The sequence below is a fragment of the Mesorhizobium sp. B2-4-18 genome (genome assembly GCF_006441385.1).
Classification (GTDB): Bacteria; Pseudomonadota; Alphaproteobacteria; order Rhizobiales; family Rhizobiaceae; genus Mesorhizobium; species Mesorhizobium australicum.
Genome location: NZ_VFUW01000014.1, coordinates 1 through 53,902, shown reverse-complemented (window position 1 = coordinate 53,902; position 53,902 = coordinate 1). Strand labels below are relative to the sequence as shown.

64 protein-coding genes, 1 tRNA gene and 1 pseudogene (1 of these 66 cut by a window edge) are annotated in these 53,902 nt (G+C 60.9%); 34 read left to right on the top strand and 32 right to left on the bottom strand.

Translation table 11 applies throughout. The annotated features are described in order from the left end of the window. The 5 genes from FJ527_RS26525 to FJ527_RS26500 all read left to right on the top strand — a co-directional run. Positions 1–68, top strand: partial view of a hypothetical protein gene (locus FJ527_RS26525; RefSeq protein ID WP_023784107.1) — the 3' end only. The gene continues 166 nt to the left of window position 1, outside the view; 68 of the gene's 234 nt are visible here — the last part of the coding sequence; the start codon falls outside the window, past its left edge; its stop codon occupies positions 66–68. 2,476 nt (positions 69–2,544) lie between these two features. After that, positions 2,545–3,708, top strand: coding sequence for a site-specific integrase (locus FJ527_RS26515; RefSeq protein WP_140824438.1), 1,164 nt, complete (start codon positions 2,545–2,547; stop codon positions 3,706–3,708). Next, a complete protein-coding gene (locus tag FJ527_RS26510) occupies positions 3,705–4,049 on the top strand; it encodes a hypothetical protein (protein WP_140824437.1) in 345 nt (114 codons plus the stop codon). The genes FJ527_RS26515 and FJ527_RS26510 overlap by 4 nt, the downstream gene beginning before the upstream one ends. 102 nt (positions 4,050–4,151) lie before the next feature. Beyond that, on the top strand, positions 4,152–4,352 hold the full coding sequence (locus tag FJ527_RS26505; RefSeq protein WP_140717167.1) for an AlpA family phage regulatory protein: 201 nt from the start codon (positions 4,152–4,154) through the stop codon (positions 4,350–4,352). After that, positions 4,349–4,561: a hypothetical protein gene (locus FJ527_RS26500; RefSeq protein WP_140717169.1), complete on the top strand. Its 213-nt coding sequence runs from the start codon at positions 4,349–4,351 to the stop codon at positions 4,559–4,561. The genes FJ527_RS26505 and FJ527_RS26500 overlap by 4 nt, the downstream gene beginning before the upstream one ends. 49 nt (positions 4,562–4,610) lie before the next feature. Here FJ527_RS26500 and FJ527_RS29450 read toward each other — a convergent pair whose 3' ends face one another. Continuing rightward, complete coding sequence (locus FJ527_RS29450) at positions 4,611–4,895, bottom strand: hypothetical protein (RefSeq protein WP_181166498.1); 285 nt, start codon at positions 4,893–4,895, stop codon at positions 4,611–4,613. 25 nt (positions 4,896–4,920) lie between these two features. Between FJ527_RS29450 and FJ527_RS26490 the strand changes: the two genes are divergently transcribed. The 12 genes from FJ527_RS26490 (at position 4,921) to FJ527_RS26435 (ending at position 13,669) form a co-directional block, all read left to right on the top strand. Beyond that, the gene (locus FJ527_RS26490; RefSeq protein WP_181166497.1) at positions 4,921–5,715 is read left to right on the top strand and encodes a helix-turn-helix domain-containing protein; all 795 of its coding nucleotides are present in this window, start codon (positions 4,921–4,923) and stop codon (positions 5,713–5,715) included. Continuing rightward, positions 5,712–6,017, top strand: coding sequence for a hypothetical protein (locus FJ527_RS26485; RefSeq protein WP_140824435.1), 306 nt, complete (start codon positions 5,712–5,714; stop codon positions 6,015–6,017). The genes FJ527_RS26490 and FJ527_RS26485 overlap by 4 nt, the downstream gene beginning before the upstream one ends. 2 nt (positions 6,018–6,019) lie before the next feature. Continuing rightward, positions 6,020–6,547 carry a hypothetical protein gene (locus FJ527_RS26480; RefSeq protein ID WP_140824434.1) on the top strand — a complete coding sequence of 176 codons (528 nt, stop codon included), beginning with the start codon at positions 6,020–6,022 and terminating at the stop codon, positions 6,545–6,547. A 6-nt stretch (positions 6,548–6,553) separates the two neighbouring features. Continuing rightward, positions 6,554–6,862: a hypothetical protein gene (locus FJ527_RS26475; protein ID WP_140824433.1), complete on the top strand. Its 309-nt coding sequence runs from the start codon at positions 6,554–6,556 to the stop codon at positions 6,860–6,862. A gap of 66 nt (positions 6,863–6,928) precedes the next feature. Then, complete coding sequence (locus tag FJ527_RS26470; RefSeq protein ID WP_140824432.1) at positions 6,929–7,717, top strand: hypothetical protein; 789 nt, start codon at positions 6,929–6,931, stop codon at positions 7,715–7,717. Next, positions 7,704–7,898, top strand: a complete 195-nt coding sequence (locus FJ527_RS26465; protein WP_140824431.1) for a hypothetical protein — start codon at positions 7,704–7,706, stop codon at positions 7,896–7,898. Before FJ527_RS26470 ends, FJ527_RS26465 begins: the two co-directional genes overlap by 14 nt. A gap of 115 nt (positions 7,899–8,013) precedes the next feature. Continuing rightward, entirely contained in the window at positions 8,014–8,349 is a 336-nt protein-coding gene (locus FJ527_RS26460; protein WP_140824430.1) for a hypothetical protein, read from the top strand. 36 nt (positions 8,350–8,385) lie between these two features. Beyond that, entirely contained in the window at positions 8,386–8,631 is a 246-nt protein-coding gene (locus FJ527_RS26455) for a hypothetical protein (RefSeq protein ID WP_140824429.1), read from the top strand. 1 nt (position 8,632) lies between these two features. Beyond that, positions 8,633–10,600, top strand: coding sequence for a hypothetical protein (locus FJ527_RS26450; RefSeq protein ID WP_140824428.1), 1,968 nt, complete (start codon positions 8,633–8,635; stop codon positions 10,598–10,600). Next, complete coding sequence (locus tag FJ527_RS26445) at positions 10,597–11,016, top strand: HK97 family phage prohead protease (RefSeq protein WP_140824427.1); 420 nt, start codon at positions 10,597–10,599, stop codon at positions 11,014–11,016. Before FJ527_RS26450 ends, FJ527_RS26445 begins: the two co-directional genes overlap by 4 nt. After that, positions 11,013–12,734 carry a hypothetical protein gene (locus FJ527_RS26440; protein WP_140824426.1) on the top strand — a complete coding sequence of 574 codons (1,722 nt, stop codon included), beginning with the start codon at positions 11,013–11,015 and terminating at the stop codon, positions 12,732–12,734. The genes FJ527_RS26445 and FJ527_RS26440 overlap by 4 nt, the downstream gene beginning before the upstream one ends. Positions 12,735–12,745: 11 nt before the next feature. Next, the gene (locus tag FJ527_RS26435) at positions 12,746–13,669 is read left to right on the top strand and encodes a discoidin domain-containing protein (RefSeq protein WP_140824425.1); all 924 of its coding nucleotides are present in this window, start codon (positions 12,746–12,748) and stop codon (positions 13,667–13,669) included. A 40-nt stretch (positions 13,670–13,709) separates the two neighbouring features. Here FJ527_RS26435 and FJ527_RS29445 read toward each other — a convergent pair whose 3' ends face one another. The 4 genes from FJ527_RS29445 to FJ527_RS26415 all read right to left on the bottom strand — a co-directional run bounded on the left by FJ527_RS29445 (position 13,710) and on the right by FJ527_RS26415 (position 14,964). Next, complete coding sequence (locus FJ527_RS29445) at positions 13,710–13,907, bottom strand: hypothetical protein (protein WP_181166496.1); 198 nt, start codon at positions 13,905–13,907, stop codon at positions 13,710–13,712. Positions 13,908–13,958: 51 nt separating this feature from the next. Further along, positions 13,959–14,255, bottom strand: coding sequence for a hypothetical protein (locus FJ527_RS26425; protein ID WP_224643954.1), 297 nt, complete (start codon positions 14,253–14,255; stop codon positions 13,959–13,961). A gap of 294 nt (positions 14,256–14,549) precedes the next feature. After that, positions 14,550–14,789 carry a hypothetical protein gene (locus FJ527_RS26420; RefSeq protein ID WP_246677811.1) on the bottom strand — a complete coding sequence of 80 codons (240 nt, stop codon included), beginning with the start codon at positions 14,787–14,789 and terminating at the stop codon, positions 14,550–14,552. After that, entirely contained in the window at positions 14,776–14,964 is a 189-nt protein-coding gene (locus tag FJ527_RS26415) for a DUF3606 domain-containing protein (RefSeq protein WP_140824422.1), read from the bottom strand. The genes FJ527_RS26420 and FJ527_RS26415 overlap by 14 nt, the downstream gene beginning before the upstream one ends. A 121-nt stretch (positions 14,965–15,085) precedes the next feature. On the opposite strand from FJ527_RS26415, the gene FJ527_RS26410 reads away from it, so the two are divergent. Both FJ527_RS26410 and FJ527_RS26405 read left to right on the top strand, forming a co-directional pair. Further along, positions 15,086–15,946, top strand: a complete 861-nt coding sequence (locus FJ527_RS26410) for an ATP-dependent DNA ligase (RefSeq protein ID WP_140824421.1) — start codon at positions 15,086–15,088, stop codon at positions 15,944–15,946. A gap of 57 nt (positions 15,947–16,003) precedes the next feature. Continuing rightward, positions 16,004–16,243: a hypothetical protein gene (locus FJ527_RS26405; protein WP_140824420.1), complete on the top strand. Its 240-nt coding sequence runs from the start codon at positions 16,004–16,006 to the stop codon at positions 16,241–16,243. A gap of 1,586 nt (positions 16,244–17,829) precedes the next feature. On the opposite strand, the gene FJ527_RS26395 is transcribed toward FJ527_RS26405, so the two are convergent. Then, positions 17,830–18,069, bottom strand: a complete 240-nt coding sequence (locus FJ527_RS26395; protein WP_140824418.1) for a hypothetical protein — start codon at positions 18,067–18,069, stop codon at positions 17,830–17,832. Beyond that, positions 18,066–18,464, bottom strand: a complete 399-nt coding sequence (locus tag FJ527_RS26390; RefSeq protein ID WP_140824417.1) for a hypothetical protein — start codon at positions 18,462–18,464, stop codon at positions 18,066–18,068. The genes FJ527_RS26395 and FJ527_RS26390 overlap by 4 nt, the downstream gene beginning before the upstream one ends. 404 nt (positions 18,465–18,868) lie before the next feature. Between FJ527_RS26390 and FJ527_RS26385 the strand changes: the two genes are divergently transcribed. From FJ527_RS26385 to FJ527_RS26375, 3 genes are all read left to right on the top strand, one after another. After that, positions 18,869–19,192 (top strand): hypothetical protein, encoded by a 324-nt coding sequence (locus FJ527_RS26385; protein WP_140824416.1) that lies wholly within the window; start codon positions 18,869–18,871, stop codon positions 19,190–19,192. Next, positions 19,189–19,452 (top strand): hypothetical protein, encoded by a 264-nt coding sequence (locus FJ527_RS26380; RefSeq protein WP_140824415.1) that lies wholly within the window; start codon positions 19,189–19,191, stop codon positions 19,450–19,452. Before FJ527_RS26385 ends, FJ527_RS26380 begins: the two co-directional genes overlap by 4 nt. Before the next feature lie 108 nt (positions 19,453–19,560). Next, on the top strand, positions 19,561–19,815 hold the full coding sequence (locus tag FJ527_RS26375) for a hypothetical protein (RefSeq protein WP_140824414.1): 255 nt from the start codon (positions 19,561–19,563) through the stop codon (positions 19,813–19,815). Positions 19,816–19,929: 114 nt separating this feature from the next. Here FJ527_RS26375 and FJ527_RS26370 read toward each other — a convergent pair. Next, positions 19,930–20,019, bottom strand: a tRNA-Ser gene (locus FJ527_RS26370). Between the two features lie 263 nt (positions 20,020–20,282). Between FJ527_RS26370 and FJ527_RS26365 the strand changes: the two genes are divergently transcribed. The 7 genes from FJ527_RS26365 to FJ527_RS26335 all read left to right on the top strand — a co-directional run bounded on the left by FJ527_RS26365 (position 20,283) and on the right by FJ527_RS26335 (position 27,874). After that, a complete protein-coding gene (locus tag FJ527_RS26365; protein ID WP_140824413.1) occupies positions 20,283–21,503 on the top strand; it encodes a septal ring lytic transglycosylase RlpA family protein in 1,221 nt (406 codons plus the stop codon). 92 nt (positions 21,504–21,595) lie between these two features. After that, positions 21,596–22,759 carry a D-alanyl-D-alanine carboxypeptidase family protein gene (locus FJ527_RS26360; RefSeq protein ID WP_140824412.1) on the top strand — a complete coding sequence of 388 codons (1,164 nt, stop codon included), beginning with the start codon at positions 21,596–21,598 and terminating at the stop codon, positions 22,757–22,759. 80 nt (positions 22,760–22,839) lie between these two features. Continuing rightward, complete coding sequence (gene tmk, locus FJ527_RS26355) at positions 22,840–23,514, top strand: dTMP kinase (RefSeq protein ID WP_140619634.1); 675 nt, start codon at positions 22,840–22,842, stop codon at positions 23,512–23,514. After that, complete coding sequence (locus FJ527_RS26350; protein WP_140792876.1) at positions 23,511–24,566, top strand: DNA polymerase III subunit delta'; 1,056 nt, start codon at positions 23,511–23,513, stop codon at positions 24,564–24,566. Before tmk ends, FJ527_RS26350 begins: the two co-directional genes overlap by 4 nt. Before the next feature lie 142 nt (positions 24,567–24,708). Then, positions 24,709–26,262, top strand: coding sequence for a methionine--tRNA ligase (gene metG / locus FJ527_RS26345; RefSeq protein WP_140664447.1), 1,554 nt, complete (start codon positions 24,709–24,711; stop codon positions 26,260–26,262). Next, positions 26,262–27,056, top strand: a complete 795-nt coding sequence (locus FJ527_RS26340) for a TatD family hydrolase (protein ID WP_140824411.1) — start codon at positions 26,262–26,264, stop codon at positions 27,054–27,056. Before metG ends, FJ527_RS26340 begins: the two co-directional genes overlap by 1 nt. Beyond that, positions 27,053–27,874, top strand: a complete 822-nt coding sequence (locus FJ527_RS26335) for an MBL fold metallo-hydrolase (RefSeq protein WP_140664441.1) — start codon at positions 27,053–27,055, stop codon at positions 27,872–27,874. The genes FJ527_RS26340 and FJ527_RS26335 overlap by 4 nt, the downstream gene beginning before the upstream one ends. Before the next feature lie 218 nt (positions 27,875–28,092). On the opposite strand, the gene FJ527_RS26330 is transcribed toward FJ527_RS26335, so the two are convergent. The 4 genes and pseudogenes from FJ527_RS26330 to FJ527_RS26315 all read right to left on the bottom strand — a co-directional run bounded on the left by FJ527_RS26330 (position 28,093) and on the right by FJ527_RS26315 (position 29,827). Further along, entirely contained in the window at positions 28,093–28,752 is a 660-nt protein-coding gene (locus FJ527_RS26330) for a DUF1629 domain-containing protein (RefSeq protein WP_140824410.1), read from the bottom strand. Positions 28,753–28,903: 151 nt separating this feature from the next. Beyond that, the gene (locus FJ527_RS26325; protein ID WP_140824409.1) at positions 28,904–29,230 is read right to left on the bottom strand and encodes a hypothetical protein; all 327 of its coding nucleotides are present in this window, start codon (positions 29,228–29,230) and stop codon (positions 28,904–28,906) included. Further along, positions 29,227–29,427 (bottom strand): annotated as a pseudogene (locus tag FJ527_RS26320) (hypothetical protein); the annotation flags it as partial. The pseudogene FJ527_RS26320 and the gene FJ527_RS26325, both read right to left, overlap by 4 nt. 76 nt (positions 29,428–29,503) lie before the next feature. Then, a complete protein-coding gene (locus FJ527_RS26315) occupies positions 29,504–29,827 on the bottom strand; it encodes a hypothetical protein (protein WP_140720482.1) in 324 nt (107 codons plus the stop codon). Between the two features lie 297 nt (positions 29,828–30,124). Between FJ527_RS26315 and FJ527_RS26310 the strand changes: the two genes are divergently transcribed. Then, complete coding sequence (locus FJ527_RS26310; RefSeq protein ID WP_140824408.1) at positions 30,125–31,036, top strand: agmatinase; 912 nt, start codon at positions 30,125–30,127, stop codon at positions 31,034–31,036. 69 nt (positions 31,037–31,105) lie between these two features. On the opposite strand, the gene FJ527_RS26305 is transcribed toward FJ527_RS26310, so the two are convergent. The 5 genes from FJ527_RS26305 to FJ527_RS26285 all read right to left on the bottom strand — a co-directional run bounded on the left by FJ527_RS26305 (position 31,106) and on the right by FJ527_RS26285 (position 34,936). Continuing rightward, complete coding sequence (locus tag FJ527_RS26305; protein WP_140824407.1) at positions 31,106–31,993, bottom strand: aldose 1-epimerase family protein; 888 nt, start codon at positions 31,991–31,993, stop codon at positions 31,106–31,108. Positions 31,994–32,191: 198 nt separating this feature from the next. Next, positions 32,192–32,908, bottom strand: a complete 717-nt coding sequence (locus FJ527_RS26300; RefSeq protein WP_015317911.1) for a Bax inhibitor-1/YccA family protein — start codon at positions 32,906–32,908, stop codon at positions 32,192–32,194. A 23-nt stretch (positions 32,909–32,931) separates the two neighbouring features. Then, positions 32,932–33,705, bottom strand: a complete 774-nt coding sequence (locus FJ527_RS26295; RefSeq protein WP_140824406.1) for an anti-sigma factor — start codon at positions 33,703–33,705, stop codon at positions 32,932–32,934. Beyond that, positions 33,702–34,220, bottom strand: a complete 519-nt coding sequence (locus FJ527_RS26290) for a sigma-70 family RNA polymerase sigma factor (RefSeq protein WP_246677810.1) — start codon at positions 34,218–34,220, stop codon at positions 33,702–33,704. Before FJ527_RS26290 ends, FJ527_RS26295 begins: the two co-directional genes overlap by 4 nt. 104 nt (positions 34,221–34,324) lie before the next feature. Beyond that, positions 34,325–34,936, bottom strand: a complete 612-nt coding sequence (locus FJ527_RS26285; RefSeq protein WP_140824404.1) for a histidine phosphatase family protein — start codon at positions 34,934–34,936, stop codon at positions 34,325–34,327. A gap of 130 nt (positions 34,937–35,066) precedes the next feature. On the opposite strand from FJ527_RS26285, the gene FJ527_RS26280 reads away from it, so the two are divergent. Both FJ527_RS26280 and mazG read left to right on the top strand, forming a co-directional pair. Beyond that, the gene (locus tag FJ527_RS26280; RefSeq protein WP_140824466.1) at positions 35,067–36,251 is read left to right on the top strand and encodes an amino acid aminotransferase; all 1,185 of its coding nucleotides are present in this window, start codon (positions 35,067–35,069) and stop codon (positions 36,249–36,251) included. A gap of 89 nt (positions 36,252–36,340) precedes the next feature. Next, positions 36,341–37,165, top strand: coding sequence for a nucleoside triphosphate pyrophosphohydrolase (mazG, locus tag FJ527_RS26275; RefSeq protein ID WP_140824403.1), 825 nt, complete (start codon positions 36,341–36,343; stop codon positions 37,163–37,165). A gap of 60 nt (positions 37,166–37,225) precedes the next feature. Here the strand turns inward: mazG and hflX are convergent, their stop codons facing one another. The 8 genes from hflX to dusB all read right to left on the bottom strand — a co-directional run bounded on the left by hflX (position 37,226) and on the right by dusB (position 47,349). After that, the gene (hflX, locus tag FJ527_RS26270) at positions 37,226–38,617 is read right to left on the bottom strand and encodes a GTPase HflX (RefSeq protein ID WP_140824402.1); all 1,392 of its coding nucleotides are present in this window, start codon (positions 38,615–38,617) and stop codon (positions 37,226–37,228) included. Then, the gene (hfq, locus tag FJ527_RS26265; RefSeq protein ID WP_006202172.1) at positions 38,618–38,863 is read right to left on the bottom strand and encodes an RNA chaperone Hfq; all 246 of its coding nucleotides are present in this window, start codon (positions 38,861–38,863) and stop codon (positions 38,618–38,620) included. It abuts the gene before it with no gap. A gap of 144 nt (positions 38,864–39,007) precedes the next feature. Continuing rightward, positions 39,008–39,871 (bottom strand): D-amino-acid transaminase, encoded by an 864-nt coding sequence (locus FJ527_RS26260; RefSeq protein WP_140824401.1) that lies wholly within the window; start codon positions 39,869–39,871, stop codon positions 39,008–39,010. 86 nt (positions 39,872–39,957) lie between these two features. Further along, entirely contained in the window at positions 39,958–41,319 is a 1,362-nt protein-coding gene (locus FJ527_RS26255) for a sigma-54 dependent transcriptional regulator (protein WP_015317919.1), read from the bottom strand. Then, positions 41,309–43,594: a PAS domain-containing sensor histidine kinase gene (locus FJ527_RS26250; protein ID WP_181166495.1), complete on the bottom strand. Its 2,286-nt coding sequence runs from the start codon at positions 43,592–43,594 to the stop codon at positions 41,309–41,311. Before FJ527_RS26250 ends, FJ527_RS26255 begins: the two co-directional genes overlap by 11 nt. A 130-nt stretch (positions 43,595–43,724) precedes the next feature. Continuing rightward, the gene (gene ntrC / locus FJ527_RS26245; RefSeq protein WP_140824400.1) at positions 43,725–45,185 is read right to left on the bottom strand and encodes a nitrogen regulation protein NR(I); all 1,461 of its coding nucleotides are present in this window, start codon (positions 45,183–45,185) and stop codon (positions 43,725–43,727) included. Beyond that, complete coding sequence (locus tag FJ527_RS26240; RefSeq protein WP_140824399.1) at positions 45,182–46,324, bottom strand: nitrogen regulation protein NR(II); 1,143 nt, start codon at positions 46,322–46,324, stop codon at positions 45,182–45,184. The genes ntrC and FJ527_RS26240 overlap by 4 nt, the downstream gene beginning before the upstream one ends. Further along, a complete protein-coding gene (gene dusB, locus FJ527_RS26235) occupies positions 46,321–47,349 on the bottom strand; it encodes a tRNA dihydrouridine synthase DusB (protein WP_140824398.1) in 1,029 nt (342 codons plus the stop codon). Before dusB ends, FJ527_RS26240 begins: the two co-directional genes overlap by 4 nt. A gap of 140 nt (positions 47,350–47,489) precedes the next feature. Here dusB and FJ527_RS26230 point away from each other — a divergent pair, with 140 nt between their 5' ends. Continuing rightward, on the top strand, positions 47,490–48,719 hold the full coding sequence (locus FJ527_RS26230; protein WP_140824397.1) for a bifunctional 2-C-methyl-D-erythritol 4-phosphate cytidylyltransferase/2-C-methyl-D-erythritol 2,4-cyclodiphosphate synthase: 1,230 nt from the start codon (positions 47,490–47,492) through the stop codon (positions 48,717–48,719). Then, a complete protein-coding gene (locus tag FJ527_RS26225) occupies positions 48,716–49,225 on the top strand; it encodes a CinA family protein (protein WP_140824396.1) in 510 nt (169 codons plus the stop codon). Before FJ527_RS26230 ends, FJ527_RS26225 begins: the two co-directional genes overlap by 4 nt. On the opposite strand, the gene FJ527_RS26220 is transcribed toward FJ527_RS26225, so the two are convergent. From FJ527_RS26220 to FJ527_RS26190, 7 genes are all read right to left on the bottom strand, one after another. Next, positions 49,201–49,659 (bottom strand): type II toxin-antitoxin system RatA family toxin, encoded by a 459-nt coding sequence (locus FJ527_RS26220; RefSeq protein ID WP_023773674.1) that lies wholly within the window; start codon positions 49,657–49,659, stop codon positions 49,201–49,203. The genes FJ527_RS26225 and FJ527_RS26220 overlap by 25 nt on opposite strands. Before the next feature lie 10 nt (positions 49,660–49,669). Beyond that, on the bottom strand, positions 49,670–50,635 hold the full coding sequence (lipA, locus tag FJ527_RS26215; RefSeq protein ID WP_140664404.1) for a lipoyl synthase: 966 nt from the start codon (positions 50,633–50,635) through the stop codon (positions 49,670–49,672). Between the two features lie 137 nt (positions 50,636–50,772). Then, complete coding sequence (locus tag FJ527_RS26210) at positions 50,773–51,030, bottom strand: GlsB/YeaQ/YmgE family stress response membrane protein (RefSeq protein WP_140619600.1); 258 nt, start codon at positions 51,028–51,030, stop codon at positions 50,773–50,775. Positions 51,031–51,129: 99 nt separating this feature from the next. Beyond that, complete coding sequence (gene lpdA / locus FJ527_RS26205; protein WP_140717238.1) at positions 51,130–52,578, bottom strand: dihydrolipoyl dehydrogenase; 1,449 nt, start codon at positions 52,576–52,578, stop codon at positions 51,130–51,132. A 16-nt stretch (positions 52,579–52,594) separates the two neighbouring features. After that, a complete protein-coding gene (locus tag FJ527_RS26200) occupies positions 52,595–53,230 on the bottom strand; it encodes an SGNH/GDSL hydrolase family protein (RefSeq protein WP_015317930.1) in 636 nt (211 codons plus the stop codon). 4 nt (positions 53,231–53,234) lie between these two features. Continuing rightward, the gene (locus FJ527_RS26195; RefSeq protein ID WP_140824395.1) at positions 53,235–53,648 is read right to left on the bottom strand and encodes a hypothetical protein; all 414 of its coding nucleotides are present in this window, start codon (positions 53,646–53,648) and stop codon (positions 53,235–53,237) included. A gap of 14 nt (positions 53,649–53,662) precedes the next feature. Then, positions 53,663–53,902: 2-oxo acid dehydrogenase subunit E2 (locus tag FJ527_RS26190; RefSeq protein WP_181166494.1), on the bottom strand; the 240-nt coding region annotated here is incomplete at its 5' end.

Below are 53,902 nucleotides of genomic sequence, written 5' to 3'. Positions count from 1 at the left end.
GGGACATCGGCAAGGCCAGGAACCTGCAGGCGTTTGCCATCGCGGAGCGCACACAGCAGTCCGACTGAGCAAGGTGGCGACCTTCGCCTTTGTGCAACATGCGGGCGGCCCGGCGAGGAGGGGTGGGACGCCGCCGGGCCTGACCAGCGGTGTTGGGTTGGGATGATTACCCGCCAGCTTGACCGTTAATACGCCAGCTTCCAGAAACGGCATCATTCAAACGGCGGGAGACGGTCGGGTTGCACCAAGCGTCGGGGCCACCAGACGAACGCGCAGCGAAAAGCGACCGAGCCAAGAAATCTGGCTGACATGTCTCCGGCTAAAAGCCAAATAGCAAACGCCCATCGTTTGCCGGGGCGGAGCGGTTGGGGCGGCTGTTGGGCTAACACGCTATCTCACGGTCCCGTCATCAGGGAACCAATCCGCTGCCGATCTGTTGTTTTGGCAGCGTGGAGATGTCCCCCTCAACTCCTAGCCGAATGGCCCGCTGCGCTCCTCCCGGAGGCGGCGGGCTTTGCTTTGTTGGAACCCGAGCCCCCCGATTTTGTTTTGGTAGAGAACAGGAGGCGCATGTGGAGCCGAAGTCATCACGCGAACTGCCAGGTCCAGAACCCCGCAAGGACCGAGGAAGGGACACCCGAAAAGCGGTTGCCAAAACACCTGACAAGACCAATGACTGGGACCGTGATGCCGTGCATGGAGATGGCGACACGATCGACATTCAGCCTGAGCCGGGCGTGGAGTCGAAATAGCCGTCTACGGTTGGGTCGCCCCCGCAACCAACTTCGCGGCCCATCGTTGACCTATGCTGGTTGATCCCAGCACTCCAGAACTTGCCCGCCGGTTCCCAGCTGGCGGGCCTTTTGCTGGGTGGGTTGAAAGATATTTGCCGGTCATGAAGGTTCGGAACTGGTCCGCTTCCCTGTTATCGGTTCGCCCCTTTGAACTGCCTCCTGCCCCGGCCGAAGGCTTTTTTGCACCCGCGCAGCTGGGAGGTGCCGCCATTGGAACCAGCCGGGAAACAACGCGGTCGGCACGGCGATAGTCCAGAGGGAACAAGCGATTGCTAACGCATAGCAGTTGGCCGTGACATCATCACAATGACGGACGACTTACCCCGCCACATGTGAAAGCTTCACAGGGCGTATGAGGGGAATGGCCGGTGAAGGATCAAATTGTCGGATCACTTCGGTACCATCCGAAGCCTAAATGCATCGCGTGGCTCCCAGCGTCAGCAACGCTGGAAACCGAGCGAACCGAGCGAGACGCCAAGACCGCTGGCCTCAGGCGACTGAGGGCTTACTCGGAATGGCTCGTTCGCGACGATCTAGCCTCGATGCGCGATCAGGTAGACTGCTCGGCTCTTCTGTAGAGTGTCAGCCGGCTGTGGCACGGCCCACGCCTTGCGAGAGGGAGCTAGAGCGGGACTCGCTGCTATAGCGCTACCCATTGCCGTTTGCGGGCTGTCTGGGCGCTGGCGATGTCATCGAAGGCGCATTCCATGCTCAGAGCATAAATCGAAACGGATTCGCTATCAGTCTCCTGTTAGTCACGCTGAGCGGACTGGCTCCGCCCGGCGGGCTTTTTTGGCTCCTATGACGTCCTGCGGTTTTTTGAACCGGGCGCGCTAGGTGGAATGATGCGGAACAGTGGAATCGTTCGTTCTAGTTGCAACAACTGCAGTAACGGTTGATTCAACCATTGCTGGTATTCTATTTATGGTGGCGGCTCCGACAGTGCGGCGGGGGCTGGGTTGCCGGAGCCGCCTGCGCAGTCCGGTTGGGATTTGACCGCGCTGTCTCAGAATAGGACAGCGCGGTCAATGATTCGTTAATCGTGACAGTTTCGCCGGTCGGGCGTCAGCAGTAATCTGTAGCTTTCGACGATGGCAATGATCGCCTTGGACGCAATGGAACAATTCCGTGTCGGAGGCGGCCCGCCGGCTTGCGTTTCTCCAGTTTTATTGCGCTCTCGCCTCAACCCTCTCAAGGCACTGAATGGGAATATTAGGCCATGTCGCCTTGGCGCATTCCGATGCCGTAACGGCCACCACGGGCTCGCCTTGCACACTGGCCGCTTGGGTAGGCGTGGATGCAAGGAAGAATGTTTGCGTCAGGAGGGCTGACAACGCTGCAACTTGAACAAGCACGGCGGCAAAGGCGATTTTCTTGAGCATGCCGAGAGAACGCGGTGGATAGCTACCGGTTCCCTGTGCCCACCATGCCCAAAATCATCGTGAATGGTAACTACGAGACGCTTTACGGCCCCTGCAGTCACCCCTTATCGGCTCTCAAATCGGCGACCCCAGATGCCCGTGTCGAACTCGACCATGGCACCCGCGGATGATTGGCGAAGATGTTGCGGCACCACCGCAGCCAAGCGGGCAGCGGATAGCGGTGAGGTCCCTATCTGATTCATAGACGTTATGGCGGAGGGAGTGCCCGCCTCTCCGCCGTTTCTGTTGATTTTACTGGTCATAACCCATTGTAAAAGCCGATAAAATCAATAATGTCACGTATGCGGTTATGGCAACGGGACAAGAAAATGGCGCGTCATAAGCTCACCGACACCAGTTTGAAGAGGCTAGTTGACCCTGGCATCTACAGCGACGGCGACGGTCTTTTCCTGCGCGTTCGCAAGGGCGGCAGCCGTCAATGGTTCTTTATCTACAAGCGCGGCGGCAAGCGGGCAGAGCTTGGCCTTGGAGGCTACGGGCAAGGCACGGCGCCTGTATCGCTCGCTCTGGCTCGGGAGAAGGCGGAGGCATTCCGCAACAAGCTGGCTCGCGGCGAAGATCTTCGACCCGACACCAAGCCGCCGCGCGTCATCACGTTCGAGCACTGCATGGACGAGCTGTTGAAAACCAAGGCCAACGACTGGAAAAACTCGAAACACAAGGCGCAGTGGGAAATGACCTTGCGCGAATATGCCAAGCCGCTGCACGGCCTGCCGGTTGCCGATATCGTCATTGGCGACGTGAAAGAGTGTCTTTTGGTGCACTGGCAGAAACGGCCAGAGACGGCCGACAGGCTTCGTTCCCGAATTCAGGCTGTCATCGACTATAGCATAGCGCACGGCTGGCGTACGGCCGGCAACCCGGCTCGCTGGCGCGGTCTTTTGGACAAGGTGATGCCTAAGAGGCAAAACCTTTCGCGCGGCCATCACGCGGCGCTGGCCTATGCCGACACTCCCAAGATGATCGCAAAGCTGCGCCAATCAACCGGCACCGCCGCGCGGGCGGTAGAGTTCCTAACTCTGACTGCGGCGCGATCCGGCGAGGTGAGGGGTGCATTGTTCCCTGAAATCGATGTGAAGGCGAAGACGTGGACCGTTCCGGCGGACCGCATGAAGGCTGGGAAAGAGCATGTCGTGCCGCTTGGCGATCGTGCATTGGCCCTTGTCGAAATCATGCGCCAACGCTCTACGTCGTCGCTGATCTTCGGTGGGGAGGTTGAGGATCGCCCGATTTCCGACACGGCCATGACGAAGGCGCTGAGGCTTGCGTCTCCAGACAAGGACGTGACCCTGCACGGCTTACGGAGTTCCTTCCGTGATTGGTGCGGTGACTGCACCGAGTTCGAGCGCGACGTTGCCGAGGCGGCACTGGCGCATACCATCCGCGACAAGACGGAAGCCGCTTACAGGCGCGCGACGGCGCTGGAAAAGCGTCGAGAGCTAATGACAGCGTGGGAGGCGTTCCTGTCATGACGATCGATAGCGATCCTCTTTTCGACCGTCTGACAATGATGGTGGAGAAAACCAAAAGCGCTGAAAACCTCTTCCATGGTGCATGGTGGGAGGGGGATGTTGCCGGCAAGCGGCGCGCTCTGGATGACATGGCCGCCGGCCGATTGCAGTGGATTTCGGCGCGTGACTTCGCGCTTCAAGGACTCGAAGCCCTTGAGAACGGCGACAGGGAGGGGGCTTTGACTTGTGCCTGGGCGTGCACCGACCTCTACATCGCCGCAATAGAAATTCGCATTAGGCCCGAAGACAGACGGGCTCTGGGGGAACCATCCAAAAAACGTGGTCGTCCGCGTAAGAATTAAATCCAGGCGAGATTTTTCGCCCTCAAATGGGTGCTTATTAAGGGAGCCGTTCAACCGGAGCGGCAATTTCAACAATGCCGTTCCAAGCACAAAGGAACGGCAATGGAAGACCATCCTCTTATTAGCATTAAGCAGGCTTCCGCACTGACTTCGCTGTCTCGCGGGGCAATCAATATCTTGCGTCGGCAAGGCGACTTCCCGGCAGCGGTGCAGCTTGGCGAGAAACGAATCGCCTTCGTCAGGGCTGAAGTAGACTTCTGGATTCGCCAGCGCATCGCGGCCCGCACGCAGGTGGCGGCATGATGGAACAGATCGACCTCGATCCCGATCTCGTGGTGCTGGAAGCCGCCCGTTTCATCATCGAGACACCCAAATCGCAAAGGCCTCGCTCGGCCGTAGCCGAGATCCGCAGCCGCTATCCGCTCGACGGCCAAGGTGCTTGCGCGGCGCTTCGATTGGCTAACGCCATCAGGGCTGGAGGTGTCTCCAATGACAACCAGCGTGCCTCCTAATGCAGGGAAGCCGGCGCCGTTCTTGCAAACGACCACCGGCTTCGAAACGTCACGCTTGGCAGCAGATGACTGTTTCAACAATAGCAAAGTCCAGAGCAGCACACAACGGGAGCTTGATCCTCGCTGGCGTTCTCAACGCGCCTGGAATGCTGCCAATCGCCACGCTCGCCGCGCCCACAACGCTGTTGCTGCCGCGATCAAGAAAGGCGAGCTGATCAGAGAGCCTTGCGCCGAATGTGGCGCAGAGCCGACCGACTTCCATCACGATCCCGATCGATATGAGGACGTGTTGAGCGGCGAATTTCTCTGTCGCCTGCATCATCGCCGCCGGCATGCATGTCTGCGGAAGGCAGGTGGCCATGGCTAAGGGCGGCCCGGTTTTCTCTCCTGATCCGGCGCGCGCCATGGCGGATCAGCATCTCACCGCGCAAGACATTCGCGTGTTGATGGCGATCGCGGCGCATGACCGCTTCAGCAAGAACGGTATCGGCTGCACAGCCAGTCATACCCGACTGGCCAACCTGGTCGGCTGCCATCTCAAAAGCCTGTCGCGTTCGATCAGGACACTGGCCGAGCGCGGTTATATCGGTGGCCGCGCCAACCCTCTCAACCCGCAGGCGAGATGCTATTTCGTCATCTACAACGAGTGGGACGAGGCCATCCTGAAGGCAGTCAAGGGTAACCAAGTTGTTACCCCCACAGGTAACGAGGCTGTTACCTCAGATGATCCGACGGGTAACAAACTGGCCACCCCATGGGTAACAAACTCGTTCCGCATGGGTAACCGAGTTGAAAAAAGCGCTCAATCAAATCAAGAGGATGCTTCGTATAATATATTAAGCGAAGCTTTAAGAGATCCTGTTGAAACAGTGGAAATATATCCCGTTGAAACGGCGTCATCGACGCAAGCCCCTCCGAAAAGAAGGGGCAATGAGCGGGCGAACTCGGCAAGCGTCGGCGCGATCCTGGCCATGTTGGAGCGCTCGATGAAGGCTGGCTTCGACAGGCCAACGGCACAGCGTTGGTTTGATTACCTCGATGCCATCGTCGTCGTCCAAGACGATCGGGACGATCCAAACTTTGGCCGGGCTCAACGGCTGTACGAGGAACTAGGCGCCCAGCTCGAAGCTCCTGTGACGGGGTCTGCGGCATGAGCAACACCGCGCGCAAACTCGCTGCCATCCGCTCCAGGCTGGCGGAAGTCATGCAATTGATAGCTGCAATCGAGGCCGAGGTAGAAGAGCCAGTCAGCCCGAGTGTCTGGGTGGAAACTGTAGTGGCGGCCGAGCGCTTCAGCATTCCGGTCGATAGCGTCAGGAAGCTCTGCCGTAACGGCTTCGGCCGGAAGGTCGGGGGCCGGTGGCAGGCCAATCTGACATTGCTGCGCGGATATTTCGCCGAACGCGACAATCGCGACGCGCCCAGTCGCGTTTCGGGTGCGATTCTAAGGTCATGAAAATGACCAAACTCAATCCGACCGAAACCGATCGCCTCAGGGCCGCACTTCGCTTGCCGGCGCCGACTGCTGAATATGTCGCTGCCGAAAAGGCGTATCGTGAAGCGTCCGACGCTCGCCGGAAATTGAATGATCGTCGCCAGGCTTTGGAGGTGGAGTCGAAAGTCGACAATCCCACCCGGTCGAAGATCCCCGCCCAACAGTTGCACGATACGCTTAAGGGCCTCGCAGTCGAGCTTTCAGAGGCCGACACGCGCAACCATGAGACCAGGGCCGAATTCGACCTTCAGCGCGCCGGGTATCGAGAGCAGGCCCGCGTAGAGCTAGACGCAGATATCGCGGCCCTTGGCGCGGCAATAAATCAGCGTTTGAGCGAAGTTCTGGGACTGCTGGATGTTGCCTCGACCCTGAGCATCAAGGGGCGAGAAGCCGGGCTTGAACTCCCTGGGCTGATCAACGACGCACCGATCGCGCGGCGCTTGGCCGAGCCATTTGTAAACACCATCGCGAAGATGATTTCGAAAGGATGATGAGGCATGTCCGACCCTTGGCACCCATTGGTCACGTATACCGAAGGCGAGCGCTGCCGGTATCTCGGTGAGACGTACCAGGCGAAATTCGACCTCACGCGCGGGCTGAAGCCGACCGGCCATTTGGCGGAAAAATTCTGGCGGAAGCTGCCGACCATCGCGGTTTCGAAGACGGCGACGAAAGCACCCAGCGCACCGAATTCGAAAGACCTCCGGCGAGGCCTTGAACAGGCGTTGGAAGTGCTGGAGCGAGGGCAACCCGCGAGGAAGCGCACAGCCAGCGGCTATCTTCACCGAAGCATGAGCAGCGACTGAGGGGGCCTGACAGTAGTGCGTAGGCAGGAAACTCACGACGAGACGATCGCAAGGCTATGGGCGGATATGGAGGCCAAGAGGATTGCCGATCTTGAAGCGCAATACGCGCCGAAACCAGACGAGGTTGTCGATATCTTGCGTCAACAGGATGACGATGGCTTTTGGTGTCCTGTCGACCACGAGGCTTTTGAGCAAACGGTGCAGCCTAGCGCGACAGGCCTTCGCATCCATGGCTTGGCGAGCAGCCAATCGATGACGACGAAAAACTTCATGAGCAACTGCATCGACATGCGAGCAGTGCTGCCTCTGCCATTGCTTTCCGAGCATGCAAATAAGGGCAGCCAGCCCATTGGAGAAATCTACCATCTGCGCAAATCGCCGCGCGGCGTCTACATGCGAGCGGCGTTGTTCGACCATATAGCCGCGCGCTATGCCGAAGGTCTCATTCGCAAAGGCGAGACGCGATGTCTCAGCGTCGGTCACGACGGCCAAGCCCTGTTAGCTGAGGTGGATGGCCTCAAGTTCTACAGCAACTGGAAGCTGAAAGAGATCAGCATCTGCCGAAGTGGTGCCAACGCTGACTGCTATTTCGAGATCCATCACGAAGGCGACATAGGCAAGAAATTCTGGGAGCCATCATCAGCGCCGAAGGCGGAGCCACGCATAGCTTATCGCGGCCCGTGGAAGCAGGACGAGCAATACCAGCCCGGAGACTTCGCAAGCTTCCAAGGCGGGTTATGGCACGCTGAGATCGAGAGCAAAGGCGTACGCCCCAACGATGCACCAATGGTCTGGAAGCTGAGCGTCAAGCGCGGCGCCGTTGAGAAGATGGAGAAGAGACATGCCCAAGCTTGAACAGGTCGATGTCGTGCTTTGCGAGGACAGCCGCACCGTCCTGCTCATGGGCTACGACAGGGACGATAACCTATTCATGCAATCGGCTGGCGTACTGCCCGAGCCGATCGATGAGGACAGCCTAGACCAGCAGCAATGGCGGGATGCAGCCCTCGCTGATCGGTGGAGGGCAATCCCATGAGCCAAGTCACCCCTGGGGGGGGCCAAAACGACCTTTTTGGCCAAACAGCGCCGACCGCTCGCCGATCCAAATCTTTCACAATGGCAAATTAAAACTCCGGAAGGCCTAATTTTCCATGAGACGAGGAAAACGACCACTGCCGCACGGCTTGCGTCTTGTCGAAGGCACCTATCGCTCCGATCGGCACGGCCCTGCAGAAAGCGCCCATGTTGCTGCGCAAGAACGGCTGATCAAGCCCGATTGGATGCGCGGTGGGGTCGGCGAGGCGTGGGATCGATTCATCGCTCCGGCGGGTTGGCTTGATGTTTTCCGGGAGCCAGCCGCTATCGCCTTCTGCGAACTGTGGGAGGAGTTTCAAGCCTGGCCAGTGCGCTTCCCCGCATCGAAGCATGGGCAGATGCGCGCTTACATGAGCGATCTCGCGCTCGTCGGCCGCTGCGGCAGGATTTGATGCCATGAGCAAAACACCCACGGACAGGGCAGCAGCATGACCGGCAAACCATCAACGTATTGGACGGCCGAAACCGAGAAGGCCAACGGAGAGCTGAGAGAAAAGCAGCTCGAACTGGCCCGCAACGTGATCGTTGCCGGCATTGAAATGGCGTTCCAGGTCACCGGTTCCGGCCTGGCAGCGCTCCAAGAAACTGAGATTGCGATGGGCGCTTTTCTGGAGGCCCACAACGCACCGATGGCGGCTGAAATCGCTGCAATCAAAACGGAAGGATCAGCCTAAAATGGTCGCGACGGTTGGCAGCATCAGCATCGACTTGTCGACAAACGCCAACAGTTTCGCGACCGGCTTCAAGTCGTCGGCGACCACTGTTGAACAGCAGTCGGCGCGGATGGCGAAGTCCGTCGCCGCAGTAGAGAAAGGCGTTATCGGGATCGGCACCACGCTGAAAAACTTCGGCACCGGCCTGGCGGCAGGCGTTGGACTGGCAGCGCTGGCGTCTCTGGATGGTGCCTTTGGCAAATTGAAGGAGACGATCAGCGAATACGACGAAATTGCCACAAACGCGAAACAGGCCGGGCTGAAAACCGACACGTTCCAGGCGCTGGCCTTCGCCGCGAAACAGGCCAATATCGAGCAAGAAGGCTTCAACACCTCGCTCACGATCTTTGCCAAAAACGTCGGCCTCGCCGAAAAGGGAACCGGTGCGCTCTATTCCGGTCTCAAGAACCTCAACCCGCAACTGCTCCAGAACATCCTCAACGCCAAGGATCAGGAGGAACGGCTTAAGCTGGTTTCCGATGCCCTGGCGCAGACCACGGACGCGACCCAAAAGGCGGCACTTGCCGCCGTTGTCTTCGGCAAATCCGGCGTCGAAATGGCTCGTTTCCTCGACCAGGGCCGAGCATCGATCGACGCAATGAAAAAGACCGCCCAAGGCTTGGGGATCATTGTCCCTGACGCGCTGCTTCAGCGTGCCGGCGAACTCGATGACAAGCTCGATGTGCTGAGCCAGGTCATTCACGTCCAGCTAGGCGAGGCGCTGATAAACCTTGCCCCGCTGCTTGTGGATGCAACTGCGGGATTTGCCGATTTCACCAAGCAGGTGAATAAAACCTCAGCCTCATTGGACGCCTTTGTCGCCAACCCAAGTTGGTCAAGCCTCGAAAACCTCGTGGTCGCTTTGGGCGGTGAGAAATTCCGGGAAGGCAGCATTCTGGATCGGCTGGCGAAAGGCAACCTGGCCCCCGGCGGCGCCGAAGATGTCGCACAACTGACGAAGGGCATTGATTTTTTGACGACCAAGATTGCCGAACTTCAGGCGCAGGCCGAGCAAGGCGCGAACGTCAAGCTGGAAATAGCCGATGCGACGGCAAGCCTCAACGACTTGGAATCCCAATTGCATCGAATCCAGGCGACAGCCGAAGAGGCCCTGAACAATCCGGCAGGCTCATTCGATAATCTTCTTAAATCCATGGGTGGAACCGCCCCCGCTGCCAGTCCCGGCGTATTGCCGAACGTGACCCGCTATGGCGGCGATCCTAACAAGATCACCCTGCCTGGAGCTGGAGCGCCGGTGGTTCAAAACAACGCGAATGGGTCTGGCGTAAACGTTACGAGTTACAAGAGTTACGGGCCTTGGGAAAATCCTAATGGCGCTACCGCAAATGAGTGGGCGCAACTAACTCCTCAGAACAAGCAAGACATCTATGACGGGAAAACAACATACGATCAAATCCTGTATGGAACCGGCAAGACCGTAGACAATACCGGAAAGACAGCCGACAACGTTTCGACCCTCGACGGAAACACCAAAAAATATCTGCAAGGCCTCAGCAACGACATCGGCGGCTATTCCGGGCAAACCAATATCACCATATCCAAACTGAGCGATGTGGTTCGCAACAACATCGGTGGTCTGTCCAGCTCCATTCTCTCGCTGCTGACTGCCGGTGGCGGACCCGGCAAGGCCGGTGGAATCGGCCCTGGTGCCTATGCGTTTGGCGATGCGTTCGATTCGAGCGTCGGCAGCTACATCTCAAGCTGGGGCATAGGCTCCGTTCAGCGTCCGGGTGTGAACTTTCCGACGACATCGAGCGACGGCACATACAACCAGGATGTCTCCGTCGCCCAGCCCGGCAGCCCGATCACATTGAACTATCATGCCGCCGCTGGCGAAAGCACACAGACGGCAAAGCAGAATGCCCGCGCCATGTTCGATGAACTCGTCAGGGCACAGGCGAGCGCATGATGATGTTCGCCGGCCACGCTACAGCTTACGGAGTCGCTGCCCATGACGAGGACGTCATCGGCCATGGCGCCTTCGCGGATCTGATCCGGCAGGGCTTCAGACCCAAGATGCTTATGATGCACGAAGGCTCGGAAATCGGCGGCTGGCTTGAATTCCGCGAGGATGACATCGGCCTTCTGGCAATTGGCCGGCTCGATTTGAAGTCTGCCGGTGGCAGGCAGGCGTCGGCGAAGATCGAAACTGGCGAATTCACCGGTTTATCGCTTGGCGCGCCACTCATCGGAGAGATCCGCCAAATTGCAGGAACCAATGGCCGCTTTTGTCGGCGCGTGCTTGCTGTACCGGAAATCTCACTGGTGACTGAGCCGGCAAATCCGATGGCGCGTATTCTCTCATTCACGGCGGGAACAGCATGATCACAAGGCCTGTCCTTTATCTCGGTGGCCCGCCGGCATCGCCTACCGTCGCGGAGCCGTCGCCTGTTCAAACGACGCTGCCGACATCGGCCTACGGCCAGACAATCCCGGTGGTATGGGGCAAGGCCCGCTTGCCGGCTGCTTATATCTGGGTGGCACCAATCCTCACCGTCACCGAAACGCATATGGAGTGGTTTGATCAAGTCACCACGACGACCAGCGCCATGACGGCAAGGCTAAGGTTTGCCCGGCCTCTAGTCCCGAACTCGACATGGGGTGTCCGCAGGATATGGGCTCAGGGGAAGCTGATCTATGATTCCTCGACCGGCTATCGAGCCCCCGGCGTCAACTTCCGCGTCTACGATGGCCGAAGCACGCAAGGCCGCGACCCTTCCCAGGTCAGCGAGGAAGGCACCAACAACGTCTCCGCCCATCGCGGCTATCTCGACATCGTATTTCGCAATTTCGATATCTTCACCATCGGATCTCCTCCCGTCTTTGAAGCGGAATGGATTCAAGATCCGTCGACGGACCCCCAAGTCCAAAACTTTCAGACCTTTTTCTCGGACCCGATCAACACCGTCGCTGCGGCAGACTGGGACGCTCAGGAATTCTATGGCATCTCGAATGATAGCGGCCAAATTAGGCGATTCTCGATCACCGGCTTGCGAGAAATTTACGCGATTGCGATCAGCGGCCTTGGACGAGCGTATAGCGGCATAACCGAAAACTTCCTTGCCTACGTCCCGATCATGGATCGCCTCGTGGCGTTTGGTTTTGTCCCCGGTCCAGCCGGCGGCACTTTCCCGATCCTGCTTGACCCGGTGACGGGAACATCCATCAGCGAAGGTGCTGCGATCGGAGACGCAGGGCAACTGTTGAATGCGGCGGCAGTCTTGCAGTTTGGCCATTCCTCCGGCCTCCTGATCGCCAGCAGCTTCCATATCGGCTACTTCTCGGTCTTCAGGTTCGACGCCAACACGATGACGCGCGTCAGCCTCTCCGGTAGCTTCTGGGATAGCCGGGGACTGCCAGAGAGCATCACCGTAGGCACCATTCGGGACAGTGACGCTGACGTCTATGTGTGCGCGGGAACGTCGCTCTACAAGCTGGTAATCAACGCTCAGGGCCTCGTCCTGACAACGACCACGTTGGCAACGTTCAGCGACAATCTGAGATATGTCGTTTTCCACGATAGCAATTTGATTGTCTGGAATGACAACGCCCAGGCCATCAAGGTCGGCGGCACTGGCGCGACCATTTGGACTGTCACCGTGCCTTACCAACTCCCGGCAGCTTCAGCACCGCGCGGCGATGGCGACCCGACGCTCAACAGGTTCGAGGACACGTTTTTCACGCAAGACTCGGACCACTACTATTTTACCAATCTGGACGATGGCACGACGACAACGGTTTCGAAGCCCGTTGAGCTGTCACCATGGCGCCACGTCTACGACGCGATCAGCGATACCGTCATCACGACCGACAATTTTGCGGTGCCTCAGCGGCGCCGGTTCAATGTATCGGGAACCGGCGACCTCCGAAATTTGTCTGATTTCCTGTCGGATCTCATGATCCACGGCGGTGGCGAAGATGAAGTCGAATGCATCAACATCGATGATCAGATCCAGGGCGCCGTGATCGACGTCACGGCCGGCGCTCGCGATATCGCGAGATCGATCATCGAACCGTATTCGATCGCCATGTTTGAACGATAGGAGACCGACCGATGTTAATGTCCACCGGCCAAATGTTTGGAAACACCAATCCCGGCGGCGGTGGTGGCGGCGGCAGTGGACATCGCTATTGGCGAATAAGCTGCACGGCCGTCGATGGTGGCGCCCGTGTTGCCATCGCAGAAATTCTGATGCGCACGACGGCATGGGGCGCCAATGTCGCCACAGGCGGCACGGCCAGCGCATCGGACGCCAGCTTTGGCGCAGCGGCCAATGCCTTCGATGGCAATCCGGCTACGGTCTGGCGAGCGAATTCCGCCACGGCAACGATCACCTACGACTTCGGCTCCGGCAACGCCAAGGATATCCAGCAGGTCGTCATTAAGGCTTTCCCGACCGTCCCTACCGAATCGCCAAAGGATTTTACGATCCAGTATTCCGACGACAGTTCGTCGTGGACGACGCTGGCGACGATAACGGGGCAGACCGGATGGAGCGGCGCGCTGCCGGCAGATACGATCGGCGAGGCCAGGGCCTTCAGCGCCGCCGGTCGGGATGTGGCGACTGGTGCCGCACGCTACTGGGCGGTTTCCTTCGCCGACAACCAGGCCGGCGGCGGCGTTATGCGCCTTGTCGATATCATCTTTCGAGCGAGTTCGGGCGGCAGCGATATCGGCGGCGGAACGCCGTCCGTTTCGTCGGCGGCGAACAGCACGACTGCCGCAATGGCTAGGGACGGCAACACCGCTACCGTGTGGGATTCGAACACACCATATCCCGTCGCGTTCTATATGGACTGGGGTGCGGCGAACGACCAGGATATCGTTGAAATCCTGATGCAGGCCCAAAACATTAACGGGCCGAAGAACTTCAAAATCTACCGGTCCTACGACGCGATTGTCTACAGCTTGGTCTGGGCGCCCGCGACGCAAGGTGCATGGACCAATTTGGAAGTCCGCACTTTTACGAAGCCATAAAAATGGCCGATCAGGCAGTTGGCAACTCTGCCGGCGGTAGTCAAACCACGCCTGGGTGGAGGATCTGACCGATATCGACGGTTGGAAGTCGCGGCTGATCGCGGGCAGTTCCTTTGATCAATACACCGGCACCGGCCACGGCGGCGAGGATGGCGAAGGCCGCGAGCGCAATGCGGAGTCTCGGGCTCTCTTGTGGAGCCTTCACGGCATGGGTGAGGTCGTCAAAAGAGGTTTCCATCAGCGGATGCTAATCGAGGATCGGCCAACAACCAGTTAACGTGCCGCCGTCTCACCGTCTTGCTTTACGCCAGCCAGCCTCTTGCGCCTCGGCTTCGCTGCAGAACCAGCGTTCGCCATACTCAGGGCTGATCCTCGTTTCCCAATAATGTTCTTGGCCGGGGACGTGGTAGATGTGCTCGCCGGTGTTAATCGAGATGTTGCCCTTGATGTTGCAATTGCCGCCCGCAAGCAGCAGCGATGAGGGATCAGGGACGTCCAAGCTGCCAAGCCATTTGGTGGGCACGAGGTTCGCAACAGTGTTGAGGCTGCTTGGGTTCACAGTAAGGAAAGCCGCAAGCGGCACCATTACGAGCGGGAGGATGTACTGCCACCGCCATGACCTTCGGCGCCGCACGCTCGCGCGCCTCGGCTGATCAGCACCAGCACCTCTGTAATGATGGCCTTTTCCCAAGCCCTTCACTCCCGATGGGACAATGCGTCCGTTGCGGGGGAGAGTCCAGATTTGATTAGGCACTGCTAAAAAAGGGCGGCACGGCTCGGGAACAAGTTGGATTGGCCCAAGTTCGACCCGCAGGCGCCATACTCATCTCCCGCCCGTGGCGCACCGGCCCGCTGCTTTCCCCTCGTGCAGCGGGCCATTTCATTTCGTCAGCTTCTCCACCGTGGCGATGATTGCTTTGGCCAGCGCCTCGGCCTCATGGATCGGGGTCGGCCCATAGAGCGCATTGACCATTTCTCGGCTAGCCAGCACGCCGGCCGGACAGGTTTGTTCGATCGCCATTCTGATCAAGCCAAGGGCCTCGTCACAGTCCTCGGCCGAGATCATTATCGAGGGCAGAGCGCGAAGCCGCTCGAATGTCTCGGGCTCAGCGGTTTCCAAGCGCTTTCGCCTCTCGCTCTAGCGTCTCACGGTCGTTGCCGTGCTTCGCAATGAGGTCTCGCACCTCCGGCATGGTGAGCTGGAATTTCCGGGCGAAATAGGCGACCTCATAATCCTCTTCACCCGATATGCGGTTCCGATCGCGGGCATCACGCTTGCTCTTGTCGTCGGCCATTAACTTTCCTCCTGTGACGAGATTCGCAACGTGCGATCGGTCGCTTTGTTTCAGCGTCCGCGTCTCCCTTCGGAACAATTTTAGACAAAGCTAATTGAGTCGGGGTTTTGCGAGTGTGTTCATGCGTCTGAAGTTCATTAAGCCGATGGAGCCCGAACTGGTCGACACCCCGCCACAGGGCGACGAGTGGATCCACGAAATAAAATTCGATGGGTACAGGACCCAGGTCATCAAGGATGACGACGGGATTCGGTTGATCACCAAAAACGGCTATGACTGGACCGGGCGCTACATCCAGCTTGCCGGCGAAGCAGCGGCGATCGAAGCGAAAGACTTCATCATCGACGGCGAGGCGATCACCATCAACGAAGCCGGCCTGTCTGACTTCCATGCAATGCAGTCAGCCGTCACCAGCCGAACGCCATCTCGCGACCTCTATCTGGTGGCCTTCGACCTCCTGCACCTCAATGGTCACGATTTGCGCGACATGCCGGTGGAAGACCGCCGCGACATTCTCCAGGCATTGATCCCGACCGGCGGCCGCATCCAGTTCAGCGAAGCAATGCCTGGGACCGGCGATGCCGTTTATCACCTTGTCGACCAAGCCGGCCTGGAGGGCATGGTTTCAAAGCGCAAGGAGAGCAAATATCGCAGCGGGCCGACGATGAACTGGCGCAAGATCAAGTGCTATACCGAAAAGGAAATGGACATCATTGGCGTGCAGCGTGAGGCGGGGAAACCCGCGATGGTGCTGATGGCCGACAAAGGCCGTTATGCCGGTGGCGCCTTTGTCACCTTCAAGGCTGACAAACGGCAAGCGTTATGGGATCGCGTGCAGGGGAAGGTCGGCGGACCTGTTCCGAAGGGTCTTAAGAGCGACAAGGCAGAATGGCTAAAACCCGGTCTAGTCGGCCGCGTGCGGTTCCTGAAGGGCGAGGAGAAGCTACGTCACGCCTCTCTGAAGGACTTCCGGGAAAAATAGGGACATCGTGCTTTGATAGGCAAGAACTGGACGCTCCAATCTCTCATTGACGCCAAGATGTGCGTCACTGCCTTTTGCCAGAACCCGGCCTGCAACCACAGCAAGACCCTGCCGCTCGAAAAGCTCCGCGACCGGTTTGGACCGGACATGCCCGCAATGGAGTGGGATCTGAGGCCGAAGCTGAAATGCGACGCTTGCCAGTGCAAGACGGTCGGGCTGATCTACTCGCCCGATTCCAACAAGACGTCGGGCATGGGGCAAAACAACCTCTATGGGAAGGCTAAGGGCGGCCGGTAATAAACGGGCGACCCGGCTGCCGTGGGGTGTTTTTTGGGTTGGAGGCCGGCAACCGGGCCATGCCGGCGATCCCTCCCGGCAAAGGGATCATGGCCTAATATTAGCAATAGCGCAAATATGGGCCGCTAGCCCGCTACAGCGTGACCTATGGCGATGCCCAGGCCGATTGCGAAGCCCAGCAGCAAGTTCGCTGCCATCTTCAGGGCAAACGCGCTGTAGCGGCTCCCCTGGCCGTTCTGAGGGGCTTTCAAGGCGCTGGCGAGATCATCGAAAGCGTGTTCCATACCGGGCAACATATACCCGGTGCGCGAATCTGTGAATCCCCGGTTTGTTCACGTTGAAACTGGAGGCCGACGCACTGTCATTTGAGGATGAAGTAGAGTGGAATCAGAATAGAAAAAGCAGCGACCGCTGTTAGAAATAAGTCTGTGATCATGCCATCGCCGTGCGCGATGACCGACGCATCGGTATCACGCAGCCCCCGCCCCAATTGTTGCCCTAACTGAGCAATCGCGCAATCAAGGCAGGAGTGCAAGCATGCCCATGAGACACTCCCTAGAAAAGGGGAGGATAACAGTGGGATTCACGGGCACAACTTTCCCTTATCTCTAGCGCCATGGCTTCGGCAGTCGAAACTATATGTCGTGACGGCGTGTGGTTCGCGCGGTCGGGTTCAAACCTCCAAGGCATGAAGAAGCTCATGACGATGTTCAAAGAGAGGGAAGGAGCCCCAAATGTACTTAGCAGGCGCAGCCCAACACCAAGCGGCAGGAGAGAGGCTTAGAAGACAGATCCATCAGCGAGGTTTCACGCTCCTAGGTCAGAAGCTTTGGATACCGAAAGAGGACGAAATCTGTCGATCGCTCTATCCGGATTACAAGGCCATGGCGAAGGCGTTGCCTCACCGCAGCCGGAAAGCCATTGAGCATCGGTGCACGGTGCTCGGAATTGTTCGCCGCAGAATCAATATATGGACAGCGAAGCGGGACACCCTATTCCGGAAGATGTATCGCACCAGCTCGACCCAAGAGCTTCGCGACGCCTTCCCAGAAATGACGATGAAACAGATCTGGAGGCGGGGCTGCAAGTGCAAGCTATCGCGACCCCGCAAGCGACCTTATCGGATAACCGGCAACGCGCTTCTGGATGAACTCAGAGAGGAATGCTGGCGACAGAACATTTCCATGCCCGACCTGGATGAATTCGCGAGGTCAGGTCGTTATTTCAGGCGAAGATCCTGGCGATCTGGCTTGAACTACAAACACATCCTGAGAGCGATAAAGGAGCTTGGCGGCACGCCTATCGTTCAGTGGCAGGAAAGGACGCTGCAATGAGCTCGTTCTTTCGCAAGCGTGTCGAGGCAACGATTGAACACCTCATTGCGGTTCTGGACCAAATGGACGGCGATCCTGATCAAGAACAGGAGCCAGTTGAGGAACAGCACGACCGGGAGCCAGAGGATAGGGCTACACGCGCGTTTGTGATCGCTGAGGCTAGGCGCCGGTATCGAAAGACCAGGCATTAAAAACAAGCATTCCAGTCAGTGGCGCGGTCGCACATTGTTCCGCGCCCACTGACTGTGGTGGCTAGATGACGTTGGCCGCTATCTGGAGAATTGTGCCGGCTATGATGCATACCAAGCCACAATTGCCAAACAAATCGTAGCGCTTCTCCAAGGCGATCTCGTTTTGGTTGGTTTGCTCTATCCCGATTAAATCCATCCCGCCTGAACGTACTTTGTAAGGCATGCCGTAGCGGAAAAGAACGACCACTCCTACCAGGGTAAGAACTAGGCCGAGGATATTGAATATCTGTGTCGCGCTCATTTTTTGCCCCTCAGTCTGCCTTCAGGGTCGTGAATGCGCATTTCTCTATGCGTGCAACTCTCACATTGCAGCGTTTTCTCTTGAACTCCAGCGGCTCCAAGATGTGGATGGGCGTGCACGCTGATGGCCTTAAGCCGTCCGCCGTTGCAAATCGGGCACAATTCACCCGACGTAAGTGCTACGATCTTCTCCTCCAAATCTTTGATTTGCCTGTCACGGTCATGAATTGTTTCACGCGCGTCGGAAAGGGCAATTTTTACATCGGCCAAGGTAACATATAAGTCCGCCATCCTCGCCTTAAGCGCGGCGGCGTCGAAACCTTTATCGATTTCACGCAGGTCTTTTACGATGCCAGATGCTTGCGAAAGTAATGACAGTCCCGCTGCTATGTCCATTTCATCCCCCCACGGACTTCGATTAGAAGAACAGCACCTTCTAATACGGAACGCAAGCCGGCTCCCTTTCAGGAGCGCTTGACGATTTGAGCAAATCAGCGGCTAAGTGTCCGTGGGCGTGATAACCCGGACCGAGATAGAGCCGAACAACCTCTTGGCGGAGGTTCCTTCCTTGGCGGGAAGGGACGGCTTGATGAACGGCGGCAATCTTTTCCGCTGTTCAAGCGTGCGACTTGGCGGTCGCGCGACCCGACCTTTATGGCCGGGGGCGAACGCCATGTCCAGAGCCGTGAGGCTTAAAATCGTTCGGCTCGTCTCTCGGCGAGTTATCACCCCCCGGCTGCGGCGTCTGTCACGTCGCCTACAAGGGCCGTGATAAGCCCGATACCGAGGGACTTGGGACAATGACCTCTCATGCAACACTGACACGACGCGCCATTTTCGGCGTGATTGCCTCTCTGCCGGCTATAGCTGGCGCTGCGGCATTGCCGGCACCGCTGGCCCTTCTGATCACCCCGCCCACACCACCGACCAGAGAAAGCGCCAAGGCCAAACTGCGCAGCATTGAAGATATGCTAGACACCCTTCCGCCTGAAGTGGCCGCTCGCGTTCGATCACAGTTTTACGACCGGATCGAGCATGTGTGGTCGATGAAACAGAGTGGCGCGTCACTTGATGAGGTCAAGGCTTGGCTCACCACCACCCCTTGGGAGCAGGTGGTAATATGACCGACATGGTAGAGCCGGCCGTGATCATGGATACATTTGTGCAGGGCGTCGGCCGTGTCGAGGAGATTTCGAAGAACCTCTTTCGGGTTTCCTACTTCGCCAATCAGCGCGCTTATGATGGGAGCCAGGAGCGCGTGTGTGTGGCCAAGTTCATCGTAACGTTCGAAACGATGCTCGCAATGTCGCAGGCGACGGTAAAGCACACCGAAATCAGTGATGAAGTGCTTTTCGGCCCGACCGGTAGCGCGGCAGTGAATTAAACGAACTGGTTGATCGATTGGCCCGCTGCCTCACCCGGTGGCGGGCCTATGAAATCTCTAGGCAGTTCGGCTACAACCTTAAAAACCGTGAGCGGAGGTCTTTTGCGGATGACAAAAAGATATAACGACCCACGACTCGACCGAGCGCGTTTCGCAGCCGATGATCAAAAGCGACGAGTTGACGAGATAGCCAAGCGCGTCGGCGAACTCAGACCTGCGTTGGAAAAGGGAAGCGCGACCTCAGCTCAGACTTCGGAGTTGGCCGAATTGATCGACGAAATGAGCCGTCTCAGACAAGGCTTGGAAGATATTTTCCAAAAAGTAGAGGAGGGCGATCCGGCTCCGCACCTCCGCAAGGTCTAGGGTTCACAGGCCCGGCGGCTTCGGCTTTCCGGGCTTTTTCTTTTTTTGGGGGTAGGTCATCAGTTATGGCATGGCTAGGAAATGCCGCCTAACACGTTGATATTGTTGACGTTATGGCGGAGGGAGTGGGATTCGAACCCACGGTGAACTTGCGCCCACGCCGGTTTTCAAGACCGGTGCCTTAAACCGCTCGGCCATCCCTCCAGCGACTGCCGGCCACTGCTCTAGTGTGCCCGGCAAAGGCCTGTCAACCGGCTTGCATGAGCAGGTCGCTCCCTGAGCCTAGGACAGGACAGGCGGCGTCACAATCTTGCCCGGTTCCGGCCACAATCGGTTAATACCGTGATAAACAATTCCTGCGCACAAAGGATCGGGGTTCGAGGCGTCGTTGGCATTGTCGAGTGAGTGCTTTGGCTCCTCTGATGGTCGGATGCGACGTCTTCATGAGATTTAGGGGGCAATCAAGAATGCAGACTGTGACGCACCCGCGTCTTCGTCGCGTTGCCACGGTTGCGTTGCTTGCAGCGTCGGCTGCATTGCTCGCCGCTTGCGCGTCGCAGCCCGAGCCGAAAGGGATGGTCTACAAGAAGACCCGCTCCAAGGAATATTTCGCCGAGACCGAATATGGGGTGAAGGCCAGTCCGCGCGCTGCCTTCATGCGGCGCGGCGGCGGTCGCGACCAGCTTGGCAAGCCCTATCAGGTGCGCGGCAAGTGGTATTATCCCAAGGAAGACAAGAAGTACGCCAAGGTGGGTCTGGCATCATGGTATGGCGACGCCTTCCATGGCCGGCTGACCGCCAATGGCGAAGTCTACGACATGGCGCATCTGACGGCGGCGCATCCGACCATGCCGCTGCCCAGCTATGCCCGCGTCACCAACCTCGAAACCGGCAGTTCGGTCATCGTGCGCGTCAATGACCGCGGCCCCTACCATGAGGGCCGCATCATCGACGTCTCGGAGCGAGCCGCGCAGATGCTGGACTACGACAAGGTCGGTACCGCGAAGGTGAAGGTCGAATATGTCGGCCGCGCGCCGCTCGACGGCAATGACGATCAGTACCTGATGGCCTCTTACCATCCAGGCAACCGCATACCGGACCCATCGGATGGCCTGCCGACCGGCGTCATGGTGGCCATGAACGGGCCTTCGCCGAGCCTTCCGGTCGGCGCGGCCGCCGTGCCGTTTCCAGGTCAGCTGACGGATGCCGCGGCACCGATGCAGGGACGGATGGCCGCGCAGCCGGCCTTCGGCGATCCGGCGCTGCCCGATTTTGGACCGATCGTGCCGGAACGGCCGCAGATCAGCCTGCCGCCGCAATCGCCGTTCGCCATGGCGTCGCTGTCCTATGCGGATGAACGCGTCCATCGCGCGGATGTCTTTGCCGCTCTGGACGACAGCGGCATGTCGCCCGCAGACATCCTGCGGTCGTGGAAAAACACCGGCCGCCAAGCGGCGCCATCCAGTGCCGACTATGTCGCCGCCGGCACGTTCGACGACGCCACCGAAGCCACACGTGTGGCCTCGGCACTAAAGCCCTTCGGCAGAATAGAAATCCAGCGCTCCGATCTCGACGGCAATGACTGGTATGCGGTCAACCTCTATCCGGACGGCCATGGCGGTCTGGACGAGTTGCTGAAGGCGGCGTGGTCTCATGGCGCGCCCGACGCGCTGGTCGTGCGCGACTGATCCAGCGCCGGTTGCGCCCGGCAGTTGATCCCTCACCGAAAAAGCCCGATAGTTTCGGGACGCCGGAGGGGCCGGCCAACGGGTCGATTTTCATGCAGTTTCGCTTGCTACAGCCTTTCGCCGTTTTTTTTCTCCTCAGCCTCCTGCTTACGCTTTCGCCGGCCCAAGCGCAGCTTTTCGAGACCAAGGCCGCGCAGGCCTTCATGATCGATGCCGATACCGGCACGGTGCTGTTTTCGAAAGATGCCGATAAACCCATTCCGCCGGCTTCGATGGCCAAGCTGATGACGATGGAAGTGGTTTTCAACGCCCTCAAATCCGGGCGCCTCAAACTCGACGATACGTTCGTGGTCAGCGAAAACGCCTGGCGCAAAGGTGGCGCGCCGTCGGGAACCTCGACGATGTTCGCCAAGCTCAAATCGGCGATCCGGCTCGAGGACCTGATCCAGGGGGTGACCGTGCAGGCCGCCAATGACGGCTGTATCGTCATCGCCGAAGGCATGGCCGGATCCGAGGACAATTTTGCCGGAGAGATGACCGAACGTGCGCGCCAGATCGGCCTCAAGACGTCGACTTTCGTGAACTCCACTGGCCTGCCGGCCGACGGCCAACAGACAAGCGTGCGCGAATTGGCGCAGCTCGCCCTGCATCTATGGCGCGAATACCCCGATTTCTACCGGTATTACGGGTTGAAGGATTTCACCTGGAACAAGATCTCGCAGAGGAACCGCAACCCGTTGCTGGCGATGGATATCGGCGCCGACGGCCTGGCTGTCGGCGCAAGCGAGACATCCGGTTTTGGCATCGTGGCTTCGGCCAGCCACAACGGCACGCGGGTGATCGCGGCGATGAGCGGGCTGGCAAATGACAAGGAGCGCGCAGAAGAGGCACGCAAACTGCTCGATTGGGGCGTTCGCTCGTTCGAGAAGACCGAAATCTTCGCCAAGGACGAGGTGGTCGGAGAGGCCCAGGTTTTTGGCGGCATGAAATCCGGCGTGACGCTCAAGGCAAAAGGTCCGATCGACATCTTCCTGCCGATCACCAACCGCGACAAGCTGACGGCCAGGATCATCTACACCGGCCCGGTCGCGGCACCGGTGGAGGAGGGGCAGCCGGTGGGCGCACTGCGCGTCTGGATCGGCGACACGCTGAGCCAGGAGACACCGTTGTTCGCCGCCGAGTCGATCAGCGTCGGCACGTTGCCGCAACGCGCTCTCGATGCCGTCAAGGAACTGGCGATCGGCTGGCTTCGATAGCGCCGACGGCATGGACGTTTTCCCGAACGCGGACTATCTACAGCCCAACAATCCACTCGAACACGAACAAAGGCCCTCGGTTGGCGCGCGGTTTTTTCATCACCTTCGAAGGCGGCGAAGGCGCAGGCAAGTCGACACAGATCGAGCGGCTGGCCACCAAGATGCGCGCCAAGAAGTATGATGTCGTACGGACACGCGAGCCGGGCGGCTCGCCGGGCGCCGAAGCGGTCAGGCATGTGCTGCTTTCGGGTGCCGCCGAACCGTTCGGGCCCAAGATGGAAGCGCTGCTCTTCGCAGCCGCGCGTTCCGACCACGTCGAGCAGGTCATTCGTCCGGCGGTCGAACGCGGCTCCATCGTGCTTTGTGACCGCTTCCTGGATTCCTCGCGTGTCTATCAAGGCGTTACGGGTGGGATCGATCCGGCATTCATGGCCATGCTGGAACAGGTCGCCGTCAACGGCATGATGCCCGACATGACGCTGATCTTCGATATCGACCCGGCCGAGGGTTTGAAGCGCGCGACGTTGCGGCGTGGCAGCGATGCCACAGCCGACCGCTTCGAAAAAGAGACGCTGGCCATCCACCAGGCCCGCCGCGAAGCGTTCCTGGCGATCGCCGCGGCAGAGCCGGAACGCTGCATCGTCGTCGATGCGTCCGCCGATCCGGACACGGTGGAGGATGTCGTCACGGCGACCGTGTTCGCGGCACTGGAGGCAAGGGCGTCCGAGCGCAACAGGCAGGTCGCACCCGTATGATCTTCGAACGCATCGCGCCGGAACAGCATGATACGCTGGACGGCGTGCCGGAACCCTCCGAAACACCGCGTCTGGTCGGACACGGGCAGGCCGTCACCATGCTTGCCGCCGCCTATCGTGCGGGAAAGCTGCCGCATGCGCTTATCTTCGCCGGTCCGGTCGGGATCGGCAAGGCGACGCTCGCCTTCCATCTCGCCCACCACCTTTTGAAGCATCCGGCCTTCGACCAGGCGCCTGGCAACCTAGCGGTTCCCGATCCGGCCTCGCCGCTGTTTCGCCAGATCGCAACCGGCGCGCATCCCGGCGTACTGCATCTGACCCGCCCGTTGAACGACAAGACCAAGAGTTTCAAGACTGTCGTCACCGTCGACGAAATCCGCAAGGTCAGCCGCTTTCTGTCGCTGACTTCGCATGACGGCAGCTACCGGGTGGTGATCGTCGACCCGGCCGACGACATGAATGCCAATGCGGCCAATGCCTTGCTGAAGAATCTCGAGGAACCACCGGCACGGACCCTGTTCATTCTCATCGTCCATGCACCCGGCAGTCTGCTGCCGACGATCCGCTCGCGCTGCCAGGTGGTGCGGCTGACACCGCTCGACGCCAACGAACTGATGGCGGTGCTGGAGACAGCGGAGCCGCCGCCGCCCGACGATCCGGCCGCGAGGGCTGCATTGGTCGAGCGGGCAGGGGGCAGCGCCCGCAACGCGATCCTGTTGACGCAGTATGGCGGGCTGGAGATCGCGCGGACACTGGATGGACTGGTGGCCACGGGAAAGAGCGATATTGGCGGCGCCTATCGCCTGGCCGAGGCGGTCGCGGGCAAGGACCAGGCGATACAGTTCGACATCTTCAATCGCCGGGCGCTGGACCTTCTGTCGGATGCGGCAAGCCAGGCGGCGCGGGCTGGCGATCTCAAGCGGGCCAAAACGCTGTCGGACAGTTGGCATGAGGCGCTGGACGCTATATCTGAGACGGACACCTACAATCTCGACAAAAAGCAGCACGCCCTGACCATGATCGACCGCCTGAATTCTGCAATGCGAATGTGACGGGCCTTTTTTGGTGCATGCCGTTGCCCCTTAAACCGGGGCCACTTTTGGCCGGCATGCACTGGTCTCGGGATGGCAATCGCCATTCCGATGCGATATCCACCGCCACGGCCTCCATTCAGACATTCATGACGGTTCATTCATGTCACGCGACACATTCTACATCACGACCGCGATTTCCTATCCGAACGGCAAGCCGCATATCGGCCATGCCTACGAGCTGATCGCCACCGATGCTCTTGCCCGCTTCCAGCGGCTCGACGGCAAGCAGGTCTTCTTCCTTACCGGCACCGACGAGCACGGCATCAAGATGCTGCAGACAGCCAAGCGCGAAGGCATTTCTGCGCGCGAACTGGCCGACCGCAATTCAGCCGAGTTCAAGCGCATGGCGACCGCGCTCAACGCCTCCAACGACGATTTCATCCGGACCACCGAGGAGCGCCATTACGCTGCTTCGCAGGCGATCTGGAAGGCGATGGCCGCCAATGGCGACGTCTATAAGGGCGGCTATGCCGGCTGGTACTCGGTGCGCGACGAAGCCTATTACGGCGAGGAGGAGACCGAGGTCCGTCCCGACAATGTCCGCTACGGGCCGCAGGGAACGCCGGTCGAATGGGTCGAGGAAGAGAGCTACTTCTTCCGCCTGTCGGCCTATCAGGACAAGCTCGTCGCGCTTTATGAAGGCCAGCCCGACTTCATAGGTCCGGCCGAGCGCCGCAACGAGGTGATGAGCTTCGTCAAGTCGGGACTGAAGGACCTGTCGATCTCGCGCACCACATTTGACTGGGGCGTGCCGGTACCCGGCGACGAAAAGCATGTCATGTATGTGTGGGTCGACGCGCTGACCAACTACATCACCGGCGTCGGCTATCCCGATGAAAAAGATGAGAAATGGAAGTTCTGGCCAGCCGATGCGCACATCATCGGCAAGGACATCGTGCGCTTCCACGCGGTTTATTGGCCGGCCTTCCTGATGTCGGCCGGCATCCCGCTGCCGAAGCGCGTCTTCGGCCACGGCTTTCTGTTCAACCGCGGCGAGAAGATGTCGAAATCGGTCGGCAACGTCATCGACCCGTTCACCATGATCGAGCATTATGGCCTCGACCAGGTACGCTACTTCTTCCTGCGCGAAGTGCCGTTCGGCCAGGACGGCAGCTACAGCCATGAAGCGATCGTCAACCGCACCAACGCCGATCTGGCCAACGGTCTCGGCAATCTGGCGCAGCGCTCGCTGTCGATGATCGCCAAGAATTGCGGCGGCGTGGTACCGAAGCGCGGCGACCTGGCGGAAGCCGACAAGGTGATCCTGGATCAAGCGATCGACGCTCTCGCCACCGCGCGCAAGGCAATGGCGGAACAGGGCATCCATCTGGCACTGGCGGCGATCTTCGGCGTGGTTGCGGAAGCCGACCGGTATTTCGCCGGACAGGAACCCTGGGCGCTCAAGAAAACCAATCCCGAGCGCATGGAAACGGTGCTGTGGACGACGGCCGAAGTGGTCCGGCGCGTGGCGGTTCTATGCCAGCCCTTCATTCCGGGCTCGGCCGGCAAGCTGCTCGACCTGCTGGCGGTGCCGGCGGACAATCGAGAGTTCGTGCATGTCCACGCCGACCACGCGCTTGTTTCCGGGACGGCGCTGCCTGCGCCGGAGGGCGTGTTTCCGCGCTATGTCGAACAGACGGACGCGAACGCCTGATGCTCGTCGACAGCCATTGTCATCTGGACTTTCCGGACTTCGCCGAGGAGCGGGCGGCCATTGTCGCCCGCGCCAAGGCGGCCGGAATCGGCCGCATGGTGACGATCTCCACGCGCGTGAAGCGGTTTCAGCAAGTTCTTGAGATCGCGGAAACTTTCGACGAAGTCTATTGCTCGGTCGGCACTCACCCGCACAATGCCGCCGAGGAGCTCGACGTCACCACCGCCGACCTTGTCCGCCTGTCCACTCACCCAAAGGTGGTGGCGATCGGTGAAGCAGGTCTCGATTATTTCTACGACAAGGCACCGCGCGATGCGCAGGCGCAGGGTTTTCGCGCTCATATCGCCGCCGCCCGCGAGACCGGGCTGCCTCTCGTCATCCATTCACGCGATGCCGACGACGACATGGCCGCTATTCTCGAGGACGAGACAGGGAAGGGCGCCTTCCCGTTCATCCTGCATTGCTTTTCGTCGGGACGGCGGCTCGCGGAGGTCGGCGTGTCGTTAGGCGGCTATGTGTCGTTCTCGGGCATCCTGACCTTCAAGAACTCGATCGAATTGCGCGCCATCGCCGCCGATTTGCCGCGTGACCGGCTGCTGGTCGAGACCGACGCGCCATATCTGGCGCCGGTGCCGTTTCGCGGCAAGCGCAACGAGCCGGCTTACGTCGCGCAAACCGCGAAGGTGCTGGCCGAGACAATCGGCGTCAGCGAGGCTGAGATCGCGGCGGTGACGACCGATAATTTCTTTCGGCTGTTTGGAAAAATGCCTCGCCAGCAGGCGCTCGAGACATGAGCGACCGGCTGCGACTGACAATTCTCGGCTGCGGGTCATCCCCAGGCACGCCGCGCATCACCGGCGACTGGGGCAATTGCGATCCCACCAATCCCAGGAACCGGCGCATGCGCACGGCGGCGCTTGTCGAGCGCATTGCCGCCAATGGCGGCCGCACCACGGTCGTCATCGACACCGGCCCCGATTTCCGCGAGCAGATGCTGATGGCTTCAGTCAGGCGCATCGACGGGGTGATCTACACGCATCCGCATGCCGACCACATCCACGGCATCGATGACCTGCGCGGCTATGTGCTGGAACAACGGCACCGCATCGGCATCCATGCCGACGAGCCGACCATGCTGCGGCTGCGCGAGGCGTTCGGCTATTGCTTCCAGACGCCGGCAGGCAGTTCGTATCCGCCGATCGTCGACGCCCACATCATCGATCATACCAGGCCGGTCGTGATCGAAGGAGAGGGGGGTGCCCTCACCTTCGAGCCGCTGCCCCAGATCCATGGCGACATCATTTCGCTGGGTTTCCGCATCGGTGGGCTCGCCTACTGTCCCGATGTCAGCGACTTTCCCAAGACCACCGCAGAACGGCTGCGAGGTCTCGACATGCTGGTCATCGACGCTTTGCAATACAACACGCATCCAAGCCATCTTTCGCTTGGCCAGGCGCTGGACTGGATCGAGGCGGTTTCGCCTGGGAGCGCCGTGCTGACGCACATGCACGTGCCGCTCGATTACACCGCCGTGATGGCCGAGACGCCCGACAATGTCGAACCAGCCTATGATGGCATGGTGATCGAAATCCCATACGAGTCAAACCGCTAGAGGCTGCTGCTCAGTTGGCGTTTCAAGTCGTCGTTTGAACGCTCGACCATGGGTTCGAGGTCGTGAAGTGCCGGTGGCGCCCATTCACGATGATTGCCGACAGCGGTCGGAACCGCAGCAATTCCCCGGCCGCGCTACGTGCGTAGGTTCCATAATCTATCTTATGCGACTTTTATCACGGCGTAAAAAGCATCTCGAATCCATCTCACAGCCCTGCTTCACAGCCCGGGCTTCCGAAGCAGACCGGACCAAAAGCGTCTCAAACTCGCGAATGAAACTGGCGCACGCCGCTCCATGCCGCGGTATTCGATCCTGTCGCGACCGACCGCTTCGTCATTCCAGACCAATTCAAAGGCGATGCCTTTGAATCCGAGCTCGCCAATCTGACGCACGATGGTCTCTTGCAGATAGATATCGGATAGTCGCACGCCATCGGGCCGCTCCGGCAACTTGAATATCTCGGCCCCGCCGATGGCCTCCGGCCGAAGGACGAGATTTTCGATCGTCATGATACCGCCATCGTCAAACCGGACGGTTCTTGAACGTTCTTCGTCCATCGCATCGACCACATTGGTGACGTTGAACAGCGATATGGGTTCGTCAGCACGAAGCGGCAGGAAGTCACCATACGGTTCTAGAATCGGCCTTAGCACCTTCAACGGCGTGCTCCTCAGAATGAGCACGTGCTCGCCGAGCCAAGGAAAATCCGAATATAACCGGGGTGTTCCGTCTTCTTGCTCGCGCAGGAATTTCATCCGCGGCGGACGCCATCGCTTCTGGCCCAGGTCGCCGAGGCTCGCGAATAGCTGGTAGTCCTCGGCTTGTTGGGGAAGAACCCATTCCTGTCCCTCCACTACACGCGGACTATAGATTTTCACCCGACCTCCTGACCCGGCGCCGCCGACACCGGCACGTCGCTCGAGACATCGCGTCCGGTTTGGCGGACGCCCGTACCGAGCATATCATGCCAGATGACGCGGCGGCGGCGCGCGACGCTTTCCATGTGTTCCTACATCGCGACCGGTCGCATCAGGGCAGCCTCCGGTGGTCGAGCAGGATGCGGTGGAGCTGGATTCGCTCCGGTAATTCGATCAGGAACTCCGGGTCGCGGTCGAGATGGTGGACCTTGGTTGGCTCACCCTTGGTGAAAGCCGTCATCGATTCGTGGTCGGGCCAGTACGAGATGGTGGTGAACCAGCTTTCCCCTTCGCGATCCTCGCGAAACAGCTGGACGCCCAGGGCGGTCTTCTCAAGCGGCGGAATACCTTCGGCTCTCAAGTAGACTTCGTAAGCGTCGCCTACGTCAGCCCGGGTACGGCCGCGCCAGATGCGTGCGATGGTCGGCGTTGTCGTCATCGATCTTTCTCCTTTTGCACCTCTTCAAATCCTTGTGCTGAGCCATGGACGCGCGTCAGGAAGTCCCGCACCAGCGGAAGCGCGCTATCGAAATGGGTTTCCAGAAGCCAGTGGCCGGCGCCTTTCACTGCGGCCGGCATGTAGCCATCTTCCGGTCCCCAGGCGATGAGAGTCGGCGGCTGTCTTTCGCGCAAATAAGCATAGCTGCCAGCGCAGCGCTACCTGCTGGCTGATTCCGTTGCGCGTAGCGGCAGCGAGGCGTCGTAGGCGTTCCTAAAAATAGTCGAGCACCCCGCTGAAAGCAGTTGCTATTGCAATGACGTGGACGAGGCCAAGCGCCAACCAACCGGCGCGGCCGGCTTGAGCAACAAATGCCCCATAGGCAGGAAACTGTGCCACAGCCAACCCTAGGGAAAGGCTGGTAATCGTGTTGTCGGTCAAAAGAGTTGCCAACATGGGGATTGGATAGAGAATGCGGGCTAGCACATAGTCGCCATGCCCAGCTCCGGCCGAAAAGAGTGCCAGCAGGAAGGCAACGGGAGTAGCGCATAGGCCGAAAAGGAGACCTGCCTGCCATGAGAACTTTGGCAATGTCATTCCCTTCCCCATCAACCACATCTATGCGGATGCGTTCGGCCATAAGAACCGCGGCACTCGACAACAAAGATAGATCATGCGGATTTTCCTCGGTCGGTCCATTCGCTTTATCGCAGTTCCAGTAATCTGCAACGTTTACCCACTTTAGCAAGCTCAATGTCCCCGTCTCAGGGCCGCCTCCAGCTTGGAACCGACGGAACTTCTGGACGGCGATTTCGGCAATGGAATTCGACCATCCCAGCAACTACGCTAGCTTCAATCCATCACGCCTCGGCTGGACTCAAAGGTTTATCAAGAATGACCACACGATCTTCCTTTCTCGGCTTGCCCGATCGCCTCGTCGATGACACGGCCCCCCGCGCGGTGATCTTCGGCGCTGGGCACGGCAGCACCTATCCCGGCAAGGACAGCAGCGGTCATGCCTTGGCCGCCGATGCCATCCGCGTTGCGAGCCAGGGTGATGCCGCGCTCGTCGAGCATTGGGATTTCGATCTCGGCGGCCCGCTGTTCGACGGCAAGCCGGTCTGCTGCGTCGACGCCGGCGACATCCTGACCATCATGCATGACAATGCCGGCAACCGCGCCCGGATCGAGGCGAAGACGCGCGAGGTCCTGTCCTTGCCGGCCGTGCCCATCCTGCTCGGCGGCGACGATTCCGTGGTCAGTCCCTTCCTCGCCGGCTTCGCGGATCACGGGCCTGTCTGGATCCTGCAGATCGACGCCCATATCGACTGGCGAGACGAGGTGCATGGCGAACGCCACGGCTACTCCAGCCCGATGCGCCGCGCGAGCGAGATGGCGCATGTCGCCGGCATGGTGCAGGTCGGACTGCGCAGCGTCGGCAGCGCACGCCTCACGGAAATCGAAGCGGCGCGGCGCTATGGCAGCCGTTTCGTCACCGCTCGCGAGGTCCATGCTCTGGGTGTCGAAGCGGCGCTCGGCCATATTCCGGAAGGCGCGCGAGTCGTCGTTACCCTCGACTGCGACAGTCTCGACCCCGGCATCATGCCGGGCGTGGCCGCGCGTACGCCCGGCGGCCTCACCTATACGCAGGTCATCGATCTCATCGCGGGCCTGGGCAAGCGAGCGAGGATCGCCGGATTCGATCTTGTGGAGCTCTATCCGCCATACGACATTGACGGCCTGTCGGCGCTCACCGCCGCGCGCCTTCTTGTCAATGTTATCGGCGCCCTGGTCAGGCAGGTTTGAGACCCGACCTGAGGTGGAATACGGCCCCGGTCCGCCTTTGCGCCCGCTTCATGGCTTGCAGGAAAACTTTTACCGAGGCCCCTGCTCCAGGCTGATCCGGTAACTCAGCGAACGCCTCGCGCCCGGCGCGATCAGCATCAGGCCGGGCTTGTCGGTGAACTCGCCATCGAAATCCAACGGACTGGCAATGCCGTGCCAGGGCTCGATGCACAGGAACGGTGCGCCACCGGGTTTGGACCAGATGCCCACTTCCTGAAATCCCTGCCATGAGACCTCGATCGCCGGACCGTCATCGGCGCCATAGCGAACGCTGTTGCTGGCCGGCCGGTCCAGGATCACAGCGTCGTCGTCAAACAGCCGTTCGGACAGCTCGAGCACAGTGCCTTTGACCGGCGTTGGCTGCGGCGTTGCGATGAGCAGGCCATCCTTCAGCCGGCGGATCGGCGCTGGCTCTGCCTTGGCAAACGTCAGGCGATAGGCGTCCTTGGCCGTATCGGGCAGAACCGGCCAGTTGAACGCCGGATGCGCCCCGATCGACGCCGGCATCGGTTCGTCGCCGCCCGGGTTGGTAATCTCGAATTCTATGTCGAGTTGCGCCTCGCCCAGCGTATAGGTCACGGCCAGTCGAAATGCGAACGGGTAGTGCGTTCGGGTTTCCGCGTCGTCGGTGAGCACCAGCGTGCAGGATCGAGGCCCCCTCTCCGCCCACATAAAAGGCTTGTCGCGGGCGAAGCCGTGCTGCGTCATCGGATAGGTCTGGCCGCGATGGTGCAGGTGATCGCCCTTCAGCCGGCCGACGATCGGAAACAGCACCGGCGAATGGCGCCGCCAGGCCGGTCCAGCCTGCCACAGGAACTCAAAACCTCGTGCATCCCGCAGGGAAACCAACTCTGCGCCGTGGGCGATGATGGTTGCCGATATGCCCTCACCATGAAGCGTCAGCCTGTCCTGTTCCATACGTCCTCGCGGTTCGTCCGGCGTGGCCGGCAGGCTAGCAAATGGCCGGGCGTGAACTCAAGGTGGCGGACGGCATTTGCATTTCACGCGATCGCGATGAACCTTGATGGTGGGCCAGGCGCCCCTTTCGAAAGAAGATGGCCGGAGGTTTCCCTCCGGCCAGCCAAGACTCAAAGCTGTTGCCTGCTACGGTCCGGACTATTCCCGCTCGCCGGTAAAATTCAGCAGCAGCTGGAAGATGTTGATGAAATTCAGGTAGAGCGAGAAGGCACCGAAGACGGCGAGCTTCTGGCGCGACTCCGCATCGAAATTCTCGGCGTATTGCTCCTTGATCGTCTGCGTGTCCCAGGCCGTCAGGCCGATGAACACGGCGATGCCGATCACCGAGATGGCGAACTGCAGCGCGGTCGAGCCGAGAAAGATGTTGACGATGCTGGCGATCACCACGCCGATCAGGCCCATGATAAGGAAGGACGAGAACTGCGTCAGGTCGCGCCTTGTCGTGTAGCCGTAGAGGCTGGTGGCGCCGAACATGGTGGCGGCGATGAAGAAGGTGCGCGCGATGCTGGTGCCGGTGAAGACGAGGAACACCGAGGCCAGCGACAGGCCCATGACGGCACAGAAGGCCCAAAACATCGCCTGCGCGCTTGCCGCGGACATGGTCTGCATCTTGAACGAGAACAGGAGCACGAAGGCGAGCGGCGCCAGCATCACCACCCATTTCAGCGGGCTGGAAAAGATCGGCACATAAAGCGCCGGCGTCGACGACACCAGGAAGGCGACAAGGCCGGTAACCACCAGGCCAAGGCCCATATAATTGTAGACGCGCAGCATGTGCTGGCGCAGGCCCTCGTCATAGACGGCTCCAGTCCGGGCGCCTGTGCCCACGCGGTATCCAAGATTGGGCGTATTCATTCGAGCTCTCCTTTGTGGATTGGTCAGTAAAGTGTTCTGGCGAGCGTTTCGGCAGCGCGGTCGAGATCATGAACCTCGCTCTTGGCGACGACAGCGTAGGCGACATCGCCGATCTGGAAATAGGCCGAGGAGATGTCGCCCGAGGGCGCCACGGTCGGCTTGACCACATCGAAAGTGCCCGGCCGGATCGCAAACAGCGAAACCAGGCCCATCTCCTTGGTGTCGACCGCAATCTCGACACTCGGGCCGAAGCGCGACGGATAGATCTGCACGTCGCGGACCTTCCAGTCCTTCGGCAGTGCCGGCATGACGATGGCGGTGGCGGCGCGGATCTCGCCGGCATTGTAATTAGGCGCCTCGGTCTGCGAGGGCATGTTTTCGCGCAGCAGCGTCGTCCTGTGTGCCTGTACCGCCTCGTCGACATAGGCGGGCGGCTGCGGTGAAGCGACGACCTTGGTCACCGACATCGGCCCGACGATGCCGTTGGCCAGCCAGCCGGCGGCAACGAAAGCGGCGACCGCTGCCGCGCGTTGCAGCACACCGAAGATGCGGCCCCGGCCAAGCCCCCTCTCCAGCCGCCGCGCCGCATCGGCCGTCGCCGGCCGCGCCATGCCTTCGGAACCGGCCAGCGCCACGCGCAGTTCGTCGCGGGTGCGCAGATCCGACATCACACGCGCGGCCGTGTCTGGACGCGCCGACAGGAAGGCTTCGACCTCGATGCGGCGGCTGACGTCGAGCTGGTCGTCGACATAGGCGTCGAGATCGGCATCCGTAACCGGGTCGACAAGAGCCGTCATGAGTCACCTCCCACGATCCTGAGATGGTTTTTTCCGCGTGCCGGCGCCTCTTCCATCTGGCGCAGGGCGGCGCGCGCCCTGCCGATACGCGACATGAGCGTGCCCAGCGGCACGCCGCTGGCGTTGGCGGCCTGCTGGTAAGAGAGCCCTTCGATGGCGACCAGATGCAGCGCCGAGCGCTGCTCTTCCGGCAGGCTGAAAAAGGCTTCGCGAACCTGCGCCAGGCGCACGGAATGGTCCTGCGGCGCCGGGGTGCTGCCGTCGGCCAGATATCGGGCCTGTTCGAGGCGAGCGGCTTCCGAGCGGCGCGAGCGCAGACGGTCGATGAAGGTGTTGTGGACGATCGACAGCAGCCAAGCGCGCAGGTTTCCGCCCGAGCGGAACGTGCCGCGCCGCTCATAGGCGCGCACCAGCGCGTCCTGGACGAGATCCTCGGCCTCGACGCCGTCGCGCGTCAGCGAACGGGCGTAGCGCCGCAGCGACCCGAGCTGTCCAATGATGTCAAAGCGTGGCATCGACCGTTTCATGCCCTGTTTACGGAGCATGTGGGGATTTTAATCCCGGCCGTGCCGTTTTTTCTTCGCGGGAAAATATATCGGCTGCAGGTATCTCGTCTCGCCTAGGTGCCGTGAGCGCCCTTAGGTCCAAGTGGTTTTGCCGGTTTGGGAACCGTGACACCGCAAGCGCGCAACACCCACCGGCGGCCGTCGCTGCGCAAATCGGTGATGCTCAGTGGCTCGACGTCGATCTTCGAGCTGGCGGCAAGCGGCGCCCCGAGAACATGCAGGATCGCGGCGCGGATGACGCTGGCATGCGTCACGGCGATGGTATGGCCACGTTCGGCGATCAATCGATCCATCAATCCGGCGGTCCGTCGGGCAACATCGGCCAGCGGCTCACCACCATGCGGGACCGCATTCGGATCCATGAACCATGCGGCGATTTCTTCAGGCTGTCGCGCCTGCACCTCTTCAAAGCTCTTGCCTGCCCATCGTCCGTAATTCTGGTCGGCCAGCATCGGATCGACGGACGCGTTCAGCGACAGCGCCTCGGCGGTCTGACAGGCGCGAAGCGCCGGCGCTGTCCACACACGGTCGGAGCGACGCAGCGTCCCGCGCATCGCCTTTGCCAATGTCAGCGATCGTGGCTCCAGCGGTTCATCCGAGGGAAACCGCCCTTTCCGGGTCGCCGCCGTGGCACCGGCGCAGATCATGGTCAGACGGACGAGCATGGCATGCCTTCTCTGAAGTGGTTGAAAAGCAGCACCGGCAGGTGCCGCCTTTCGTGCCGGCGCGATCAAAACCGCTGGTGAAACGTGGCCAATTTGCGTATCACTCCGCCGCGCCAACGGAACCATAATGATGTTCGAAGACCTGCAGCCAGCTCCCGCCGACAAGATTCTTGCGCTGATCGGCCTCTATCGCGCCGATCCACGCCCTGGCAAGGTCGATCTCGGTGTCGGCGTCTACAAGGATCGCGACGGCAAGACGCCGGTTATGCGGGCCGTGCGCGAGGCCGAGAAGCGGCTGCTGCAGGGCCAGGATACCAAGACCTATCTCGGCCTTGCCGGCGATACCGGGTTCAACACTGTGATGGCCAAGCTCGCCTTCGGTCCGGGCGCGGACCTGTCGCGCATCCGGGCGGCACAGGCGCCTGGTGGCTCCGGCGCGCTGCGGTTGGTGGCAGAACTGCTCAAGCGGACGCGTTCGGATGCCACGGTCTGGGTCTCCGACCCGACCTGGCCGAACCATATGCCAGTGATGGGTTCCGCCGGCCTGCAGATTCGCGAATATCCCTATTTCGATGCGGCCTCGGGAGCGGTTCGTTTCGACGACATGCTGGCGGCGCTGCGGTCGGCCAACAGCGGCGACGTGGTGCTGCTGCATGGCTGCTGCCACAATCCGACCGGCGCCAATCTGGATGCGGCCCAGTGGGAGGCCATCGCCGATCTCGTCGTCGAGCGCGGCCTGCTGCCATTTGTCGACATCGCCTATCAAGGCTTTGGCGACGGCCTGGAGGCCGATGCCCTCGGCTTGCGGCTGCTGGCCGCGAAAGTTCCGGAAATGGTTGTCGCGTCGAGCTGCTCGAAGAATTTCGCGGTGTACCGCGACCGTGTCGGCGCGGCGATGATCCTGGCCAGGGACGGCGCGCAGGCCGACGTCGCGATGAGCCAGATGCTGTCGGCGGCGCGCGCCATGTATTCGATGCCACCCGACCATGGTGCCGCGGCAGTTCGCATCGTCCTGGAAGACGTCGCGCTGCGTGCCGACTGGGAAGCAGAACTGGAAGAGATGCGTCTTCGTATGCTGAGGCTTAGGGTCGCATTCGCCGAGGCGCTGCGCCGGCAATCCAATTCCGACCGCTTCGACTTCGTTGCCAGCCATCGTGGCATGTTCTCGCGGCTCGGCCTCACGGAAGCGCAGGTCGAAAGGCTGCGCGCCGAGCACGCCGTCTACATGGTCGGCGACAGCCGCATCAACGTCGCCGGCCTGCCCGAGGACGGCATGGATGACCTCGCCAAGGCGATCGTTTCCGTGCTGGACTGACGAGGCGGGTACGGTGCGCCTGTGGACAAGGTCCCCTCGCCGGCCGACAGCGTTGGCCGAGTGGCGGTTCGCGCGATAGCATCCGCACCATGACGCCATCGAAAGACATTTCACGCCTGATCGAGATCATGGCGGCGTTGCGCGCGCCGAAGACCGGCTGCCCGTGGGACATCGAGCAGGACTTCTCCACCATCGCGCCCTACACGATCGAGGAGGCCTACGAGGTGGCGGATGCCATCGCGCGCGGCGATCTCGACGATTTGCGCGACGAACTCGGTGACCTCCTGCTGCAGGTCGTCTACCATGCCCAGATGGCGCAGGAAGCCGGCGAATTCGCCTTCCCTGACGTTGTCCAGGCCATCACCACCAAGATGATCCGCCGCCATCCGCACGTGTTTGGCGACGAGAAGGCCCGCAGCGCCGGCATGGCCAAGGGCATGTGGGAGAAGATCAAGGCGCAGGAGAAGGCCGAGAAGCGACAAGCCCGGCTCGCGCGCGGTCTTGACCCGGAGGACAACGGCAAGGGGTTCCTGGACAGCGTTCCGGTCGCCCTGCCCGCCTTGACGCGAGCGCTGAAGCTTCAGGAAAAAGCCGCCCGCGTCGGCTTCGACTGGAGCGAGGCTGCTCCCATCCTGGACAAGATCGAGGAAGAGATCGGGGAGTTGCGCGAGGCTTTGGCGAGGGGTGAGACGGCCTCGATCAAGGACGAGTTCGGCGACATGTTGTTTGCCGTCGTCAATCTCGGCCGTCACCTGAAGCTCGATTCGGAGGCGGCGCTCAGCGGCACCAACGAGAAATTCCGCTCACGCTTCCACCATGTCGAGCAGGCCCTGGAAAAATCAGGCGGCTCGCTGGAGGAAGCTAGCCTGGAGGAGATGGAAGCGCTCTGGCAGGAAGCAAAGACTGCAAGGTAAGCCTATAGCTCCGGCAATTCCGGACGGAAAGCGCGATACTTATCCTGGAATTTCTGCGCGTTAGCCGTTGTTTTTGCGTCGCAATCGGCTTTCAATCTCTTCTCGGGCGCTTTGCGTGGCCTTCAGGGAAACGGTGGCGCTGCCATCGTCATTGTCGGTTCGCGAAACGACATCGCCATTGCGATAAAGCCAGTCGACGAGGCCGAATTGTGCCGGCTCGATCGTCACTGTCAGGTCTTGCAGTTCGCCGGCCATCCGCGTTTCGATAACCGCTTTCAGCGCATCGATGCCTTCGCCTGACACCGCCGATACGGCAATCGGCGGCTCCTTGGAACCGTCGGCGCTATCGGCGAGCAGCCGCTGCCTGTTGCCTTCGTCCAGCAGGTCGATCTTGTTCCAGACTTCGATCACGCGCCTGGTGTCGCTGGCGTCGACGCCGAGATCGGCGAGGATGCGCTCGACGTCCTCGGCCTGCGCCGCCGTGTCGGGATCGGAAATGTCGCGCAGGTGGATGACGAGATCGGCCTCGACCACCTCTTCCAAGGTCGCCCGGAACGCCGCGATCAGATGCGTCGGCAGGTCCGAAATGAAGCCCACCGTGTCGGAAAGAATGATCGGCGTGCCATGCGGCAGCCGCACGCGGCGCAGTGTCGGATCCAGCGTGGCGAACAGCATGTCCTGCGCCAGCACCCCTGCTCCGGTCAGCTTGTTGAACAGCGTCGACTTGCCAGCGTTGGTGTAGCCGACGATCGCCACCACTGGAAACGGCACCTTCTTGCGCTTGGCGCGGTGCAGGTCGCGGGTGCGGCGCACGGTTTCCAGCTCGTGCTTCAGCTTTATGATCTTTTCCTGCAGCTGCCGCCGATCGGATTCGATCTGCGTTTCACCGGGGCCGCCGAGGAAGCCGGCACCGCCACGCTGACGCTCCAGGTGGGTCCAGCTGCGCACCAGGCGGCCCTTCTGGTAGTTGAGATGGGCAAGCTCGACCTGCAGCGTGCCTTCCTTGGTGCGCGCGCGCTCGCCGAAGATCTCCAGGATCAGCCCGGTGCGATCCAGCACCTTGGCGTTGAATTGCTTCTCGAGATTGCGCTGTTGCACCGGCGTCAGCGGATGGTCGACGATGACCACTTCCGCGTGCCCTTCCTTGACGATCCCGGCGAACTCCTCGACCTTGCCGCTGCCCAGCAACGTCGCCGGGCGCGGGTCGTTGACGGTCACGACCGCCGTATGGATCAGATTAAGGTCGATGGCGCGGGCAAGGCCGACTGCTTCGTCGTGGCGCGCCTCGGCCGAGCGCGTCAGCCGCGGACGGTTCGTGTCATCGTCGTTACGCGGTTGGCGCGTAAGCACAGGCACAATGACAACGGCCCGGGTCGGACCCTTGGCTTCCGTCCCGGGATGATGCGCTGGTTTTCCGCGAACCGTGCCGTCCGCGTCCTTCTCACGTGCCAATCAGGCGCCCTGGCTTTCCTCGCCATCGAACATCTGAACCGGCTGGCTCGGCATGATCGTGGAAATGGCGTGCTTGTAGACGAGTTGGGAGTGACCGTCGCGGCGCAGCAGGACGCAGAAATTATCGAAAGAAGTGACCACGCCGGTCAGCTTCACGCCGTTGATAAGAAAGATGGTGAGCGGGTTCTTGCTCTTGCGAACTGAATTCAGGAACAGGTCCTGAAGGTTTTGCGATCGTTCCGCCATTGTTTTTGTCTTTCGCCGATCCCCTTCGGTTTGCAGCCAATGCGCCAAATTAGCGGGCACATGTCAAGCGCGCAAACACCCTCTTGCCGTCAGTAACGACAAGCAGAACGAGATATATTGATGTTCATTCCACCTGTGCGGTTATCAGGCTGGACTTTTTTCCGCAATGTCAAAAAAGGCATGCCGCAACGAAAGTGTTATTGAGCCGGGGTGGCCATTGGCTATGGGATCGCCGTCAATGGCCACGATCGGCATGGCAATAGTCGTCGCGGAACTGATGAATGCTTCGCGGGCCGCTTTGGCCTCGGCGACGGAAAATTCCCGTTCCTCGATCTTCAGGCCGAGCCTTGCCGCGACTTCGAACATGGTGGTGCGCGTGATGCCGCGCAGAATGCCATGTTCGGCCGGCCGGGTGACCAGAACGCCATCCCTGGTAACGATCCAGGCATTCGACGACCCGCCCTCCTTGACGTTGCCGTCGGCATCCACGAACCACGCCTCCTGCGCGCCCGCTTCCTTGGCCTTCTGCTTGGCCAATACATTGGGCAGCAGCCCGACGGTCTTGATGTCGACGCGGTCCCACCGGTTCTCCGGCACGGTGATGACGGCGATACCGGTCTCGGCTCGCTTGGCTCCCGCGGCAGGGTCGGCCTTCCTGGCTGTCACCACCAGCGCGGGCTTGACGTTCGCCGATGGGAAGACAAATTCCCGGCTGGCGACACCGCGCGTCACCTGAACATAGACCAGGCCGTTGACGACATGATTGCGGTTGACCACTTCGCGCAGGATCAGCGGCAACACGTTGCGTGTCACCGGCCAGGCGATCGACAGTTCGGTCAGCGAGCGGTTCAGCCGGGCAAGGTGGCGCGGCATGTCGACGATGAAGCCGCGCGCCACCTCGCAGACCTCGTAGACACCGTCGGCGAACTGATAGCCGCGATCCTCGATATGCACGGAGGCATCGGCATGAGTGATGTAGCGCCCGTTCACATAGGCAATGCGCGGCATGGTCACCTCGGGAGATTTGGTTCGGCCTGTTTAAGCGATTCCGCCGTGCAGGTAACGGACAATCGCGTGGGCCACCGAGGATTGGGTCAGACGCCCAGCGACTTCAGCTTGCGGTGCAAGGCGGAACGCTCCATGCCGATGAACTCGGCTGTCTTCGAAATGTTGCCGCCGAACCGGTTGATCTGGGCGATCAGATAGTCCTTTTCGAACTGTTCGCGTGCCTCGCGCAGCGGCAGCGCCATTATATGCTGGTCCGACTGGTTCGGCGTGCGCGGCATGACATCGCCGATTTCGGACGGCAGCAGATCCGCGGTGATCGGCGCGTCCACGTCCTCGCCGCGCGCCAGGATCATCAGTCGCTCGACGTTGTTGCGCAACTGGCGCACGTTGCCGGGCCAGTTGTGCGCCTGCAGCACGGCCAGCGCGTCGTCGCCGATACGGCGTGGCTTGATGCCAGCCTGGCGGGCGATCTGCTTCATGAAGTTGTCGACGAGATAGGGAATGTCCTCGCGCCGCTCGGCCAGTCCCGGCACCATGACCGGAACCACGGCGAGCCGGTGGTAGAGATCCTCGCGGAAACGCCCGTCGGCGATCATCGCCTCGAGGTTCTGGGAGGTCGAGGAAATGATGCGGACGTCGACCTTGACCCGCTTAGTACCGCCCACCCGCTCGAATTGCTGTTCGACCAGGACGCGCAAAATCTTGTTCTGCGTCTCGCGCGGCATGTCGGCCACTTCGTCGATGTAGAGAATGCCGCGATGGGCCTCCTCCAGCGCCCCCACCTTGCGTTCGACCCCGTTCGATTCGGTGCCGAACAGTTCGATCTCCATGCGTTCAGGCGTGATATTGGCGGCGCTCAGCGTCACGAACGGCCCGCCCTTGCGCGTCGACAGCGTATGAATGGCGCGGGCGGCCAGTTCCTTGCCCGATCCGGAAGGGCCAACGATCATCACCCGGCTGTTGGTCGGCGCGACACGCTCGATTGTCTGGCGCAACTGGCTCATCGCCGAGGACATGCCGATCAAATCGAAAGTCTCGCCGCTGCGCAGCTTGAGGTCGGAAACTTCGCGGCGCAGTTTCGAGGTCTCGAGTGCGCGTTCGGCAATGAGGATCAGCCTGTCGGCCTTGAACGGCTTTTCGATGAAATCATAGGCGCCGCGACGGATGGCGGAAACCGCCGTTTCGATGTTGCCGTGGCCTGAAATCATCACTACCGGCAGGTTCGGGTGCATGGTCTTGATCTCGTCGAGCAGCGCCAAGCCGTCCAGACGCGAACCCTGCAGCCAGATATCAAGGAAGATCAGCCTCGGTGCTCGGTCGGCGATAGCCGCCAGTGCGCTGTCGGCATCGAATGCCGTACGGGTTTCGTGACCCTCGTCACTCAGGATGCCCGCGACGAGTTCGCGGATGTCTTCCTCGTCATCGACGATGAGAATATCAGACGCCATTATCGACCTTTTCAGTTTCTCTTTCGTGGTCCGCCTTGGTTTCGCCGCGCGGCAGCGCGCTGGTTGCAGGCGGCAGGATGATGCTGATCATCGCGCCGCGCCCGCCGTGGAAATCCGCAGGCGCGTCATGGAGTTCCAGCCTGCCGCCATGGTCCTCCACGATCTTCTTGACGATAGCGAGACCAAGCCCGGTGCCCTTTTCACGCGTGGTCATATAGGGCTCCAGCAACCGTTGGCGATTCTCGCGCGGCAGGCCTTTGCCATTGTCGATGACATCGATGCGAATCGCGCCATTCTGACGGCCGGCTTGAATCCGGATTATGCCGTGCGAACCGTCCTTATGTTCCAGTCCGTCGATCGCCTCGGCGGCATTCTTGATCACATTGCCGAAAGCCTGGGCCATCAGCCGGCTGTCGAACGTGCCCTTGAGCGGCTCGTTGCCGAATATCCGCTCGAAGGTGATGTCGGCGCGGCTGACTTCGACCAGGAAGGAAGCCTCGCGCAGCGATTCGCGCAGGTCGATGGCCTTCATCTCGGGCTTTGGCATGCGCGCGAAAGCCGAGAACTCGTCGACCATGCGGCCGATATCCTCCACCTGGCGAATGATGGTGTCGGTGCATTGGTCGAAAACCTCGCGGTCTTCGGTGATGACCTTGCCGTAGCGACGCTTGATGCGTTCGGCGGAAAGCTGGATCGGCGTCAGCGGATTCTTGATCTCGTGGGCAATGCGCCGCGCCACGTCGGCCCAAGCGGATGAGCGCTGGGCCTGAACCAGATCGGTGATGTCGTCGACGGTCACGACATAGGATTTTTCCTCCGAGCCGTCATCGCCTGCCTCGATGGTGACCTGCACATTGAAGGTCCGCTCGGCGCCGGCGCGATAGAAGGTCACCTGTTCGCGGTAGACCGGCTTGCCGGATTTACGGCCGATCTCGAAGACGCGGCCGACATGCGGCAGGATCGCGGAAAGATTCTGCCCAAGTGCCGCGCTGGCGGAAACGGCCAGCATCGATTCGGCGGAACGATTGACGATGGTGATGATGCCGTAAGGGTCGACGCCGATGACGCCGGCGGTGACACCGGCAAGCACGGCTTCCGAAAAACGCCGCCTCTCATCGATCAGGTCCTTCGCCGACAGGATCTCGTTGCGTTGTGATTTGAGCTCCAGCAGCATCTTGTTGAACGTGTCGCCGAGCGAGGCGACATCGCCATCGGATGGCCGCACCGGCACCGCGACGTCGAGATTGCCGGTCGCGACTTCGTCGGCAGCGCCGATCAGCTGACGGATCGGCCGCACGAGCCGGTCGGCAACAGCTATGCCGGTCCAGATTGCCGACAGGATGATGATCAGGGTCAGCGACAGATAGGGCAGCGCAAACGCCACTTGCGAGGTACGCCTGTTATCCTCGAGATTGCGATACTCGTCGGTGTTGGACCTGACGATCTGCCGCGCCTTGATCACCTCGGGGTCGACCAGACGGATGGTGTAGAGATAGAGGCCATCGATCTCGCGCAGCTTGACGATGGCGCCCATGATGTTTCGCGTGCGCGGCTCGATCAGCACCGGCTTGCCGTCGGTGGCGGTGGCCACCGCTCCTTCCGGCGGTTCCGGCATGGCGAAATCGGCATCGGTCTTGGCGCTCATGACGAAGGAGCCATCGGGCTTGATCAGGGCGGCATGCGCCAGCGAGCGCCCCACGGCTTCCTTGTTCATGAGATCGAGAAAGCCGGTGCGATCGAGGCCGTAGAGCGTTCGCGACGCATCGAGATCGTAGGCCATCGACAACGTCGTACCCTGCAGGTTGCGCGCGTTCTCCTGCACATAGGCGTCGGCGATCGACAGGGACGAATTGACGATTGTCTTGGTGCGAATTTCGAACCAGCGATCAAGGCCGATATCGAGCGTGATCGAGGCGATGATCGCCACCATGATGGCGGGAATGGCGGCAACGAGAGCGAACATGGCAACGATGCGCACATGCAGCCGAGAAGCCGCTTTGCCATGCCGGCGCGCCATGACGATGCGATGCACCTCGCGTCCAACCAGCGCGATGAGGAAGAGCACGAAGGCGGCGTTGAGAGCGATCAGCGCCCAGGTCGTTTTGGCGTCAGGCGCAATCGGTGTCGCACCGACCAGGATGGCGAACGAAATAGCCGCCATGACCAAGGCACCGACGACCGCCACCACGCCGGGCAGTGCCAGCAGCCGGCGCCCGTCGCGCGCGCCAGGCTCGCTGAAGAGCGGTTTGTTGAGTACAGGTGTCTGCGGAGCCATGTCGCCGTCTAGAGCCAGTGATTGCGTCCGATCTATGCAACGCATTGTGGCGATTATGCAACAAGTGTGACAACTACAGGACTCTTTCCCCCGGTCGGTCCCCTGAAAAGATCCTGTATGCAGCGCGGGCTCAGGTCTGGCGGGAGGACTTGTAAACGTTGACGCCCAATTCGCGAATCTTCTTGCGCAGGGTGTTGCGGTTGAGTCCCAGGAGCTCAGCGGCCTTGATCTGGTTGCCGCGGGTTGCCGTCATCGAAGCCAGCACCAACGGATATTCGACTTCGGACAAGATACGCTCGTACAGACCGGCAGGCGGCAATTCGCCCGCAAAGGAGGCGAAATAGCGCTGCAGGAAGTGCTCCACCGCCTGCCCGATGGAAAGATCGTCGGGAATGAGGTTGCCGCCACCCGGTACCACGGGGCGTTCGCCTGTCTTGAGCTCCGTCTCGATGATCTCGGCGGAAATCTCGTCGTGCGAATAAAGCGCGGCGAGCCTGCGGACCAGGTTTTCCAGCTCGCGCACATTGCCTGGCCAGGGATAGCGCTTCATCAGTTCGATGCCGCCGGAAGAGATGCGCTTGGTCTGCAGCCCCTCCATTTCGCCGAGCTTGAAGAAATGGCGCACCAGATCGGGCACATCCTCGGAGCGTTCGCGCAAGGCCGGCAACCTGAGCGGCACGACATTGAGACGGTAGAAAAGATCCTCGCGGAAGAGGCCCTGGTTGATCAGCGTACGCAGGTCCTTGTTGGTGGCGGCGACAATGCGCACATCGGTCTTGATCGGCGTGCGGCCGCCGACAGTCGTGTACTCGCCCTGCTGCAGGACGCGCAGCAAGCGCGTCTGCGCCTCCATCGGCATGTCGCCGATCTCGTCAAGGAACAGCGTGCCGCCCTCCGCCTGCTCGAAACGGCCAGTCGAGCGGCTCTGCGCGCCGGTGAAGGCGCCCTTCTCGTGACCGAACAGTTCCGATTCAATAAGGTCGCGCGGGATAGCCGCCATGTTGATGGCAACGAACGGGCCGCCACGACGGCGCCCATATTCATGCAGCGCTCGTGCCACCAGTTCCTTGCCGGTGCCCGATTCGCCCGAAATCATCACCGTCAGGTCGGTCTGCATCATGCGCGCCAGCATGCGGTAGATGTCCTGCATGGCCGCCGAACGGCCGACCAGCGGCATCGTTTCGGGCGGCTCTTCTTGCCTGGCATCGATCTTCGGCCGCCGGGGCTCGGACAAAGCGCGGTTGACGATGTTGAGGAGTTCGGTCAGATCGAAAGGCTTCGGCAGATATTCATAGGCGCCCGTTTCGGAAGCGCGGATCGCCGTCATGAAAGTATTCTGGGCGCTCATGACGATGACAGGCAGTTCCGGCCGCGCCTTCTTGATGCGCGGCAGCATGTCGAAAGCGTTCTCGTCCGGCATCACGACGTCGGTGATGACGAGATCACCCTCGCCGGCCGCGACCCAGCGCCACAGAGTCGACGCGTTGGAGGTGACGCGCACCTCGTGACCGACACGCGACAGGGCCTGATTGAGAACGGTGCGGATCGCAGCGTCGTCGTCGGCGACCAGAATATTGCCGCGAACGGTCATTTGCGGTCTCCTTCACCGTCTTGATCAGCGCCAAGCGCCGTTTCCTTCCAGGCCGGCATCAGAACCCGGAATGTTGTCGCGCGCGGCGTCGAATCGCATTCGATGATGCCGCCATGTTCACCGACGATCTTGGCGACCAGCGCCAGCCCGAGCCCCGAGCCGTTCGGCTTGGTGGTGATGAAGGGATCGAACAGGATCGGCAGGATATCCTCCGACACGCCGGAACCATTGTCGCGCACGCAGAACTCCAGCGGCAGCGACACGCGGTCCTGCGTCCCCGGAACCGAAACGCGAATACCGGGCCGGAAGGCGGTGGACAGCACGATCTCGCCCTGGGGGTCGCTACCGATTGCCTCGGCGGCGTTCTTGATCAGATTAAGGAACACCTGGATCAGCTGATCACGATTGGCAAACACCGGAGGCAATGATGGATCATAGTCCTCCAGTATTTTGATTTTCCTAGCGAAACCGTTCTTTGCGATCGCTTTCACGTGATCGAGCACCACATGGATGTTGACGGGATAGCGGTCGATCGGCCGCTCGTCGGAAAACACCTCCATGCGGTCGACCAGCGATACGATACGGTCCGTCTCGTCGGTGATCAGCCGCGTCAGCGCGCGATCCTCATCGGAAGCGGACAGCTCGAGCAGCTGAGCCGCCCCCCTGATGCCGGAGAGCGGGTTCTTGATCTCATGCGCCAGCATCGCCGCCAGACCGGTCACCGAGCGCGCCGCGCCGCGATGCGTCATCTGCCGGTCGATCTTGTCGGCCATCGACCGCTCCTGGAACATGACCACGACGGAGCCCGGAAACTCCGGCACCGGCGCGACATAGAGATCGACGACCTTTTCGATGCCGAGGCGCGGCGACGAAACGTCGACCCGATATTCGTTGACGGGCGCGCGGCGCTCGCGCACCTGGTCGACCAGTGTCAGCAGCGGACTGCCGAAGGGTATGAGCTTGGACAGGGTGTTGCGCGCCAGCATGGTCGCGCTGGAGCGAAAGAAGTCCTCGGCATCGGCATTGGCGAAGGTGATGAAGCCTTCCTCGCTGATCATGATCACCGGGCGGCGGATCGTGTTTAGCACGATCTGGGCGGCATCCGCCATTTCAACGCCTTGGCCAGGGGTTGCGATCATGCGGCGCTCCGCAGGTTCAAGGTTTGCGGGTCGCGCGAAAACACGTCACGCAGCAAGGCAATGACGCGGGCCGGTTCGGACGCGGTCAATATCGCTTTCCTACTCTCGCCAGCGACACCCCCGGCATGTCGATCGAGATACCAGCCCAGATGCTTGCGCGCCTGGCGCAGGCCGCTCTCGATGCCGTAAAGCGCCAGCATGTCCTCGTAGTGGGCGACGACATAATCGGTAAGCGCTTGCGGGGTCTGGGGAATGCCGGGCGAAAATGTCCCGGCGGCAGCCGCAGCGATGCCGCCGGCGACCCACGGCGCGCCATAATGGGCGCGGCCGACCATCAACGCATCGGCGCCGGACTGTTCGAGAACGGCGGCTGCCTCGCTTGGGGAGCAGACATCGCCATTGGCGACGACCGGAATGGAAACAGCCTCCTTGACGCGAGCGATGGCGCGCCAGTCCGCCTTGCCCTGGTAGAACTGACAGCGTGTGCGGCCATGGACCGTGACCATCCTGACGCCCGCCTGCTCGGCCCGGCGCGCCAGGATAGGAGCGTTGAGCACGCCTTCGTCCCAACCCAGCCGCATCTTGACCGTCACCGGCACCTGGACCACGCCTACCACGGCCTCGATCAGCGAGAGCGCGTGGTCTAAATCCAGCATCAATGCCGAACCGGCATAGCCACCGGTGACCTTCTTGGCCGGGCAGCCCATGTTGATGTCGATGATGTCGGCGCCCTCGCCGGCGGCGATCCGCGCGCCTTCGGCCATATGCTTGGCCTCGCGCCCGGCAAGCTGCACCATATGGACGGGCAGTCCGGAATGGCGTATCCGCAGGCCACAACCCGCCCTGCCCTTGGCGAGCTCGCCGCTGGCCACCATTTCGGACACGACCAGGCCTGCGCCATGCCCATGGGCGCGCTGCCTGAACGCCTCGTCCGTGATCCCCGACATTGGCGCGAGGAAGACGCGGTTGCGTATTCTGACGTCGCCGACGTCGAGAGACTGGGCCAATCCGGTCAAGTTAACCATGCACAAAAACCAAGCACGTCCATTCGTTGCACATTCTCTAGCCAGATCGAGAGAAATGTGCAACGCGGAATGACGCCACATTAAGGCGCAATTGGGAAAATGCTGGCCTTCGGCCTTGGCCGCGACTAGGACCGGACTGCATGACTGGCGCAACCGAAAATCAGGCTCCGGATCCGGGTGGCAAAGTCGCGGTGGTTATCGTCGCGGCCGGCCGCGGCGCGCGCGCCGGACAAACCGATGGTCCGAAGCAATATCAACGAATTGGCGGACGCGCCGTTATCGCTCGTGTGATAGACATTTTTCTGGCGCACCCACTCATCGGCCGTATTGTCGTGGCGATCCATGCAGAGGACCGCGAGCTTTTTCAGCAAGCGGTCGGAACCGATGCGGATCGGGTAACGGCAATTGCCGGAGGCGCGACCAGGCAGGATTCGGTTCGGCTCGGGCTGCAGGCGCTGAGAAGCTACGCGCCGGACAAGGTCCTCATCCACGACGCCGCGCGCCCCTTTGTCGACATGGATCTGATCGACCGCACCATCGCGGCCATCGGCGAACGTGAAGGCGCTCTTCCCGCCCTGCCGGTCGCCGATACGCTGAAACGCGAATCGGCGACCGGCATGGTCGGCGAAACGGTGCCACGGAGCGGGCTGCACGCGGCGCAAACACCGCAAGGCTTTCCCTTCCTCGCGATCATGACGATGCATGAGCAAGCCTATAACAGCGGCAAATCCGACTTTACCGACGACGCGTCGATCGCCGAATGGATGCAAATGCCGGTAAAGCTCGTTCCGGGATCGCCCGACAATGTCAAACTCACATGGGCACGGGACATCGCGATGGCGCACCAGCGACTTTCCAGCGAGCGGACACACTTTCCCGATATCCGCACCGGCAATGGCTACGATGTCCACGCCTTCGAGCCCGGCGACCATGTTACGCTTTGTGGCGTCGCCATCCCGCATGACAGGAAACTTTCGGGTCATTCCGACGCGGATGTCGGCCTGCACGCCCTGACCGACGCGCTGCTGGCGACCTGCGGGGCCGGCGACATCGGCACGCACTTTCCTCCATCCGATCCGCAGTGGAAAGGCGCTGCATCGCGGATATTCGTCGAACATGCCGCAAGACTGGTGCGCGAGCGCGGCGGACGCATCGCCAATGCCGATATCACGCTGATCTGCGAGGCGCCGCGCGTCGGCCCGCACCGCGAGGTGATGACATCAGTCCTTTCCCTAATGCTGGGGATTTCCGCCGACCGCATCTCGGTCAAGGCGACAACCAACGAGAAGCTCGGCTTTGTCGGTCGCGAGGAAGGTATCGCGGCGATCGCCACCGCCAGCGTGGTGTTTCCAGGCGAGGTTCCGGAATGACCAACAGCGAACTGGCAATCGCCCTGTTTGAGGCGTGCCGGCAGCGCGGCATCATGCTGGCGACCGCGGAAAGCTGTACCGGCGGGATGATCATCGCCGCGCTGACCGACATTGCCGGTTCTTCCGCCGTGGTCGATCGCGGCTTCATCACCTATTCCAACGAAGCCAAGATGGACATGCTCGGCGTTCGCGCCGCCACGCTCGAGGTGCATGGTGCGGTCTCGGGCGAGACAGCCATCGAGATGGCCGCCGGAGCGCTCGCCCGTTCGCGTGCCGGGCTGGCGCTGGCCGTCACCGGCATTGCCGGTCCGGGTGGCGGTTCCAGGGAAAAGCCGGTCGGGCTGGTCTGGTTTGGCGTTGCGGTGGACGGCCGACCCGTGACGGCTGAACACAAGCTGTTTGCCGACAATGGCCGTGACTTCATCCGCCGGGAAACCGTCCATCATGCACTTGAGATCGGCTTGCAGGCGCTTGGCGAGAGTCAGGCTGCCGGTTTCTTGCCGTAGATGATGTCGGCGCGCTTTTCGAAAGCCTCGGCGAACATGCGGAAGGCACGATCGAACATCGTGCCCATCAGCGCACCCAGGATGCGGCTCTTGAATTCATAGTCGATGAAGAAGCGCACGGCACAACCGGCACCATCCGGCTCGAACCGCCAGACATTGCTCAGATATTTGAACGGGCCGTCAATATACTTCACGTCGATGGCATGTTCGTCGGGCTTGAGCAGCACCTGCGTCGTGAAAGTCTCCCGGATCGCCTTATAGCCGATGCTCATGTCGGCCACGAGGATGGTGCGGCCGTCACGCTCCTTGCGCGAGCGGACCGTCAACGCTTCGCAAAGCGGCAGGAATTGCGGGTAAGTTTCGATGTCGGCGACCAGCGCGAACATCTGCTCAGGCGTGTGGGCGACGCGGCGGGTGGCTTCGAATTTCGGCATGAAACCGGCGTTAGACCAATTTCTGGAGCTGCGCTTCGCGCGCGGCGCGCAGCCGGGCGAAATCGTCGCCGGCATGGTGCGAAGAGCGTGTCAGCGGGCTCGATGCCACCAGCAGGAAACCCTTGGTCTTGCCGATCGTCTCGAAGGACTTGAATTCCTCCGGCGTGACGAAGCGGATCACCGGGTGGTGCTTCTTCGACGGCTGCAGGTATTGGCCGATGGTCATGAAGTCGACATTGGCCGAACGCAGATCGTCCATTAATTGCAGGATTTCGTTCCGCTCCTCGCCAAGGCCGACCATGATGCCGGACTTGGTGAAAATCGACGGATCGAGTTCCTTGACCCGCTGCAGCAGCCGGATCGAGTGGAAATAGCGGGCGCCCGGCCGGACCTTAAGATAATTCGACGGCACGGTTTCGAGGTTGTGGTTGAAGACGTCGGGCCGGGCCGCCACGACGATCTCCAGTGCGCCTTCCTTGCGCAGGAAATCGGGCGTCAGGATTTCGATCGTCGTCAGAGGCGTTGCCGCCCGGATCGCACGGATGACATCGGCGAAGTGCTGCGCACCGCCATCGTCGAGATCGTCGCGGTCAACGGAGGTGATGACGACGTGGCTGAGGCCCATTTGCTTGACGGCATGCGCGACACGCGCGGGCTCGTCGGAGTCGAGTGCGGTCGGGATGCCAGTGGCGACATTGCAGAAGGCGCAGGCGCGCGTGCATATCTCGCCCATGATCATGAAGGTGGCGTGCTTCTTTTCCCAGCACTCGCCGATGTTCGGGCAACCGGCCTCTTCGCATACGGTCACCAGCTTGTGCGATTTCACGATCTCACGTGTCTCGGCATATCCCTTCGACACCGGCGCCTTGACGCGGATCCAGTCCGGCTTGCGCAATACCTCCTGGTCGGGCTTGTGGGCCTTCTCGGGATGCCGCAGCCGCGGCGCGTTGGCGATCGTGTCGAGGACAGTGACCATCTGAACCCTGGCCTTTCTTGCGACCGCCCGTCGGCGATCGTCACTTTAACGTCATCTAGGACTTTTCGGGACAAAGAAAAAGGCTGCAGCGGCGCATGCCGCTACAACCGTTTTCGCATAGCCGAAAACGATATCGACTAACGGCGCACCAGGCGACCTACCCAGATCAGCAGGCAGGCACCGATGAATCCGGTGATCAGATAGGCGGTCCAGCCGACGCCGAATACGCCGATGTTGAGGGCCTGCAGGACTGCATTCAGCACCACCGCGCCAACGATGCCCATGATAATGTTCATGAATATGCCGGTGTTGCTCTTCATGACCATTTCGGCCAACCAGCCTGCCAGGCCGCCGATGATGATTGCTGCGATCCAGCCCACGCCGTTCAAGTGCATATGCCTTCTCCTTGCGCCAGTAAAAATGCATTGGGAAACGAACTGCCTCGCCGTCGAGATCCCACGGCTTTGACAGCTGAGTCTCCCGCGGGGAATCTATCATGCGTTCAAGGCGCGGCCATAGGCGTCGAGCACGCTTTCCTTCATCATCTCGGATAGCGTCGGATGCGGGAAGATGGTGTGCATCAGCTCTTCCTCAGTGGTTTCGAGGTTCATCGCCACAACAAAACCCTGGATCAGTTCCGTGACTTCGGCGCCGACCATGTGTGCGCCGAGCAACTGACCGGTCTTCTTGTCGAAGATGGTCTTGATGAAGCCCTGGTCTTCCCCAAGCGCAATGGCTTTGCCGTTGGCTCCGAACTGGAACCGGCCGACGCGGATATCCTTGCCCTCGGCCTTGGCTTTTGCTTCCGTCAGTCCGACCGAGGCGACCTGCGGATTGCAGTAGGTGCAGCCGGGGATCTTGAGCTTGTCCGTGGCATGAACACCGGGGAAATTCGCGATCTTCTCGACGCACACGACGCCCTCGTGCTCGGCCTTGTGAGCAAGCATGGGCGGACCGGCGACATCGCCGATGGCGTAGATACCAGGCACATTGGTCTTGCCGTAACCGTCGATGACCACGCAACCGCGCTCGGTCTTAACACCGAGTGCTTCAAGGCCGAGGTTCTCGATATTGCCCTGGACGCCAACGGCCGAGATCATGCGATCGGCGGTGATCTTCTCGACCTTGCCGTCTTTCATCTCGACATGCGCGGTAATCGAGTTCGTCCCCTTCTCGACCTTGGTTACCTTGGCCTCGAGGATGATCTTCATGCCTTGCTTCTCGAACTGCTTTTGCGCGAATTTCGAGACCTCGGCGTCCTCGACCGGCATCACCGCCGGCAGCAGCTCGACCACCGTGACCTCGGCGCCCATTGTGCGATAGAAGGAGGCGAATTCGATGCCGATGGCGCCTGAGCCCATCACCAGCAGCGACTTCGGCATCTCCTTCGGCACCATGGCTTCGAAATAGGTCCAGATCAGCTTGCCGTCCGGCTCTATGCCGGGCAGAGCGCGCGGCCGGGCGCCGGTCGCCAGGATGATGTGCTTGGCGGTGTAGGTGCCCTCGCCCTTGACGCCTTTCGGCACCGGCGGCTGCGGCTCCATCGGCTTCTTGGCCGTCTTGGAAACCACGATCTCACCGGGCTTGGATAGTTTGGCCTCGCCCCAGATGACGTCGACCTTGTTCTTCTTCATCAGGAAGGCGACGCCGCCATTGAGCCTGAGCGACACTTTTCGCGACCGATCGACGACGGCAGCGGTATCGGCACTGATCTTGCCGCCATCGAGCTTCAGGCCGTAATCCTTCAGATGATCGGAATAATGCATGATCTCGGCCGACCGCAGCAGCGCCTTGGTCGGAATACAGCCCCAATTCAGACAGATGCCGCCCAGATGCTCGCGCTCGACGATCGCCGTCTTGAAGCCGAGCTGGGCGGAGCGCACCGCGGTGACATAGCCGCCGGGACCGGAGCCGATGATGATGACGTCGTAGTTCTCAGCCACGGGTTTTCTCCTTCAATCACAATTCCAGCATGACGCGCACGACCGGCGTCAGCGCCTCGCCAATGTTTCGCGTATTCTCGGCATCGAGGTGGACGCCATCGAGAGGTGTTGTTTGCGCCACCGTGCCAGCGTCGAAGAAGCCGCAGCCGACCTCGTCGGCGAGTGCGGCGTATTGCGGCGCAAGCTGCTTCGAGGCCTCATCGCCGCCGGCGAACATCTCCCTGAAGTCGGCATTTTCGGTGCGGCTGACAAGAGGCGGCGAAACGATCAGTATCTGCGGTGCCGGCCAGTCGAACGGATAGTCGTGGCCACGCACGATATCGATCAGCCGCTGGATGCCTTGCTTGGCGGCAACCGGGTTGCCATGGATCCATGGCTTCATGTCATTGGCGCCGAGCATGATGACGATCAGGTCGATCGGCGCATGCGTCGTCAACACTGTCGGCAGCAGCCGCGCGCCGTTGCGATCGGCTCCGGCCAGATGATCGTCGAAGGCGGTGGTGCGGCCATTGAGCCCCTCCGCGACGACTTGAACGCCTTCGCCGAGGCCTGCTTGCAGGACGCTTGGCCAGCGATCCCCGAGCCCATGACGGCCGCCCTCGGCATTGTAGCCCCAGGTCAGCGAGTCGCCGTAACAAAGCACCGTCTTCATCCGTTCAACCTGCCTTTGTGTCGGCCACGCCGCGCTTCACGCGCCAGCGTACGAACAACCAATGGATGACGATCGTCACCAGGCCCGGCAGACCGAGACCGGCAACCATCGGTATGTCTTTCCTGACCAGCGCGGCGCTGCTGTCGCTGTAGAGGATCAGCGCGACCAGCAGGACGAGAAGCGCCACAAAGGCAATCAGCGTCCACTTGCCTGCGCTGGCGACGGCCGCGACCGGATCGTTCGTCAATTGCGCAACGAAGAAGATGAAGGTGACGACAAAAGTCACCAGCACCGAGAACATGAAGACGATGATGTATTCTTCCTCGGCGCCGGTGGCGACAGCCAACCATTGCGCGATAAGGCCGCCGGCCAAGCCGGAAATCAAAAAGGCGAAAAGGCTGGTGAAGAATATCCGCACAGCCTTTCCCTTTCCTAGACCAGCATGCCCATCGGATTCTCGATCAGCTTCTTGAAGGCGACCAGCAGTTCGGCCCCCAGCGCGCCATCAACCGCACGATGGTCGGTTGACAGCGTCACCGACATCACGGTGGCTATTCTGATCTCGCCGTTCCTGACCACCGCCCGCTCCTCGCCGGCGCCGACCGCCAGGATCGTCGCATGCGGCGGGTTGATGACGGCGGCAAAGTCCTTGATGCCGAACATGCCGAGATT

Excerpts from the sequence above, each read along its gene's own strand:
- FJ527_RS26515 (WP_140824438.1), top strand. The coding sequence starts at position 2,545 with ATGGCGCGTCATAAGCTCACCGACACCAGTTTGAAGAGGCTAGTTGAC.
- FJ527_RS26510 (WP_140824437.1), top strand. The coding sequence starts at position 3,705 with ATGACGATCGATAGCGATCCTCTTTTCGACCGTCTGACAATGATGGTG.
- FJ527_RS26505 (WP_140717167.1), top strand. The coding sequence starts at position 4,152 with ATGGAAGACCATCCTCTTATTAGCATTAAGCAGGCTTCCGCACTGACT.
- FJ527_RS26500 (WP_140717169.1), top strand. The coding sequence starts at position 4,349 with ATGATGGAACAGATCGACCTCGATCCCGATCTCGTGGTGCTGGAAGCC.
- FJ527_RS29450 (WP_181166498.1), bottom strand. The coding sequence starts at position 4,895 with ATGCCGGCGGCGATGATGCAGGCGACAGAGAAATTCGCCGCTCAACAC.
- FJ527_RS26490 (WP_181166497.1), top strand. The coding sequence starts at position 4,921 with ATGGCTAAGGGCGGCCCGGTTTTCTCTCCTGATCCGGCGCGCGCCATG.
- FJ527_RS26485 (WP_140824435.1), top strand. The coding sequence starts at position 5,712 with ATGAGCAACACCGCGCGCAAACTCGCTGCCATCCGCTCCAGGCTGGCG.
- FJ527_RS26480 (WP_140824434.1), top strand. The coding sequence starts at position 6,020 with ATGACCAAACTCAATCCGACCGAAACCGATCGCCTCAGGGCCGCACTT.
- FJ527_RS26475 (WP_140824433.1), top strand. The coding sequence starts at position 6,554 with ATGTCCGACCCTTGGCACCCATTGGTCACGTATACCGAAGGCGAGCGC.
- FJ527_RS26470 (WP_140824432.1), top strand. The coding sequence starts at position 6,929 with ATGGAGGCCAAGAGGATTGCCGATCTTGAAGCGCAATACGCGCCGAAA.
- FJ527_RS26465 (WP_140824431.1), top strand. The coding sequence starts at position 7,704 with ATGCCCAAGCTTGAACAGGTCGATGTCGTGCTTTGCGAGGACAGCCGC.
- FJ527_RS26460 (WP_140824430.1), top strand. The coding sequence starts at position 8,014 with ATGAGACGAGGAAAACGACCACTGCCGCACGGCTTGCGTCTTGTCGAA.
- FJ527_RS26455 (WP_140824429.1), top strand. The coding sequence starts at position 8,386 with ATGACCGGCAAACCATCAACGTATTGGACGGCCGAAACCGAGAAGGCC.
- FJ527_RS26450 (WP_140824428.1), top strand. The coding sequence starts at position 8,633 with ATGGTCGCGACGGTTGGCAGCATCAGCATCGACTTGTCGACAAACGCC.
- FJ527_RS26445 (WP_140824427.1), top strand. The coding sequence starts at position 10,597 with ATGATGATGTTCGCCGGCCACGCTACAGCTTACGGAGTCGCTGCCCAT.
- FJ527_RS26440 (WP_140824426.1), top strand. The coding sequence starts at position 11,013 with ATGATCACAAGGCCTGTCCTTTATCTCGGTGGCCCGCCGGCATCGCCT.
- FJ527_RS26435 (WP_140824425.1), top strand. The coding sequence starts at position 12,746 with ATGTTAATGTCCACCGGCCAAATGTTTGGAAACACCAATCCCGGCGGC.
- FJ527_RS29445 (WP_181166496.1), bottom strand. The coding sequence starts at position 13,907 with ATGGAAACCTCTTTTGACGACCTCACCCATGCCGTGAAGGCTCCACAA.
- FJ527_RS26425 (WP_224643954.1), bottom strand. The coding sequence starts at position 14,255 with ATGGTGCCGCTTGCGGCTTTCCTTACTGTGAACCCAAGCAGCCTCAAC.
- FJ527_RS26415 (WP_140824422.1), bottom strand. The coding sequence starts at position 14,964 with ATGGCCGACGACAAGAGCAAGCGTGATGCCCGCGATCGGAACCGCATA.
- FJ527_RS26410 (WP_140824421.1), top strand. The coding sequence starts at position 15,086 with ATGCGTCTGAAGTTCATTAAGCCGATGGAGCCCGAACTGGTCGACACC.
- FJ527_RS26405 (WP_140824420.1), top strand. The coding sequence starts at position 16,004 with ATGTGCGTCACTGCCTTTTGCCAGAACCCGGCCTGCAACCACAGCAAG.
- FJ527_RS26395 (WP_140824418.1), bottom strand. The coding sequence starts at position 18,069 with ATGAGCGCGACACAGATATTCAATATCCTCGGCCTAGTTCTTACCCTG.
- FJ527_RS26390 (WP_140824417.1), bottom strand. The coding sequence starts at position 18,464 with ATGGACATAGCAGCGGGACTGTCATTACTTTCGCAAGCATCTGGCATC.
- FJ527_RS26385 (WP_140824416.1), top strand. The coding sequence starts at position 18,869 with ATGACCTCTCATGCAACACTGACACGACGCGCCATTTTCGGCGTGATT.
- FJ527_RS26380 (WP_140824415.1), top strand. The coding sequence starts at position 19,189 with ATGACCGACATGGTAGAGCCGGCCGTGATCATGGATACATTTGTGCAG.
- FJ527_RS26375 (WP_140824414.1), top strand. The coding sequence starts at position 19,561 with ATGACAAAAAGATATAACGACCCACGACTCGACCGAGCGCGTTTCGCA.
- FJ527_RS26365 (WP_140824413.1), top strand. The coding sequence starts at position 20,283 with ATGCAGACTGTGACGCACCCGCGTCTTCGTCGCGTTGCCACGGTTGCG.
- FJ527_RS26360 (WP_140824412.1), top strand. The coding sequence starts at position 21,596 with ATGCAGTTTCGCTTGCTACAGCCTTTCGCCGTTTTTTTTCTCCTCAGC.
- FJ527_RS26350 (WP_140792876.1), top strand. The coding sequence starts at position 23,511 with ATGATCTTCGAACGCATCGCGCCGGAACAGCATGATACGCTGGACGGC.
- metG (WP_140664447.1), top strand. The coding sequence starts at position 24,709 with ATGTCACGCGACACATTCTACATCACGACCGCGATTTCCTATCCGAAC.
- FJ527_RS26340 (WP_140824411.1), top strand. The coding sequence starts at position 26,262 with ATGCTCGTCGACAGCCATTGTCATCTGGACTTTCCGGACTTCGCCGAG.
- FJ527_RS26335 (WP_140664441.1), top strand. The coding sequence starts at position 27,053 with ATGAGCGACCGGCTGCGACTGACAATTCTCGGCTGCGGGTCATCCCCA.
- FJ527_RS26325 (WP_140824409.1), bottom strand. The coding sequence starts at position 29,230 with ATGACGACAACGCCGACCATCGCACGCATCTGGCGCGGCCGTACCCGG.
- FJ527_RS26315 (WP_140720482.1), bottom strand. The coding sequence starts at position 29,827 with ATGACATTGCCAAAGTTCTCATGGCAGGCAGGTCTCCTTTTCGGCCTA.
- FJ527_RS26310 (WP_140824408.1), top strand. The coding sequence starts at position 30,125 with ATGACCACACGATCTTCCTTTCTCGGCTTGCCCGATCGCCTCGTCGAT.
- FJ527_RS26305 (WP_140824407.1), bottom strand. The coding sequence starts at position 31,993 with ATGGAACAGGACAGGCTGACGCTTCATGGTGAGGGCATATCGGCAACC.
- FJ527_RS26300 (WP_015317911.1), bottom strand. The coding sequence starts at position 32,908 with ATGAATACGCCCAATCTTGGATACCGCGTGGGCACAGGCGCCCGGACT.
- FJ527_RS26295 (WP_140824406.1), bottom strand. The coding sequence starts at position 33,705 with ATGACGGCTCTTGTCGACCCGGTTACGGATGCCGATCTCGACGCCTAT.
- FJ527_RS26290 (WP_246677810.1), bottom strand. The coding sequence starts at position 34,220 with ATGCCACGCTTTGACATCATTGGACAGCTCGGGTCGCTGCGGCGCTAC.
- FJ527_RS26285 (WP_140824404.1), bottom strand. The coding sequence starts at position 34,936 with ATGCTCGTCCGTCTGACCATGATCTGCGCCGGTGCCACGGCGGCGACC.
- FJ527_RS26280 (WP_140824466.1), top strand. The coding sequence starts at position 35,067 with ATGTTCGAAGACCTGCAGCCAGCTCCCGCCGACAAGATTCTTGCGCTG.
- mazG (WP_140824403.1), top strand. The coding sequence starts at position 36,341 with ATGACGCCATCGAAAGACATTTCACGCCTGATCGAGATCATGGCGGCG.
- hfq (WP_006202172.1), bottom strand. The coding sequence starts at position 38,863 with ATGGCGGAACGATCGCAAAACCTTCAGGACCTGTTCCTGAATTCAGTT.
- FJ527_RS26260 (WP_140824401.1), bottom strand. The coding sequence starts at position 39,871 with ATGCCGCGCATTGCCTATGTGAACGGGCGCTACATCACTCATGCCGAT.
- FJ527_RS26255 (WP_015317919.1), bottom strand. The coding sequence starts at position 41,319 with ATGGCGTCTGATATTCTCATCGTCGATGACGAGGAAGACATCCGCGAA.
- FJ527_RS26250 (WP_181166495.1), bottom strand. The coding sequence starts at position 43,594 with ATGGCTCCGCAGACACCTGTACTCAACAAACCGCTCTTCAGCGAGCCT.
- ntrC (WP_140824400.1), bottom strand. The coding sequence starts at position 45,185 with ATGACCGTTCGCGGCAATATTCTGGTCGCCGACGACGACGCTGCGATC.
- FJ527_RS26240 (WP_140824399.1), bottom strand. The coding sequence starts at position 46,324 with ATGATCGCAACCCCTGGCCAAGGCGTTGAAATGGCGGATGCCGCCCAG.
- dusB (WP_140824398.1), bottom strand. The coding sequence starts at position 47,349 with ATGGTTAACTTGACCGGATTGGCCCAGTCTCTCGACGTCGGCGACGTC.
- FJ527_RS26230 (WP_140824397.1), top strand. The coding sequence starts at position 47,490 with ATGACTGGCGCAACCGAAAATCAGGCTCCGGATCCGGGTGGCAAAGTC.
- FJ527_RS26225 (WP_140824396.1), top strand. The coding sequence starts at position 48,716 with ATGACCAACAGCGAACTGGCAATCGCCCTGTTTGAGGCGTGCCGGCAG.
- FJ527_RS26220 (WP_023773674.1), bottom strand. The coding sequence starts at position 49,659 with ATGCCGAAATTCGAAGCCACCCGCCGCGTCGCCCACACGCCTGAGCAG.
- lipA (WP_140664404.1), bottom strand. The coding sequence starts at position 50,635 with ATGGTCACTGTCCTCGACACGATCGCCAACGCGCCGCGGCTGCGGCAT.
- FJ527_RS26210 (WP_140619600.1), bottom strand. The coding sequence starts at position 51,030 with ATGCACTTGAACGGCGTGGGCTGGATCGCAGCAATCATCATCGGCGGC.
- FJ527_RS26200 (WP_015317930.1), bottom strand. The coding sequence starts at position 53,230 with ATGAAGACGGTGCTTTGTTACGGCGACTCGCTGACCTGGGGCTACAAT.